Source organism: Ktedonobacter sp. SOSP1-85, from assembly GCF_016587415.1.
Classification (GTDB): domain Bacteria; phylum Chloroflexota; class Ktedonobacteria; order Ktedonobacterales; family Ktedonobacteraceae; genus Ktedonobacter.
In genome coordinates this window covers 6,442,458-6,499,990 of sequence record NZ_BNJI01000001.1, presented here as the reverse complement: position 1 = coordinate 6,499,990, position 57,533 = coordinate 6,442,458, and the positions used below count along the sequence as shown (strand labels likewise).

At 54.5% G+C, this 57,533-nt stretch carries 52 protein-coding genes and 6 pseudogenes (1 of these 58 only partly in view); 32 read left to right on the top strand and 26 right to left on the bottom strand.

The genetic code is table 11. The features are described from left to right. Window positions 1-244 (top strand): annotated as a pseudogene (locus tag KTE_RS47870) (AAA family ATPase) (its annotated part extends 1,390 nt beyond the left edge of the window); the annotation flags it as partial. 15 nt (window positions 245-259) lie between these two features. Here KTE_RS47870 and KTE_RS27415 read toward each other — a convergent pair. After that, window positions 260-1,048, bottom strand: a complete 789-nt coding sequence (locus KTE_RS27415) for a GntR family transcriptional regulator (protein WP_201386608.1) — start codon at window positions 1,046-1,048, stop codon at window positions 260-262. A 119-nt stretch (window positions 1,049-1,167) separates the two neighbouring features. On the opposite strand from KTE_RS27415, the gene KTE_RS27410 reads away from it, so the two are divergent. Further along, entirely contained in the window at window positions 1,168-1,542 is a 375-nt protein-coding gene (locus KTE_RS27410; protein WP_201386606.1) for an ROK family protein, read from the top strand. Between the two features lie 24 nt (window positions 1,543-1,566). Here KTE_RS27410 and KTE_RS27405 read toward each other — a convergent pair whose 3' ends face one another. After that, window positions 1,567-2,802: an IS110 family transposase gene (locus tag KTE_RS27405; protein ID WP_201372470.1), complete on the bottom strand. Its 1,236-nt coding sequence runs from the start codon at window positions 2,800-2,802 to the stop codon at window positions 1,567-1,569. A gap of 256 nt (window positions 2,803-3,058) precedes the next feature. Between KTE_RS27405 and KTE_RS27400 the strand changes: the two are divergent. The 3 genes and pseudogenes from KTE_RS27400 to KTE_RS27390 all read left to right on the top strand — a co-directional run. Next, a pseudogene (locus tag KTE_RS27400) lies at window positions 3,059-3,673 on the top strand (ROK family protein); the annotation flags it as partial. A 94-nt stretch (window positions 3,674-3,767) separates the two neighbouring features. Further along, complete coding sequence (locus KTE_RS27395; protein WP_201386602.1) at window positions 3,768-5,525, top strand: class I mannose-6-phosphate isomerase; 1,758 nt, start codon at window positions 3,768-3,770, stop codon at window positions 5,523-5,525. 19 nt (window positions 5,526-5,544) lie between these two features. Then, window positions 5,545-6,996, top strand: a complete 1,452-nt coding sequence (locus tag KTE_RS27390) for an amylo-alpha-1,6-glucosidase (RefSeq protein WP_201386601.1) — start codon at window positions 5,545-5,547, stop codon at window positions 6,994-6,996. Between the two features lie 476 nt (window positions 6,997-7,472). Here KTE_RS27390 and KTE_RS27385 read toward each other — a convergent pair. Beyond that, window positions 7,473-9,728: pseudogene (locus KTE_RS27385) on the bottom strand (PAS domain-containing protein); the annotation flags it as partial. A 606-nt stretch (window positions 9,729-10,334) separates the two neighbouring features. Next, the gene (locus KTE_RS27380; protein ID WP_201386599.1) at window positions 10,335-11,231 is read right to left on the bottom strand and encodes a LysR family transcriptional regulator; all 897 of its coding nucleotides are present in this window, start codon (window positions 11,229-11,231) and stop codon (window positions 10,335-10,337) included. A gap of 261 nt (window positions 11,232-11,492) precedes the next feature. Between KTE_RS27380 and KTE_RS27375 the strand changes: the two genes are divergently transcribed. Then, window positions 11,493-13,811, top strand: coding sequence for an FUSC family protein (locus KTE_RS27375; protein ID WP_236600701.1), 2,319 nt, complete (start codon window positions 11,493-11,495; stop codon window positions 13,809-13,811). Here the strand turns inward: KTE_RS27375 and KTE_RS27370 are convergent. From KTE_RS27370 to KTE_RS27340, 7 genes and pseudogenes are all read right to left on the bottom strand, one after another. After that, on the bottom strand, window positions 13,808-15,115 hold the full coding sequence (locus KTE_RS27370) for an RNA-guided endonuclease TnpB family protein (RefSeq protein ID WP_201386597.1): 1,308 nt from the start codon (window positions 15,113-15,115) through the stop codon (window positions 13,808-13,810). The genes KTE_RS27375 and KTE_RS27370 overlap by 4 nt on opposite strands. Window positions 15,116-15,415: 300 nt before the next feature. Then, window positions 15,416-16,294, bottom strand: a complete 879-nt coding sequence (locus KTE_RS27365; RefSeq protein WP_201386595.1) for an ABC transporter substrate-binding protein — start codon at window positions 16,292-16,294, stop codon at window positions 15,416-15,418. 132 nt (window positions 16,295-16,426) lie between these two features. Beyond that, window positions 16,427-17,185: an SDR family NAD(P)-dependent oxidoreductase gene (locus tag KTE_RS27360; RefSeq protein ID WP_201386593.1), complete on the bottom strand. Its 759-nt coding sequence runs from the start codon at window positions 17,183-17,185 to the stop codon at window positions 16,427-16,429. Next, window positions 17,182-17,592, bottom strand: coding sequence for a hypothetical protein (locus KTE_RS27355; RefSeq protein ID WP_201386591.1), 411 nt, complete (start codon window positions 17,590-17,592; stop codon window positions 17,182-17,184). The genes KTE_RS27360 and KTE_RS27355 overlap by 4 nt, the downstream gene beginning before the upstream one ends. Window positions 17,593-18,410: 818 nt before the next feature. Continuing rightward, window positions 18,411-19,199 carry an SDR family NAD(P)-dependent oxidoreductase gene (locus KTE_RS27350; protein WP_201386589.1) on the bottom strand — a complete coding sequence of 263 codons (789 nt, stop codon included), beginning with the start codon at window positions 19,197-19,199 and terminating at the stop codon, window positions 18,411-18,413. A 218-nt stretch (window positions 19,200-19,417) separates the two neighbouring features. Further along, window positions 19,418-20,083, bottom strand: coding sequence for a nitroreductase (locus tag KTE_RS27345; protein WP_201386588.1), 666 nt, complete (start codon window positions 20,081-20,083; stop codon window positions 19,418-19,420). A 19-nt stretch (window positions 20,084-20,102) separates the two neighbouring features. Beyond that, window positions 20,103-20,285 (bottom strand): annotated as a pseudogene (locus tag KTE_RS27340) (NmrA family transcriptional regulator); the annotation flags it as partial. A 343-nt stretch (window positions 20,286-20,628) separates the two neighbouring features. Between KTE_RS27340 and KTE_RS27335 the strand changes: the two are divergent. Beyond that, a complete protein-coding gene (locus KTE_RS27335) occupies window positions 20,629-22,140 on the top strand; it encodes a PLP-dependent aminotransferase family protein (protein WP_201386586.1) in 1,512 nt (503 codons plus the stop codon). Here KTE_RS27335 and KTE_RS27330 read toward each other — a convergent pair. Beyond that, on the bottom strand, window positions 22,113-22,526 hold the full coding sequence (locus KTE_RS27330; RefSeq protein ID WP_201386585.1) for a hypothetical protein: 414 nt from the start codon (window positions 22,524-22,526) through the stop codon (window positions 22,113-22,115). The two genes, KTE_RS27335 and KTE_RS27330, sit on opposite strands and share 28 nt — an antisense overlap. Window positions 22,527-23,008: 482 nt before the next feature. Continuing rightward, a complete protein-coding gene (locus KTE_RS27325) occupies window positions 23,009-23,773 on the bottom strand; it encodes a class I SAM-dependent methyltransferase (RefSeq protein WP_201386584.1) in 765 nt (254 codons plus the stop codon). 906 nt (window positions 23,774-24,679) lie between these two features. Here KTE_RS27325 and KTE_RS47865 point away from each other — a divergent pair. The 8 genes from KTE_RS47865 (at window position 24,680) to KTE_RS27290 (ending at window position 32,424) form a co-directional block, all read left to right on the top strand. Further along, a complete protein-coding gene (locus KTE_RS47865; RefSeq protein ID WP_236600605.1) occupies window positions 24,680-24,991 on the top strand; it encodes a transposase in 312 nt (103 codons plus the stop codon). Window positions 24,992-25,024: 33 nt separating this feature from the next. Next, the gene (locus KTE_RS47860; RefSeq protein ID WP_236600604.1) at window positions 25,025-25,165 is read left to right on the top strand and encodes a hypothetical protein; all 141 of its coding nucleotides are present in this window, start codon (window positions 25,025-25,027) and stop codon (window positions 25,163-25,165) included. A 579-nt stretch (window positions 25,166-25,744) separates the two neighbouring features. After that, window positions 25,745-28,942, top strand: coding sequence for a LuxR C-terminal-related transcriptional regulator (locus KTE_RS27315; RefSeq protein WP_201386583.1), 3,198 nt, complete (start codon window positions 25,745-25,747; stop codon window positions 28,940-28,942). 193 nt (window positions 28,943-29,135) lie between these two features. Next, window positions 29,136-29,351, top strand: a complete 216-nt coding sequence (locus KTE_RS27310; protein WP_201386581.1) for a hypothetical protein — start codon at window positions 29,136-29,138, stop codon at window positions 29,349-29,351. Window positions 29,352-29,416: 65 nt separating this feature from the next. Beyond that, window positions 29,417-29,788 carry a glyoxalase superfamily protein gene (locus KTE_RS27305; RefSeq protein ID WP_236600603.1) on the top strand — a complete coding sequence of 124 codons (372 nt, stop codon included), beginning with the start codon at window positions 29,417-29,419 and terminating at the stop codon, window positions 29,786-29,788. A gap of 200 nt (window positions 29,789-29,988) precedes the next feature. Continuing rightward, window positions 29,989-30,441 (top strand): pyridoxamine 5'-phosphate oxidase family protein, encoded by a 453-nt coding sequence (locus KTE_RS27300; protein ID WP_201386577.1) that lies wholly within the window; start codon window positions 29,989-29,991, stop codon window positions 30,439-30,441. Window positions 30,442-30,663: 222 nt separating this feature from the next. Continuing rightward, window positions 30,664-31,149, top strand: coding sequence for an iron chaperone (locus KTE_RS27295; protein ID WP_201386575.1), 486 nt, complete (start codon window positions 30,664-30,666; stop codon window positions 31,147-31,149). Between the two features lie 630 nt (window positions 31,150-31,779). Continuing rightward, window positions 31,780-32,424 (top strand): NAD(P)-dependent oxidoreductase, encoded by a 645-nt coding sequence (locus KTE_RS27290; protein WP_201386573.1) that lies wholly within the window; start codon window positions 31,780-31,782, stop codon window positions 32,422-32,424. Between the two features lie 24 nt (window positions 32,425-32,448). On the opposite strand, the gene KTE_RS27285 is transcribed toward KTE_RS27290, so the two are convergent. Both KTE_RS27285 and KTE_RS27280 read right to left on the bottom strand, forming a co-directional pair. Next, window positions 32,449-33,579 (bottom strand): kelch repeat-containing protein, encoded by a 1,131-nt coding sequence (locus KTE_RS27285; protein WP_201386571.1) that lies wholly within the window; start codon window positions 33,577-33,579, stop codon window positions 32,449-32,451. A gap of 33 nt (window positions 33,580-33,612) precedes the next feature. Then, entirely contained in the window at window positions 33,613-34,563 is a 951-nt protein-coding gene (locus KTE_RS27280; protein ID WP_201386570.1) for a hypothetical protein, read from the bottom strand. Between the two features lie 1,290 nt (window positions 34,564-35,853). Between KTE_RS27280 and KTE_RS47855 the strand changes: the two genes are divergently transcribed. The 10 genes and pseudogenes from KTE_RS47855 (at window position 35,854) to KTE_RS47845 (ending at window position 42,802) form a co-directional block, all read left to right on the top strand. Then, window positions 35,854-36,069 (top strand): hypothetical protein, encoded by a 216-nt coding sequence (locus KTE_RS47855; RefSeq protein WP_236600602.1) that lies wholly within the window; start codon window positions 35,854-35,856, stop codon window positions 36,067-36,069. Between the two features lie 4 nt (window positions 36,070-36,073). After that, on the top strand, window positions 36,074-36,418 hold the full coding sequence (locus tag KTE_RS47850) for a hypothetical protein (RefSeq protein WP_236600601.1): 345 nt from the start codon (window positions 36,074-36,076) through the stop codon (window positions 36,416-36,418). An 11-nt stretch (window positions 36,419-36,429) separates the two neighbouring features. After that, the gene (locus tag KTE_RS27265) at window positions 36,430-37,197 is read left to right on the top strand and encodes a transposase (RefSeq protein WP_236600600.1); all 768 of its coding nucleotides are present in this window, start codon (window positions 36,430-36,432) and stop codon (window positions 37,195-37,197) included. Window positions 37,198-37,265: 68 nt separating this feature from the next. Beyond that, on the top strand, window positions 37,266-38,150 hold the full coding sequence (locus tag KTE_RS27260; RefSeq protein WP_201386567.1) for an NAD(P)H-binding protein: 885 nt from the start codon (window positions 37,266-37,268) through the stop codon (window positions 38,148-38,150). 1,011 nt (window positions 38,151-39,161) lie between these two features. After that, window positions 39,162-39,299, top strand: a pseudogene (locus KTE_RS27255) (transposase); the annotation flags it as partial. A gap of 245 nt (window positions 39,300-39,544) precedes the next feature. Then, on the top strand, window positions 39,545-39,769 hold the full coding sequence (locus KTE_RS27250) for a KOW motif-containing protein (protein WP_201386566.1): 225 nt from the start codon (window positions 39,545-39,547) through the stop codon (window positions 39,767-39,769). A 474-nt stretch (window positions 39,770-40,243) separates the two neighbouring features. Further along, a complete protein-coding gene (locus KTE_RS27245; protein WP_201386565.1) occupies window positions 40,244-40,639 on the top strand; it encodes a plastocyanin/azurin family copper-binding protein in 396 nt (131 codons plus the stop codon). A 133-nt stretch (window positions 40,640-40,772) separates the two neighbouring features. Continuing rightward, window positions 40,773-41,414 (top strand): hypothetical protein, encoded by a 642-nt coding sequence (locus tag KTE_RS27240; RefSeq protein WP_201386564.1) that lies wholly within the window; start codon window positions 40,773-40,775, stop codon window positions 41,412-41,414. Window positions 41,415-41,711: 297 nt separating this feature from the next. Continuing rightward, on the top strand, window positions 41,712-42,392 hold the full coding sequence (locus KTE_RS27235; protein ID WP_201386563.1) for a TMEM175 family protein: 681 nt from the start codon (window positions 41,712-41,714) through the stop codon (window positions 42,390-42,392). Window positions 42,393-42,586: 194 nt separating this feature from the next. After that, window positions 42,587-42,802: a hypothetical protein gene (locus KTE_RS47845; protein WP_236600599.1), complete on the top strand. Its 216-nt coding sequence runs from the start codon at window positions 42,587-42,589 to the stop codon at window positions 42,800-42,802. Window positions 42,803-42,920: 118 nt separating this feature from the next. On the opposite strand, the gene KTE_RS27225 is transcribed toward KTE_RS47845, so the two are convergent. Continuing rightward, the gene (locus tag KTE_RS27225) at window positions 42,921-43,487 is read right to left on the bottom strand and encodes a MarR family winged helix-turn-helix transcriptional regulator (protein WP_201386561.1); all 567 of its coding nucleotides are present in this window, start codon (window positions 43,485-43,487) and stop codon (window positions 42,921-42,923) included. Between the two features lie 111 nt (window positions 43,488-43,598). Between KTE_RS27225 and KTE_RS27220 the strand changes: the two genes are divergently transcribed. After that, window positions 43,599-44,960 (top strand): NAD(P)/FAD-dependent oxidoreductase, encoded by a 1,362-nt coding sequence (locus KTE_RS27220; protein ID WP_201386551.1) that lies wholly within the window; start codon window positions 43,599-43,601, stop codon window positions 44,958-44,960. Between the two features lie 458 nt (window positions 44,961-45,418). Here the strand turns inward: KTE_RS27220 and KTE_RS27215 are convergent, their stop codons facing one another. The 5 genes from KTE_RS27215 to KTE_RS27195 form a co-directional block, all read right to left on the bottom strand. Continuing rightward, window positions 45,419-46,825 carry a cytochrome P450 gene (locus KTE_RS27215; protein WP_201386549.1) on the bottom strand — a complete coding sequence of 469 codons (1,407 nt, stop codon included), beginning with the start codon at window positions 46,823-46,825 and terminating at the stop codon, window positions 45,419-45,421. Between the two features lie 42 nt (window positions 46,826-46,867). Then, on the bottom strand, window positions 46,868-47,677 hold the full coding sequence (locus tag KTE_RS27210; RefSeq protein WP_201386547.1) for an alpha/beta hydrolase: 810 nt from the start codon (window positions 47,675-47,677) through the stop codon (window positions 46,868-46,870). Between the two features lie 17 nt (window positions 47,678-47,694). Further along, a complete protein-coding gene (locus KTE_RS27205; RefSeq protein ID WP_201386540.1) occupies window positions 47,695-48,300 on the bottom strand; it encodes a hypothetical protein in 606 nt (201 codons plus the stop codon). Then, window positions 48,297-49,160, bottom strand: a complete 864-nt coding sequence (locus KTE_RS27200) for a DUF998 domain-containing protein (RefSeq protein ID WP_201386539.1) — start codon at window positions 49,158-49,160, stop codon at window positions 48,297-48,299. Before KTE_RS27200 ends, KTE_RS27205 begins: the two co-directional genes overlap by 4 nt. 287 nt (window positions 49,161-49,447) lie before the next feature. After that, window positions 49,448-50,137: a class I SAM-dependent methyltransferase gene (locus KTE_RS27195; protein WP_201386538.1), complete on the bottom strand. Its 690-nt coding sequence runs from the start codon at window positions 50,135-50,137 to the stop codon at window positions 49,448-49,450. A 521-nt stretch (window positions 50,138-50,658) separates the two neighbouring features. Here KTE_RS27195 and KTE_RS49800 point away from each other — a divergent pair. From KTE_RS49800 to KTE_RS27180, 3 genes and pseudogenes are all read left to right on the top strand, one after another. Further along, window positions 50,659-51,036 (top strand): annotated as a pseudogene (locus KTE_RS49800) (hypothetical protein); the annotation flags it as partial. Between the two features lie 105 nt (window positions 51,037-51,141). Beyond that, the gene (locus tag KTE_RS27185) at window positions 51,142-51,438 is read left to right on the top strand and encodes a transposase (protein ID WP_201386537.1); all 297 of its coding nucleotides are present in this window, start codon (window positions 51,142-51,144) and stop codon (window positions 51,436-51,438) included. Further along, complete coding sequence (locus KTE_RS27180; protein ID WP_201386536.1) at window positions 51,435-51,779, top strand: IS3 family transposase; 345 nt, start codon at window positions 51,435-51,437, stop codon at window positions 51,777-51,779. The genes KTE_RS27185 and KTE_RS27180 overlap by 4 nt, the downstream gene beginning before the upstream one ends. 133 nt (window positions 51,780-51,912) lie before the next feature. Here KTE_RS27180 and KTE_RS27175 read toward each other — a convergent pair whose 3' ends face one another. Continuing rightward, window positions 51,913-53,163 (bottom strand): IS110 family transposase, encoded by a 1,251-nt coding sequence (locus KTE_RS27175; protein ID WP_201386535.1) that lies wholly within the window; start codon window positions 53,161-53,163, stop codon window positions 51,913-51,915. Window positions 53,164-53,496: 333 nt separating this feature from the next. On the opposite strand from KTE_RS27175, the gene KTE_RS27170 reads away from it, so the two are divergent. The 3 genes from KTE_RS27170 to KTE_RS49795 all read left to right on the top strand — a co-directional run bounded on the left by KTE_RS27170 (window position 53,497) and on the right by KTE_RS49795 (window position 54,798). After that, window positions 53,497-53,817: a transposase gene (locus KTE_RS27170; protein ID WP_201386533.1), complete on the top strand. Its 321-nt coding sequence runs from the start codon at window positions 53,497-53,499 to the stop codon at window positions 53,815-53,817. 293 nt (window positions 53,818-54,110) lie between these two features. After that, the gene (locus tag KTE_RS27165) at window positions 54,111-54,425 is read left to right on the top strand and encodes an RNA-binding protein (RefSeq protein WP_201386531.1); all 315 of its coding nucleotides are present in this window, start codon (window positions 54,111-54,113) and stop codon (window positions 54,423-54,425) included. Between the two features lie 127 nt (window positions 54,426-54,552). Beyond that, entirely contained in the window at window positions 54,553-54,798 is a 246-nt protein-coding gene (locus tag KTE_RS49795; RefSeq protein ID WP_201386529.1) for a transposase family protein, read from the top strand. Between the two features lie 260 nt (window positions 54,799-55,058). On the opposite strand, the gene KTE_RS27155 is transcribed toward KTE_RS49795, so the two are convergent. The 4 genes from KTE_RS27155 to KTE_RS27140 all read right to left on the bottom strand — a co-directional run bounded on the left by KTE_RS27155 (window position 55,059) and on the right by KTE_RS27140 (window position 57,525). Continuing rightward, a complete protein-coding gene (locus tag KTE_RS27155) occupies window positions 55,059-55,211 on the bottom strand; it encodes a hypothetical protein (protein WP_201386527.1) in 153 nt (50 codons plus the stop codon). A 77-nt stretch (window positions 55,212-55,288) separates the two neighbouring features. Beyond that, complete coding sequence (locus KTE_RS27150; protein ID WP_201386525.1) at window positions 55,289-56,497, bottom strand: RNA-guided endonuclease TnpB family protein; 1,209 nt, start codon at window positions 56,495-56,497, stop codon at window positions 55,289-55,291. A gap of 2 nt (window positions 56,498-56,499) precedes the next feature. Then, window positions 56,500-57,078 carry an IS607 family transposase gene (locus KTE_RS27145; protein ID WP_201386523.1) on the bottom strand — a complete coding sequence of 193 codons (579 nt, stop codon included), beginning with the start codon at window positions 57,076-57,078 and terminating at the stop codon, window positions 56,500-56,502. Window positions 57,079-57,312: 234 nt separating this feature from the next. Further along, window positions 57,313-57,525 carry an RNA polymerase sigma factor gene (locus KTE_RS27140; RefSeq protein ID WP_201386521.1) on the bottom strand — a complete coding sequence of 71 codons (213 nt, stop codon included), beginning with the start codon at window positions 57,523-57,525 and terminating at the stop codon, window positions 57,313-57,315. Window positions 57,526-57,533 lie beyond the last annotated feature (8 nt).

Below are 57,533 nucleotides of genomic sequence, written 5' to 3'. Positions count from 1 at the left end.
TCCCATTCCCTCGTGTGCCCGATACCAGCCGTATTGGGAAGGTGCGGAGGCGCGCCTGTGGGCAGCACACGAGTGTACCACACAACGTGCGAGAGAGGGGCAGGCGCTGCCCCGAAGCTTGGGTATGACTCGAGCCAGAGCGCGTCTGCCCGAAAGTCCAGGGGAACCACCACTAGAGCCTGCTCTTCTCCTTTGGCGTGAAGAACGGGAAGCGTGGGCCGAACTTCTGGAACCCCCGTTGCTTTCGCACGGGGAGCTCTCAGCATTCGTCCTGGTCGGGGGTAAACTCGACTTCGACGCGCGCTCGATCCCCCCGATGGAAGGTCCGCGAATACTCAAAGGCACGACCATCGGCAAGGTAGCCAATGCTATCGAGCAGAAGCAAGGGACTTCCCAGCGCAATTTCGAGTAAGCGCGCTTCCCATTGCCCGGCGGCAACAGCCTCCAGGCTGCGCACTCCCCGCGCGATCTCCAGATTATAACGCGTGCGCAATACATGATATAGTGAAGTCGAAGCAAGGTCCACAGTATCCAGATCTGGGCAGAGCACTTTGGGGATGTATGTGGTCGAGACAAGAAGTCTCTCATCCTCTACCGAGCGCACACGCGCTAGCACCTGTACCTCTTCGCCAGGTAATAGGCCCAACATTGAGGCAACCTCTTTTGATGCTGGCTGTGGTTCCTGGCGCACGACTGTTGTTGTCAACTCTACACCCTGACGCCTGAGATCTTCGTAAATACCAAAAGCATGATGCACAAAGCGTTCTGGTAGCTTGGGTTTGGCAACAAAGGTCCCTTTGCCCTGGATTGTAAACAACTTCCCCTCATGCGTGAGTTCGCTGATCGCTCTGCGAACCGTAATACGGCTGACGCTAAATGTGCTCTCCAGCTCGGTTTCCGAAGGGATGAGCATACCCGGAGTCCAGGTTCCGTTAGTGATCTGGTTGGAGATACTTTCCTTAACCTGATAATACTTCGGGACAGGGACGGCCTGTCGTCGTGTATCCCTCTCCTGCATATTCGTCTCATTCACGACACCTTTTTTCATAAATCCCTTATTCCCTCCTGCCAATAAGTGTTGACAGCGCTCTTTGCGATATGGTATCGTCTTGTTATAACGAGTTGGTTATATCGTTATTATGATCAATCCGATGGTGTTTGTCAAGCATGAATAACACAAAACACAGCGTGTCCCTAACAGCCGCATTGGGACCGTTGACAAAAACGTCGGCTGTCCTGGCCTTCGATCTTGGTGGCACGCGGATTAAAGCCGGGATTGTGCGCGGAGCTGAGGTCTCCTCTGTCCATGTTGAAGCCCTCCCCCCACAAAGAGATGCAGCCAGTGTGCTCAATACTCTGGTTAGTTTAGGAAAACACGTACTACAGAGGCAGACAGTTCACGCAGTTGGTATTAGTTTGAAGGGTATTGTTGATCCCCAACGGGGTACGATTCTGGATGTAAACGAGTCCTTATCTGATCTTATCGGCTTCCCCATCGCGCAAACCCTGGCGGAAACCTTCCACCTACCAACCTTCCTATGAAAATCAGAATCCTAACCCGACTCGCTAAGCAACCTCCTTGGGAACGAGCGTCACCGTGTAGCCGAGAGCCTCAAGTTGCCGGACAGAACGTTGTGTCAGCCGCGTGCTATCTCGTTGCTCGAAATAGTCTGCCCCCAGATCGCGGTAAGGTTGCTTGGTAGAGAGCACGTGATAGATGATCACCAGAAGGCTGTGGGAAACCGCCACGACCGCCTTCTTCTTCCCCAGACGACGCGCCAAGCGGTGGTACTGGGCGGAAAGATAGTTATCTTTCATGTGCGAGAGCACCCAGACCACTTCTGCCAGAATGGCCCGTAACGTGGCATTGCCTTGGGTCGTCTTGCCGCTGAGCCGTTTGCCCCCACTTTGCTTGTTGCCTGGGCACACCCCAGCCCACGACGCGAGATGCTTGGCAGAAGGGAACCGCGTCATATCATCGCCAATTTCGCCTACAATAGTAGCGGCGGCCAGGGCCTGAATGCCGGGAATACTCATGAGCAGTGTCATGGCTTCCTCAAAAGGGCAGAGGTGTTGCTCGATCTCCTGTTGCAGCTGCTCCAAGGTCTCTTCCAGAAAGATGATATGAGCCAGAATATGTTTGAGTAAGAGTCGATGATGGGCCTGGACACGACCATCTAAAGCCTGCTGTAATTGAGGAAGCTGCTTTCGCAATTTCCCACGCGCTAGCTCGGCGAGGGTTTCGGCATCAGTGGTCCCTTCAATCAATGCAGAGAGCATATCCCGCCCACTTTTGCCCAACACATCGGTTGCTACCGAGGACAGCTTGATATTGGCGGTTTCCAACACTTTTTGCACACGATTGACCTCTCGCGCACGCTCCTGAACCAAATTCTTGCGGTATCTGGTGAGATCGCGCAGTTCACGAATAGGGGCCGGAGGAATGAAACTGGCTTTGAGCAGCCCATGGCGCAACAAATCGGCGAGCCATTCGCTATCTTTAATATCGGTCTTGCGACCGGGAATGGCTTTCATATGCTGAGCATTGACCAGGATGACGCTGCGGCCCTCTTCCAACAAGTTAAACACCGGTCTCCAGTAAATTCCGGTCGATTCCATGGCGATCACTGTGACGGCCAGGCTCTCCAACCAATCAGAAAGCGCCAACAAACCAGCCGTCATGGTAGAGAAGGTCCGGATATGGCGCTGAACTTCTCCATTGGCCAGGGTGATCAAAATACAGGCTACTACCGTCTTTTTATGCACATCTAAGCCGCAACAGCGCTCATGGACGACTTGCATACCAACTCCTACCTCTCTCAATATGCGTTCTTCGTCTTCGTTGAGACCAACGAGAGGTGCGAAGTAAGACACAAATTTCCTACGCGTGCTCAGTTCTTTCAATCTGGCGACAATCAGCTCTGCTGGACGCACCCGGATCAGCTTCGTAGACGGGTTGATGCACACCACTGTGAGCCGACCTCTACACGTTGGCCTCCTGGGTATTCTATCCCATTTTCATCATTTTCTCTGACTCAGAGAGTCATCATGCTTCGTAGAGAATGATGCCCGTTTGTATACGGTGGGTGAGATGGTCTATGGCGCGGGCAGACAGGTCGAGAATCTGCTCTGTTTAACGCTTGGCACCGGAATTGGTTGCGGGGTCGCACTTCAACGCCGGGTAGTGCGGGGCGCGCGTGGGCTCTTCGGATCAATGGGCGGCCATATCACCGTGCAGGTTGATGGGCCACGCTGTACCTGTGGCAACATTGGCTGCCTTGAAGCATTTATCGGGACCGCACCTCTGATGCGCAAGGCTGTAACGCTCTATGCCGGAAGTGGTATCACTCCCCCCGAAATGACCCCTCAAGGCATCTTTGCGGCCGCCCTGGCTGGTGACAAGATTGCGGATGAAGTTGCTACCTACTTCGCGCATTATCTCAGTGTCGGGATTGTCTCATTAATCCATGCATACGATCCAGACCTCGTCGTGCTCGGTGGAGGGATTTCCGGCTCTTCTCAGCAGTTCCTGCCCAGTGCCCAGCAATACGTAGACGAGCACACATGGACCTTTCCTCGTGGTCGCACACAGATTAAGATAGCAGAACTCGGGGATACCGCCGCATTGGTTGGCGTCTCTGCGCTCGCGAGCGGCCTGAAAGTCTTGCTATGAAACGTTGGGGTCGAAGAGCGAACATTGCCACCACTCGATAGTGAAACAGTGCTCTGGATTGTTAGGGCATATACATAAAGGAAGTACCGGTGTAATGGAAGAATCATCTGCTACGTCAAAGTATCGTACACACCCTATTCATCGTTTCCCCTGGCTCAGCATTAAAGAAGGACATCTGGCACTCGCGCGCAAGCTCTTCAACGCTGCCAAGGGCTTGACTGGTCCAAAGGTAGTGGTCATTGATGGTTATGTTGGCTTGCCCTGGGACAGTTTCATAGCGCGACTACGAGTCGCACTGCAAGAGGTAGCGCAAGAGAGAGCGATACGCTGGCTCTCAACCGAAACTTGCTTCCGCTCCGCAAGCGAGATCCAGCACTTATTAGCGACATCGCTCACTGATGATCCTGTCTTCGGGCGCGTCTTTCACGGTGATCTACGAGACCTCTGGCAGGCGGAACGCTTGGAGCAACTTCAGCGCATCGTTGAAGAGGTGCATAATGACACGATCATCGTTATTTACGGCTTTGGGGCATCGCTTATCACTGACCACGGATGGCATATATATGTTGATGTGCCCAAGGACCGGGGGCAGCAGTTAGCGGGGCAAAAGGCAATTACGAACGTGGGTGCGTGCGAGCCAGAAGGCTTTGCTGCAATGTACAAACGCTTCTACTTTGTAGACTGGCCCATGCTCAATCGCATCAAACGCGCGCAACTGGCAAGAATGGACCTCTTTGTAGATGGTAGCGACCACACCGCGCCGAAACTTGTACACGGCGACGACATCCGACTCGCCCTGCATGAACTGGCTCGAAGACCGTTTCGTGTCAAGCCTTGGTTCGCCCCTGGTGTCTGGGGAGGACAGTGGATGAAGGAACAGTTCGGATTACCAACCGAAGCTCCCAACTATGCCTGGTCCTTTGAGCTGATAGCCCCTGAGAACGGCCTGTTGTTGGGGAATAGGGAATACTTCTTTGAATGTGCCTTCGACTACTTGCTATGGGCCGAGACGGACGCAGTGCTTGGCATCCCGGTCGCCGCGCGCTACGGCAGCTATTTCCCTATTCGCTTCGACTACCTGGATACGATGGGTGGAACAAACCTCTCCTGTCAGGTCCATCCCCGCGTCGACTATATCCGTGACCAGTTTGGCGAGCCTTTTACCCAGGATGAAACCTATTATATTGTGACCTGTGAGGAAGACGCACAGGTGTATCTGGGCTTGCGTGAGGACACGGATTATGGTGCATTCAAGGCGGATGCGCTGGCCGCACGCGATCAAGGCCAGTCATTCGAGATTACGGATTATGTGAATAGCTTTCCCAGTAAGCCGCATGATCTTTTCCTCATACCCAGTGGGACCATCCATTGTAGCGGCGCAAACAACCTGGTGCTAGAGATTAGCGCGACTCCCTATATCTTCACATTCAAGGTCTACGACTATCTGCGGCGCGACCTCTCTGGCAATCTGCGCCACGTTCATCTCGATCATGCGTTCGCCAACCTTGATCCGACACGCACGACCAACTGGGTGCGCCAGAACCTCATTCCCCAACCGGAATTGCTGAGAGATGGCCCTGGCTGGGCTGAATATAGTATTGGGGATATCGGACACCTCTTCTTCGCCATACATCGCCTCGAATTCACTACCGCTATCGATGATGAGACGCATGGAAAGTTTGTGGCGCTTAATCTCGTTGAGGGAACCCGTTGTGAGATCCATAGTCCCGGCAATGAGCCAGTAAAATTGCACTTCGCCGAAAGCATTATTCTTCCCGCAAGCATAAGCCATTATACCCTGCGTAATACTGGAAATGCACCGTGTAAGGTTGTCAAAGCCTTTGTGAAATAGAGACGAAGGATTGTATAAAATGAATGATCATTATAAAACTCCTAAGCCATCTAATAGCGGTCTTCCTCAATCAAGAGAGCAAAAATTGCTTGAAATGCTGAAGGTAGCTGATCATGCGCTTAAGCATAATCTCTATGTAACTACTCTTAATGAGAAAACATATAGGAGAACCGTTCCTTCCAAAGAGTTCTATGTGCATCAATGGAATTGGGACAGTGCAGCAGTAGCAATGGGGCTTGTCCATCTCAATCCTGAACGTGCTTATGATGAACTTCGTGCGCTAGTTTCAGGCAAATGGGATAATGGCTTAATCGCGCATATAACGTACAATCCCGGGGAAACACGATACTATCCGCAAGCAGGGAAATGGCATACAGAACAATTCCGAAGAGGCGAAATTGTTACATCAGGTATTACCCAACCACCTCTCCTGAGTATTGCAGTTGATTACGTGTATAAACATTCTCCAGATGGAGCAGCAGGGGATTTTTTAGATGAAGTGCTTCCTGCCGTGATGAAGTATCATGATTACCTAAAAAGATACCGTGATCCAGAAGATGGTGGATTACTCACTATCGTACATCCCTGGGAAAGTGGTACTGACAATTCTCCTCGCTGGGATAGCTCTTATACGCATATAAACCTCACCGATGTTCCCCAAGCCGTAAGAGAAGATGTAGATGCCAATCGAACTGATGACAAATTAGGAAAAGCATCGCATCGGCCAACACAAGAAGATTACTACCGCTTTATGGGTCTTGTGGCTCTTTTTGCTAAGCTAGGCTGGGATTACGAGAAAATTGTTGCTCAATCGCCATTTGCGGTTAAAGATATACTGTTTTCATCTCTTTGGGCCAGAGCAAATGAAGCATTAGCGGACACGCTTACTCGTGTTGGGAGGACTGATGAAGCAGCAAAATACCATAAATGGGCACAGCAAACACAAGAGGCTTTAGCCCATACTTGGGATGAAGAACACCAACAATATTGTGACATTGATGTTGCGCAGGGAAGGCGTGAACCAATCATTGAGCCAACAAATGCCATGTTTCTGCCGCTCCTGGCAGGCGCAGTAACAGATGAGCAACTCCCGAAGGTACTTACACGACTTTCTGATCCCGAGCAATTCTGGCCTGCATATCCTGTACCAAGTACCGCACTCAATAGCCCTAAATTTGAACTGACACGTTATTGGAGAGGTCCTACATGGCCGATTACAAATCTTTTGATAATCGAGGGCCTGATGAGATATGCCCCACAAAGCGCTCAAGCTCGACAAATGGGAGAAGAGCTCGTGGATAGAACACTGGATATGATCGCAAAAAATGGATTTTACGAATATTATGATCCAACGAAGGGGGAAGCACGACCTGGGCGAGAAGATGATGCCAGGCAATTCGGATTTGCAACCTTTAGCTGGCCTGCCGCCATTTTCATTCAGCTTGCTGAACAATATAGAAAAGCACGTTAAGTTATGCATGCGTATCGAGATGATTAACCAGTTTAGGATCGTTGCTTCTACGGGAGCGTGATCAAGGGCGGCGAGAAACCGTGAGAGGGTCGAGCGATGGGGCAAGTGATTCCGAGCAAACAACAGGCTTATCCTGAGTGCGATGTGCTGCACGTGACCCAAAGTGGCGTAGAAGTCATGTGGACTTCCTGTGAGGGCCAAGTGCAACAACTGAATCTATTCGAGGGTGGATAAGCACATTTGATTGGCCGATCTGCGCGAACGCGCTTGATCGACGCGTCAAAAGTCATGACCCAAGCCAGGTAGGATGCAAAAGAGAGACGCCGTGATGCGCAGCAAAGCCGCCGGATTCAGGCAGGGCGTTCAACGCCGAGTGGGTCCGCAAGAATCTGGTTTGTGAAGGCGGCGGCAGCCGTGCCGAAACAGCTTCCGCCATCATCGTCTCAGTTGACACGCACGCCACACGCGTCAACTGCTCAGGCATCCCTCATGAGAGGAAGGGTCACCGTAAAGGTCGAACCTTTCCCAACGGCGCTGTCCACCGTGATGGTTCCCCCCTGATGTTTGACGATCTCGGCCACAATATAGAGTCCCATGCCCAGGCCCGGAATCGCTTTCCGCTTGGGATCAGTGACCCGATAGAACCGCTCAAAAATTTTGTCACGCTGCTCTCGCGGGATGCCCAGGCCATGATCGGTCACCCGGATCGTGACCGCATCGTCGGAGGCAGAGAGATCTATCTCAACTGCCTCGGCATCGGGTGAATACTTGATGGCATTACTGAGCAGGTTGGTGAAGACCTGTCCCAGCCGGTCTCGATCCCCGATCAGGCTGGTCTGCACGCTCCCACGGACCAGGATGGTATGGCTGGGATGGAGGTGGTGGATGGTGGCGGTGACCTCCCGCAACAACTCGTCGAGATCCACCCGCTCCCGCCGATACTCGAGGCTCCCTGCCTGCATCCTGGAGACATCCAGTAACTCTGCGATCAGGCGTTCCAGTTGCTTGACAGGCCCCTCCACCCGGGCAAGCGCGGTGGCCGCCTCGGGTTGGGAGTGCTTTTCGAGTCGTTTGCGCACCAGGTGGATCTGCAGCTTGACCGCAGTGAGTGGGGTCTTCAGTTCATGGTTGGCCATGCTAATAAAGTCATCCTTGCGCTGCTCCAGTTCCTTGCGCGCCGAATTATCCAGCAGAAAGACGACCATCTGGCGCGGCTGCTCCTGGAAGATAACGCCTCCCACCAATACGGGCAGACGACTGCCATCTTGACATACCAGTTCGGTCTCAAAGGGCGCGTGCTGCCCGCGTGCGGTGAGCTCCTGGATCGAGCGCTCGAAAAGCGGCGCTTGTTCTGGGGAAGTGATCTTCACCCGGTTCAACGTTCTGCTCTGCACCTCTTCTCGGGTATAACCGGTCATGCGAAGAAACGCCTCATTGGCGTCAGCGAGCACTTCTCCTTCCATCTCGACAGAAGTAATCCCGATAATATTGGATTCGATCAGGGCGCGGATACGCTCCTGACTCTGGCGTAAGGCTTCCTCTGTTCGTTTCTGGTTCTCAATATCGGTGGCGGTGCCAAACCACTTGACGATTTGGCCTCCTTCATCACGTACCGGTATCCCGCGAGTTAAGAACCAGCGATACTCGCCCGTTTGTCCATCCTTGAGGCGATATTCGATCTCATAGGGTTCACCCGTTGCGAGCGCATGATGCCAGATCTTCAGGGTGCGCTGAGAATCGTCAGGGTGTAAAAACTGGCTCCATCTATGACCCAATGCTTGTGCGGGGGAGGAACCACTATAGTCATACCACCGTTGATTCCAGTACTCAACCCAGCCATCTGGTGACGTAGTCCACACCAACTGTGGCACCGTTTCAGCCAGCACACGCAAGTTCTCCCGGCTTTCTTTGAGCTGCTGCTCCGCTCGTTTCTGGTCTTCGATATCGGTGCTGGTGCCAAACCACTTGACGATGTGACCGCCTTCATCGCGCATCGGCATGGCGCGCGTTAAGAACCAGCGATACTCTCCATTCTGGCCATTTCTGAGACGCTCTTCGTGCTCATACATGGTTCCCGTGTCCAGGGCATGCTGCCAGAGAGCCTGGTTGCCTGCACGATCATCAGGGTGGATGAACTTAAGATGAGCCCAGCGGTCGCTTTGGACGTGCTCAGGCGTCAACCCGGTGTAGTCACGCCAGCGCTGATTCCAGTACTCATGCAGGCCGTCGGATCGTGTCACCCATACCTGCTGCGGCACCGTTTCGGCCAGCACGCGCAAGCTCTCCCGGCTTTCTTTGAGCTGCTGCTCCGCTCGTTTCTGCTTCTCAATGTCGGTGCAGGTACCAATCCACTTGACAATCTGACCTGCCTCATCGTGCACCGGCATGGCGCGCGTTAAGAACCAGCGATACTCTCCATTCTGACCATTTCTGAGACGCTCTTCGCGCTCATACATGGTTCCCGTGTCCAGGGCATGCTGCCATTGGGCTCGGGTGCCTTCCTGATCATCAGGGTGGATGAACTGGAGATGGTCCCATCTCTGTCTCTGTTCAGGCGCGAACCCGGTGTAGTCACGCCAGCGCTGGTTCGTGTACTCATGCAAGCCGTCTGGTTGGGCTGTCCACATGAGTTGTGGTACTGTCTCGGCAAGGAGACGAAAGTTCTCCTCGCTGGCTTTGAGTTGCTGCTCAGCTCGCTTCTGCGCAGCAATATGCTTGATGAGCGCCTTCCAGAATGGAAGAGTGAGATGCCTGACCATGCAGTAGCTATCCCTTTCATATGGTCCCATCCCTGGAAGGAAGTTGCTTCCCTGCTCTGATATCGCGAAACAGAATTGAGAGATGTGAGAAGACGCGAACACCCTTCCTCGCAAACACAGGCAGTTCATTTGACTATCTACTGGAGGTATTGAGTTGAAAACCTCATCGCTGACCTTTGCAGGAAGCATACTCTAGAAAGAGAGTCCCTTCAAGAGTCATTTTTGCAAATTTCATGGTATCATTTGCTGGGGACTTCCTTTTCAAGCATGGCAAAAAGACGACACGCACTTCAAAACACAGCAGATCTTGCCCTCAATCGCACCTTCACGATGCCATTGCATCGCCAGTTGTATGATCGACTGCGTCATGCCATCCTCAGTTAAATCCCGCTATGTTCTCAGTTCTGATAGAAACCTCGTTTCGAGGTTTTTCTACGTGAAGCTCTCAAGCAACTTCTCACGCTCATCTCTCTCAGAGAGAAATAGAAGAGCGCTCATCGTCGCCAGCACATCTCCAACCAGGAGGCCCAGCCTATAAGTAGAGGAGGGAGACGGAGTATGCTGTATGGAAGACACGCATCATACCAGGGAGAGGCGAGCAAAATAATCGATGACAAACTGGCGGAATTGCTGTGCAGCCATCGAGAGGCGACGATCGGTCAGCCAGGAGAGTCCGATCGTACGCTGACACTTCGGCTCTGAAATCGGTATTTGTATGACGGCTGGATCGACTGTTCCGCGCCAGGAAATCGCCGCCCCAAAAGCGATTCCTTGCTCCGCTCTGATCAATCCTCTGATTGTGGATGGGTCGTCACTTTCAAAAACTATCCTGGGACGAAAGCCAGCCTGCTGGCAGAAACTATCGGTCAGCTCGCGCCAGCTGTGCCCTGGCTTCATGCTGATAAAGGCTTCTTGGGCAGCCTCCTGCAGACGAATTTGGGAGCGCCGGGCCAACGGGTGAATCGAGGGAAAAGCAAGCCAAATATCCTCGGTCAGCAGGGAAATGCTGGTGATACCCGGCTGTTGGAGTGGAGGAGAGGAGATACACAGATCACACGTTCCCCTGGCAAGTTGCTGCACCAGACTGGTGACGGTATTGTGATGCCCCGAGAGCAGAAAATAAACTCCCGGGTGATCTTTGCGAAAGGCGCTGAGCAGGTCTGGAAGCAGGTGGGTTGCCGCATCCATCGCTAGCCCAACCTGCCCTTGCCTGCCATTCGCGAGATCGCTGAGGTCACACCTGCCCTGCTCAAGTTCCTCGAAGATACGCTCAACGCGCTGGACATAAGCCCGACCGAAGTGATTCAGGTGAATGTTTCGTCCCAGACGATCAAATAAAGGCACGCCCAACTCGTCCTCCAGGCGAGCAATGGTCTGGCTGAGAGGGGGTTGGGCAATCCCCAACTCATCCGCTGCGCGGGTCATGTGCTCCAATCGTGCAACTGTCAGGAAATATTTGAGCTGCAAGAGTTCCACCGTTTCTCTCCTTTTTTATACCATTCAACATATTATATAGATATTATACTATATATTGGACGGTATTAAAACGCGATGGTATAGTTTTCTCAAGAGAAACAAACGATGCATTGTGAAGGGAACATGTTTAATCTCGTGCTCCTGGTTCTATTGAAAGAGGCATATGAATAAATACTATTGCATGACTCCGCTTGTGATTTATGACGGCCTGTGTGATCTCAAGCCTGCGGAGCTGTAACCTATAAAGTGCGCCTGAAAGTGATGATAAATCCTATGCTCTTCTCCTTCTTACAGCCATCCATTGATCGTGCACGGAACGCAACCCATGTACATATGCGCACCATGATCACCCTTGATACCGCTGCCTGGCAGAACGGCGTGCGCATGGCTATTATCAGCGTGGCACCCATTCTCATTGGCGTGCTCACTGCTCATCTCGCGTTGAGCGTTATGGCCTTCCTTGGCGCGCTCGGCGTCGCTTTCGCGGATGTGGGTGGGGAGTATCAGAACCGTGCCCTATCCATGTTCAGTGCAACTGTCTTCATGACCGTTACGGTCCTGGTTGCAACGATCACGGGAGCTAATCCCTGGCTGGTGACGCTCCTCATGTTCGCCTGGGCCTTTTTCGGGAGCATGGCCGGTCTCTATGGCCATCTGGCGGGTAAAGTCGGCTTCTCCACCAATTTGGTCTTCATTCTCGTTATGGGCCAGCCCGCGAGCATAGAAGTAGCCTGGATGCGCATGCTCGCCGTCATCATTGGCGCTGCCTGGTCTTTGGCAATCTCTCTCTGGCTCTGGCCTTTCCGTCCCTTTCGCCCCGCACGCCAGGCGGTGAGCGGATACTATCAGGCGGTGAGTGCTCTGTTACGTAAGGCCTGCCATATAGAACTGGAGCAGCATTGGAATGAGGAGGTCAAGCAGGAACGGGCACGCTTGCAGAGGGCCCACGATAAGGCTCACCAGATCGTTGCGGGCCAGCGCTCTCAACGCTCGGACGCTCATCCTTTCCATTCCCTCCTGTTGATGCTCGTCCTCCAGGCCGATTCTCTCATGGAAGCCGTGATTGCCCTCGTCGAAGAGCTGGCGGTGGCGCGCACGCAGAACTATCATCAAGACGAGCAGTCAGCATTTGTAATGGAAGAGTGTGCGGCGCTCCTTGAACAACTGGCGTACGCTATCGCAGGCAAGAAACAGGGTCTCCGGCTAGAAACCCTGGAGCACTCTCTGTATGCCATCGAAACGCAGGAGTATGTCCTGCGCGCTTCACTTCCACAACTGAAGAAAGAGTATTACACGCTCGCCAACACGCGCATGCTGAAGATCCAACCCGAGCACCAGCACTCATTAATCCATGACTGGCTCTCATTACGTCTCGTCAACACGCGCAATCTGGCAAATCTGCTCAAACGTATGAGCGAGCTTACCCGCGAGACGCGCGATCTTCTCACGCAATCGGACGGCCAGGAGATCTTGCAGGAAATGCTTCAGGCCGAGGCAACAAGCAAAGGCAAATTCTCCTGGAAGGCGCTCTATGCCGTTGTGCGGGAACGTGTCTCGCTCTTCAAAGACAACCTGACACTGCGCTCGTTTACCTTACGTCATGCCCTGCGCCTGGCGACTATCTCAGCCGTTGCAGTGGCAATCGCCAAACTGCTGCACATCCCCGATGGTAGTTGGATCGCTTTGAACATCCTCTTTATCCTGAGGCCTGATTATGGCGCGACGCGCGAGCAAACAGTTCAAAGGATTCTAGGAACCATCATTGGCGCAATCCTGGGGATGCTGCTGATAACCGTCCTGCACATAAATTTTCTCATTTTTCCAGTGATGATCGTCATATCTTTCTTCTGCTTTGCGTACCAGGAGAAAAATAATACCCTCTTCATTCTGTTTTTCACGACCTTCATTATCATAATGCTCGACTTGATTATGCCGGGAAACGGGCTGGTGCCCTTCATCCGCATCGCCACAACTCTGGCTGGTGGCAGTATGGGCATCCTGGCTGGCTATCTCTTCTGGCCTCTGTGGGAGCGTGAGCGTCTTCCCCAGCAAATGGGACGCACCATCCTGGCCAACCGGGCATACATTGCTAGCGTTCTCGCGGCCTATATAGCTGACGGCGACAAGAAGGCCGAACTGGAAACAGTGCGACGGGCAAGCAAAGACGCGCACGTGCAGAACGTGAACGCGGCGGCGGCTTTCCAGCGCCTGCTGAACGAACAAAGGGCCAGTGAGAATGAAATTGAGCGCTTCCACATACTCGTCACGTATAACCAGCGTATCTGCGATAATGTCACCGCGCTCGCGGCTCACATTCCGACCCGGCCCGAGCATGATGAGTTTCATCAACTCGAACGTTTTAGCCAACAGATAAAGTGGATGCTGAGTGACGTAGAGAAAGCAGCCCGTACCGGGCAACGCATTGGCGTCAATCCTCCATTCAAGGGAATGCTGCGCGATGTGCTAGCCTCACTCCAATATCTGCTTGCTACTTATCCGGCAAACATAGCCGAACAACAGGAGGGAGAGGGAGAGATGGCGCGACGCGCATATAGCATGAGTCAGAGACCCTACGGCTAAAGCCGAGGGCTTGTGTCTGAACTCCACCGCAACTCCGCATACCTTTGCAGGCGTGCTGCTTTGGCTTCATCGTCCGACACATCAGGGCGTACTGACAAGACGCCCGTTCCTATCCAGTCTTGCCGGATAAGAAGCGTTCTCATGGCAATATTCCTCGCGCCAACCAGATCGGCATGGAGCGTGTACTGACAATTCTGACAGACAAAGAGCAAACCCTTGTGAGGACGATTCTCCTTGCAGGTATGCCCACATCTGGGGCAAGCCTGAGAGGTATAATTGGCATCCACCTTGATCGCCATACTCTTGTTGAGGAGCGCTTTATAGGCAATCATGCTATGCAACTCAGCAAAGGACCATTTAGAGAAGGTGCGATTGGCCTTTCGCTGCTTGGTACTGGCTTTTTTGCCTTTCCGTCGTGTGGTCCGCTCACGAATGTCTGTCAGATGCTCCAGTCCAATCAAGCTTTCCTGGTACGCTTGAATGATCCGCTTACTCACGACATGATTGGTATTCTGCTTCAACCGTCTCTCTCGTCCACTGAGGGCAATCAATCTTCTGATTGCAGAACGAGTGCCTTTCTTTTGCAGACGCTTTCTCAGTCGTGCGTAGTGGTGGGATTTGGCTACCGTAGAGATGTCAGCATGGAAGGTACAATCGCCTTGCATCGTCGCCGTGACGGCAAGGTAGCGCATTCCCACATCGACACCGATGACTTGCTTATGGGTTTCGGGGATTGGATCAGGCGTCTCCACTTCAAGCGAGACAAGCAGGTAAAACTGCTTTTTGGGTTTATCATACCAGAGTTTGGATGCGCCAATCTCTGCTCCACGCTGGATCAAAGCCACATGCTTATCATAGCCCGTATAGGGCACAACGAGACGCCCCTCAAGCGTCAAGACACTCACGCGCTGCTCTTTTTTGAACGTATAGTCCTTCTTATACTGGTAGGTCAGCGTGGGGGAGATGAACGTAGGAGCCTTATCCAGCCCTTTGTACCGCTTCTTGGTCTTGCCTGCTTTCCGGGCCTGGGCATTACTCTTCACCTTTGTCCAGAGCGCTTTATAGATGGCCCCAACTTGGCGAGGGACGGAGCAGGCCATTTGGGAGGGGAGATGAAAACGAAGGCGGATCTCATCATAGGTTCCCTCTTGCAAGCGAACAGCATTGCTCATCTTCCCATGTTCAAAGGCATACTGGCTGACAGAGTTGAGTGCATCACGATAGGTCAGTTGCGTCGCGCGTAGTGCCTTGAATTGCTCGGGGGTGGTATTCAATTTGAGCTTTGCTGTTATTGCTGTTTTCATACTGCATAGTCTATCATATTTTCAACTGTCTGTACAGAGAGAAAGAGTAGATGAAAAGAGGTTTACAGCGTATTCCACCCAGGCCATCTCCAAAGGAACGCCGCATTCCTCCCCATGCCTAAAAGGGCAGCGGCATCCTGCGGCGTTTTCGGTGAATAGTGAGTGGCCTTCCCTTAGAAAGAAGGCAGATCGTTGAGGGAGTGCGTGGAGCAGGAGGCCGACCCAGCGGCCGCAGGCGTCTCTGCGTGGACGGTCTTGAGGTACTGCGTGCGCTTCGGCAGCGCCGGCGTCGCCGGGCTCCTAGAGTGTGGAAGTTGCGGTGCGGTAGAACTCGGCTGCGGTGACGGTGGCGGGGACGCCGAGTTCGGCGGCGACCGTGGTGATCGCGGTGGCGCCAACGGTGAGGTCGGCTTGGCCGTCGGTGGTGAAATATGGTGCGATGAACGTCTCGTAGTGGGCTCGGGCTTCGTCTGCGGTGTGTCGGCCGAGGAACGTCTGGATGTGCCGCACCGTGGTGTCGGGTTCGTTGTGGATCACCTGCAAGGCGCGCCGGTGGGCTCGTACGGCGGCCTGGACCGCGGGGTCGTCCGGGTGGATGTAGGTGGGGTCGACGGCCACGCCTACGGTGGGGATCTGGAAGTAGTCGCCGACCCAGGCCAGCACCTGCCAGCCGTGCTCGGCGGCTATCGCCTCTGGTGCCATGGTGCTGCCAACCAGGGCGGCGTCGATCCTGCCGTCGTGCAGCCAGCGCAGGTCCATGCCGTAGTCGCCGGGCGGGCGGACGATGGTGTGGATGTCGTGGTCCGGGTCGAGGCCGACCTGGCGCAGCACGATCCGGGCGAAGCACCCGGGTGCGGTGTGGGGGGCATGTGCCGCCAGCCGTCGGCCGGCCAGGTCGGCCAGGGAGGTCAGGCCGGGGCGGGCGAGGAACCAGAACAGCGGGCGGTGGGTGTTGACATTAAGTGCGACCCAGGGGATGCCATTGGTCAGTCGGGACAGCAGTGCCCGGCCGAGCCCGATGGTGGCGCTGTGGCGCAGCCGCTCCTCGTCCCAGGAGCAACCGTCGCGCAACGCGACGTGGACGCCCTCGTCGGCGTAGTAGCCCTGCTGGTCGGCGATGTAGGCGACCAGTTCCTCGTGCAGGCCCCGCCCGACGTAGGCGAGATCGATCGTGTACATGAACGTTTTTCCTTTCTCGTGTCACCGCCATGCGCCCGCGCGGGCCGCGGGCCCGGAGGCTCGCGGCCCATGGTGCTGAGGTGACGGTGTGCCGGATGCGATCCGGCCCCATGTGCGGAGGACAACAGGGCGTTAGTACATGGACATCCCGCCGTTGACCGCGGCCGTGGTGCCGGTCATGAAGGCGTTGTCCTCGCTGGCGTAGAAGGCGACCACTTGGGCGACGTCGCCCGGGTGTGCCAGGCGGCCCAGGGGGGTAGCAGCCACCTGCCGCTGCTTGTGTTCCTCGTCGAACACATCCGCCGCCATGCGGGTGTCCTCCACCGGGCCGGGCTCGACGACGTTGACCGTGATGCCCCGCGGGCCCAGTTCCTGGGCGAGGTACCGGGCGAACTGCGCCAGTGCGGCCTTGGCCGTGCCCAGTGCGATCATGCCCTCTCGGGGCTGGCGGCTGAGACCGGTACCGAGATAGATGATGCGTCCCCAGCTCTGTTCGGTCATGGCGGGCAGGACGGCTTTGGTGACCGCGAACGCGGCACGCATCTCGTCGTCGAGCTTGTCGCCCAGTTCTTCCCACGTCATGTCCTGGAACGGCTTGATCACATACGGGGTGAGTGCGTTGTGCACGAGCACGTCGATGCCGCCCCATGCCGCCTGGACCTGCTTGATCATGCTCTCGACCGCCGCTGCCTCGCGCACGTCGGCCTGCACGGCCATAGCCTGGCCGCCCGCGGCTTTGATGCTGGCCACGACCTCCTCGGCTGCCGTGCCGTTGCGGAGGTAGTTGACCACCACGCGCATCCCTCGCGCAGCCAGAAGGCGCGCGATGGCCGCACCGATTCCGCTGCTGGCCCCTGTCACCAATGCCACCCTGCCTGTTGTCCCAGTCACGGGCCCACCTCCTGCTCATCATCGCGGGCCGTCGGCATGACCACCCGGAGTTGTTCATCGTCGATGCCGGGATGTGCTGAGCGGATCGCCCCGTAAGGCACGGTGTCGACGGTCGCCCGCAGCAGATCGGTCGCGGCCCAGTCGAGTTCGCCCGGCAACTGCGAGGTGAGCAGCCGCTCCAACGCGCCGCAGATGATCTCACGCAGTAGTTCAGGCGGCGCCGGCAGCAGTCCAATACATCTCACTTTAGGCTCCATTCTTTTGATAAAGGGTGAGGCAAAGAGGATCAAGCAAATCGACAAAATCGAGAAAGCTTTCATCAGGCTCAAAGGGTTGGGGAGGAGGCTGAGCTCGCTTCTTCGCTTGGTACTTGTTGGGCGCTGGCTTGACCTCAATGAAGTTGACATATCATATTTTTTTCTGTAAGTCAATAGTTTGTGATATTCAAGTTGAAAAGCTTATATCTGTAAATCCCAGTATTCTGATATTGGAAATACAACAATTATAAGGAGATTTGAAACATGCCACGCAGATAAATAGCATTCGTCTTCAATTGCTGAGGCAGGTTCAGGCAGAGGAAACGTGGGGATTTGTGACAAAAGAACGCTGTCAGTTGGCAGGCTTGCCAAAGGAGCATTGCTTTGATGCTGTGTGATTGCCACACGAGGTACAATGCCCACTTTTCAGACAACGGTCGTCCTCAAGAAGCGATGCGTCGCCGATGGAGATTATCAGCAAACCCAAGGACGTACAAAAAGCATTGACAGAAGGAGATAAGAAGAGATAGAGTACGCAAAGTAAGAAAAAACGCGTGTGGGCAGAGAGGAAGAGAGACCATGCTGGAGAAAACGTGCGCAAAGATGTGGTGAAAGGCGAGCCAATGAGAGCCGGGAGATGGAAAGCTATCAAGCCAATTCCGAAGTTTGAGAAGATGAAGAGGATGAGTGTACGATCTGCATGGATTATGAGGCAACAACCCATGCCAAGTATCTCATCCTCGACATGCCAATCACTAGAGATCTACTCCCGGCTTTCACTGGCAGACGCTCAACCCTCATACAATCAAGCTTTAGAGCGCTTCCCTATTCAGTAGCTTAATGTCCCACCAGGCCGAAAAAAGACACATCTCCGCAATGTGGCCCTCAGCTGCTCCTACTAAGGCAGTCACCGGAAGCATGCGGGCCACCCGCAGAGCATTGTCGTGTGCTCTCTCGATCCGCAAGAGCTACCCAATTCCCTCCACCATAGCTCGGCCTTGTGGATTGGCAGCGCTCCATTCCGTCGCAATCAAGCGACGTCCGGTGAGCTCTCGCGAAGCGTCGGAGGCGAGAAACACAGCCGGAGCCTGCATGATCTCCGGCTGGAGCAAGCGCGCCTGAACATTCGCTGGCGTCGAAGCTGGGACCATCCCGGTATTGGTCGCGCCACCCGGCAGCAGAATATTGACACGAATACGCGCCTCGATCAGCTCCTGTGCCCAGATGGCCGAGGCAGACTCAAGCGCAGCCTTCGATGGTCCATAGGGAGAAAAACCGCGCCGTTTCATCCCTTCATAGTCCATACTGATGTTAATGATGCTCCCCTCGCGCTGCTGCTCCAGCAGACGTGTCACAACTGCACGTGCCATATAGAATGGTCCATTGACATTCGTGTCTATAATCATATGCCAGGCCGCAGGCTCTGCTTCCCAAAAGTGAGTGGGCTCCATCAGAAAAGAAGCATTGACATACTTCATGCCTCGACCGGCGTTATTGACCAGGATATCGACGTGCCCAAACCGTTGGATGGTCTGGTCCACTACCTGTTCACATGCCTCTGGATTCGTCACATCGGCGAGCAGTGCCAACACACGTTCAGACCCATCCTGCTTCGCGAGTTGATCGAGTTCGGCCTGTTCACGCGCAGCCGTTACGGTCACTGATGCTCCTTCTTGTAAGTATGCCTCCGCGATAGCGCGTCCTATCCCTCGTCCCGCTCCGGTCACGATCGCGACCTTTCCATCAAGCTTTCCCATTTCGGTTGCTCCTTTTTGTCTCTCTCATACAAACGGTCAGCACGTTTCAGCCACAAGCCGGCAAAAAACGACCGACGCAAGAACATCTTATTACGTCGGATATGGTGCCATTTTTGCGTCATAGAAAGCTAAAGTTTACATCATGCTCATTTGCAGATAGGTAAACAGCTCTTGTCACCGGCATACAACGTTCACCATGATTGGTAGAGCAACGGCTTCTAACCCTCGACGAACCTGACCGTCTCGTCAAGCGATGCCCGGCCCAGACGGGCGTGACTCACTGTGACGTCCTCGAACCCGATCGACATGCCGCAGAAGAGGATGAGCTCGTCCGGGGGTGATAGGATCTCCGCGACGGTCTTGTGATACTTCGCCCACGCCATCTGCGTACAACTGTGCAACCCTTCGGCGCGGAGCAGCAGCATGACGGTCTGCAGATACATGCCGACGTCGGCCCATTGGGGCGAGGCCATGTCGCGGTCGATGTAGCAGAACAGGGCGGCGGGCGCGCCGAAACAGTCCCAGTTCGCGGCAGCGGCCCTCTGGCGCGCCTCCCAATCCTCGCCCGAGATACCGAGTGCGCTGTAGCGCTGCTTGCCGAAGGCGGATCGGCGCTCGTGGTATGGGGACTTCAGTGCGGGCGGGTACATCTCGTACTCCTGCTCGTCCCAGGGGTCGCCTGCGGCCACGCGCTCGCCGGCGCGATTCTTGAGCTCGGCCAGCGGAGCGCCGGTCAGCACGTAGGCGTGCCACGGCTGGAGGTTCGATCCGGACGGCGCCCAAGCCGCGGCGGACAGCACGCGCTCCAGCACCTCCTTCGGGATAGGCCGGTCGATGAATCCGCGCACTGCCCGTCGACTCGTGACCGCCTCATAGACGTCCAAGATCTCCTACCTTCCTAAAAGGCGCGTTCGCCACGTCGACGACCACCTGAGCGCCAACAAGCGCTTGAGCTAACCCCTCACCAGTGATGGTGTTGACGCCTGTGCTAGGTAACGCCGCCACGACCTGATGGGCAAGTTCCCGAAGCGTGTTCACAAGCTTTTTTCCGATGAGTCCACTGCCGCCAATAACCACAATCTTCATACTGAACCTCCTCCTTCTTAGCCCGTAAGTCGGGCTTGTGATATCGAAACATATATTCTGATGCGCGTTGGAAAGCCTTGGAGAAGCATTCTATGGAATTTCCATAGAATATCATCAACACCTCTGTTACCAATCAAAGGCTCGCCAGTTGGATGTGCATATCCTTGCAGAATACACATGCATTGATGTGTACTCACATTCTCAGCAATCTCTACCCATAAGAAGCCTTGCAGTCAGAACGTGTGCTGACCTTTGCAGGAAGCATAATCTAGAAAGAGAGCCTCTTCAAGAGTCATTTTTGCAAATTTCATGGTATCATTTGCTGGAGGCTTCCTTTTCAAGCATGGCAAAAAGACGACACGCACTTCACAACCTAGCAGATCTTGCCCTCAATCGCACCTTCACGATGCCATTGCATCGCCAGTTGTATGATCGACTGCGTCATGCCATCCTCAGTGGTCAATTGCATCCAGGTCAAGTCCTCCCATCAACACGGGCTCTGGCAAGCGAATTAGGGATTTCTCTTAATACCGTGAACCATGCCTATGAACAACTCTGTGCTGAAGGCTATATCGAAAGAAGGGTCGGGCAGGGGACCAGGGTGGCGTGCGACCTTCCTGAGACCTTTTCTCTTCCCAAAGGGGTTCCACAGAGAAACATCGCTCCCGACGAAAGCACACACGCCCCTCTCTTCTTGTCTCACCTGGGAGAGGATTTAACGCGCCAGGCACCTGTGTCCTCTATCCAGACCTATCTTCGACCGACTCCCCCACGGGCTTTTCGCACAGGCGCCCCGGACCTACGTGCCTTTCCCTTTCACCAGTGGAACCAGGTCGCGGCTCACTGCGCACGATCTCTGCTGAGAAACATGGCCACGTATCAGGAGATCGCGGGCTATTACCCGCTCCGTGAAGCGATCGCCATCCATGCGAGCATCACACGAGGCGTGCATTGCCAGGCCGAGCAGGTCATTATTGTGCCAGGAGCGCAGACCGCTTTAGATCTGGCAGCACGCCTCCTCCTGAACCCAGGTGATCTTGCCTGGATGGAAAATCCGGGCTATCTAGGAGCACAACGCGCTCTCCTCAACGCGGGCGCGCAACTGGCTCCTATCCCTGTGACATCGCAAGGGATCAATGTTGAAATTGGGCAAAAGCGCTACCCACAAGCTCGCCTGGCCTACGTCACTCCATCGCATCAATTTCCTTCGGGTATTACCATGCATCTGTCGCAACGCGTTGCCCTCCTGCAATGGGCCAAGCAAGCCAATGCCTGGATTCTCGAAGATGATTATGACAGCGATTATCGCTTCAGTGGTCGACCACTTGATGCCTTACAGGGGCTTGATCTCGCCCAGCGCGTCATCTACATTGGTACGTTCAGCAAAGTGCTTTTTCCAGCACTTCGCATTGGCTATCTGATCGTCCCTCCCCAACTCGTTCCTCCTTTCCTCGCCCTGTGTAGTTCTACCCATATTCATGTGCCGATTCTTGATCAATTGACCCTGGAAGCCTGGATGACCAAAGGGTATTTGCTGCGTCATATCCGCCGTATGCGCGACCTCTATGCGGCCAGAAGAGCGCTCCTCATCGAGTCGTTGCAGCAGGAACTTGGGGGAAGCATAGACGTGCAGCCTCCTCAAGCCGGTTTACATCTTATGGGGTGGCTTCCGCCGACTCTTGACGATCAGCAGATTACACAACAAGCAGCACGCTGCGGGCTCGAGATCATTCCCCTGTCAGCGTTAACGCTCGGTTCACCTCAACGAGGAGGTCTTGTTCTTGGCTATGGAGCTGTCAATGAGCAGGAGATTCAGGCTGGCGTTCGTCAACTGGTGAGCGTTTTTCCCTCATAGTTCGAAACCTTTTCAGGGGAAAAGGAGCAACCACCGATGGAATCGTTCGTCCATCCTTCCACAAAGCTGTGCTGCTCGAAGAGCGTACGAAACACTTCCAGACAGGGACGGTCGACGCTCGCCAAGAAACGAGCACGATGGGGACGCTCAGCACGCCCAAACAGGGCCATGAAGGCTGATTTAAAGGACGCTAAGCGCTCAAAGAAATCAACTAAGGTTCGTTCCCCGCTGATAGCATAGCCGAGCAACAAGGCCAGAAAATCAAGAGGCTCGTAGTTACCAAAGCGACCTCTCACGAATCGAACTTGATGGGTGAAGGCTACAAGCAATCCTTTCGATGTGAGGTGCTGGGACAGGATAACCACTTCGGCAAACCACGCTGGCACTGAGGGACGATCTACGGAAGAGGTTTGAACCTTTATGCTCGGATTCGGTATCATACCTAATGAGAGTGGGGTTGTTTCTCTCTCATTAGTGGCCTGGCGTGCTCACCCGTCTGTTTCTGGCTCCGGCCAATGAAGCGGATGGGGAGATTGCTCCCCTTCTGCTTGGATGCTTCATTTGGATTCCCGTGAGAAGATGCTCACTGCTTTTTTTAGTATGTCATCCCCTCAACGTTGGGGCGGCTCCCCTGCTCTGGCGTGACTGGGGCCGCAGGCAGCATCGGCGGGCATGTATACTGCTTTTGCACGGTCAACGGGTTAACGTGCATCTGGAACAGCCCCTCCAGGTTCAACCAGAAACGCCCGTGCCCCTCGTCTCCCGTGCACAGCGGGCCCACTCTCGACTCTCGTGGGCTGAGCGGCTGGTCCGCAATACTCGAGGATGCTCTGCTGCTACTGTAGCTATCACCCTGTTTGGAGTACCCTTAGCCACAGCTCGCGTTCTCGGCCTGAAGACCGTCTGAGAGATGAGCACGGATCAGCAGAAGCGTGGGGACTTCGCGGTTGCCCGGCACTCGCTCAGCTTGTTTGGCAGATGGGCCTGGTTCGAGGACGCGCTCAAGTACAAAACCTGCGATGGCGAGATGGTTGAGATACGTGCTGAGCATACGGTGATAATCTCCAACCCGGCTACGAACTCCTTCAGGGTTCGATGAGAACCATTGGCGTTCGTCAAAATAGCCGGTGACGATCCTGCCCAGCGGATGCTCAGAATCGGACAACGATGTCCACTGAGCGTGTGGGGTCTCAAAGCAGGGGTGAGGAATGGCAAAGACCAACCAGCCTCCTGGTTTGAGAATCCGTCGAATGCTCTGAAAGGTGGCTTGAAGATCTGCAATATTGATCAGCGCCATCACACAGATGCAGCCGGTAAACTGACAGTCGCTCAGCCCCTCAGCCAGCTCCGCGTTCCCTTGAACATACACAATTCCTCGTGGCTCCTGCTCTTCATAGCGTTGGGCCAGTGCGAGCAGGTTGGGTGCCAGGTCGAGACCGGTGACCTGCGCTCCGCGTCGGGCCAATTCGCGCGCGATCCAGCCCTGCCCGCAAGCCAGATCACAAATGACTTCCCCTTCGACTTCTCCGACCAGCGTGAGCAGGTTCGGTAGGATCACTTCCGTGTAGATAGGTCTCTCACGCAGAAACTGATCATACCACTGGGCGATATCATTGTAAGAAGCGTGTGTCATAGCTCTCTCCTTGCTCGATGGCATTCTCTCTCCTTCTTACTCAGGAGTATACCACCCCGGCTTCTTTATCGGAGGAGTCAATCGCCTTCTGCCAGGCTCCCCTCATGAGGCACAGTCATCTCTGTCTGAACGAAATCTTTGCTCAAAATCATGTAAGTCGCAGTAGCAAGCGCTGACCGGGTCGCAACATAACACCGCTAGTACATGGAGGTGTAAATACACCTGCGATTAAACATCACAAGAATGGGAGATAATACATAGAGGCCCATCATTGGAGCATTGTTCGCTTGCAAATAAATAGACGCATATCAATAGTAGGGTTATGCACCATACCCTTCTTGTCTGTTGTTGAATCGGTGCTTGCAGAAGGTGCAGTAGTGCTAAAACTGAACGAAAGCAGCCTTCCCTGTGCCGAACGTGTCATTGGGAACTATCAAACAGCATTTCCTTTGGTTGCGAATTGCATGAGCCAAGAGACACCACACAACAAGGATACAGTGGCAATCAACAGCCCAGCGCAAATGGAATCCCAATGTGCTCGAACGCATAGCCTGTGAGAACATATGAAATTTGCATGACGCCTCCATAGGTTGAGCTATGCAATGCAAAGATGCGCCCTCGCATACCCTGTTCGGTACTGGTTTGCAGGAGATAACTATCCAGCGGAATAATCACCCCAGAGCTTACGCGCATAAGCAGGAGCAGAAGGCTTCCCTTCGATACGTGCGATTCTTCTGTAAGACACCCCCATTTTGCATACACTACGTCTTTCTTAGTTGAGTATCTGAGCACTTCTTGCCTTCTTTGTCGGTCTTGGTCATTGCTCTGATTCTGATGAGGAGTATAGCTGTCGGAAGGGCTTCCCGCACCGTCCCTTTGGACAGGAAGTCAAGATTCAGTCGCGATGTGGTGACAGGAAAACTGCTGGCCCCTCGCGCCGGACCCACACGCACGGAAGAAGATTTTCTGGCCCATGTGCAAGCCGTCATTGCCACTGATCAAGAGGTCACTCGTTGGCATTTTGTGTGTGACAACCTCAACATCCATCAATCTGAAGCGTTAGTGCGCTGGGTCGCTGAGCGGGATGGGATTGTCCAGAAAAATCTGGGCAAGAAAGGCGAATATGGCATCCTGGCCTTGATGCCCCGCCGAGCTGCCTTCTTGAGTGATCCCACCCATCATGTGGTCTTTCATTACACGCCCAAGCACAGCTCGTGACTCAATCAGATCGAGATCTGGCTTTCGATCCTGATGCGCAAGGTGCTCAAGCGTGGCTCCTTTCTCAGCGTGCAAGATTTGCAAGCCAAGGTGCTGGCTTTCATCGACTACTATAATGCGACGATGGCGAAGCCCTTCAAGTGGACGTCTCAGGGCAAAGCGTTGACTATCTAAACCACCGAAGGATTTCGGTTCCCATGTACTAGGCTGTCTGGTTTTATCAAGGGCACTGTCTCTGATAGTTTCTGGCATCTGATTTATAAATCCTTGTTATAAATGTATCCACTACTATTAGTCATAGCGTATCTCTGCGTCATCAAGAAAAGCACATGAAAATGTAAGCATTTTGTAAGTTCAGTTAAGTTCAGTGATGAATGGGAACGTAAACTAATGACGCCATTGGCCTGCGTTCCCATTCATCTCCAGGTAAGGGCTTTTTCAGCAAATTTTCTGCCAGTTTTCTTGCATTTTCAACAAGGCGTGGCAAGATGAGGTGGAAGGAAGATCAGAAGGGAAAAGTAAAGGGTTGCGGACAGTTGCAGCCGTTGTCGATCTTTCGTATACTTCTGGTATCGAGGTCAACGCATTATTGGCCCGTCAACGGATCGTCTCGCGGTGTCAGAGAAGTGGGCAGATCGGGTCGCCACGCCGAGAGAGATGCTCCTTGCCGGTGAGCCTCCTCTTTGGTATACTGCCTGGTGTTGGGAGGAATGGAAGGGCCGTTGGGAACAATGCAGACACAAGGAAGGTTCGATGTCCAGAGCACCTCTTCACGCCCTGATCTGGTCCAAAGAGCAGCGCTTCTACGAGTTGTACACCCAGGGCCAGCTTGAGCAACGTTTTCAGCCAGCGGAGGAAGCCGCCTGGCTGGCCTGGCTCCACGGGGTGTCCTCCTTTGCCTTCCACGGCGCAAGAGGCTCTCTCAATGTCTACCAGGAGCAGAGGGCACGTGGGGGAGCGTATTGGTATGCCTACCAGACCAAAGAGGGCCGCACCCGCAAGCGCTATCTCGGACGGACGGAGACCCTCAGGCTCTCGCGGCTAGAGGAGGCGGCACAGACGCTCTTGCACGCGCAGCAGCCCGCGGCCACGACCGAGCAGGGGATGATGCTGCTCTCCAGCCGACTTGCTCCGCCGCGACAGCCGAACGCCCTGGTGGAGCGCGAACGCTTGCTGACTGCACTCGATGAGGCGCTTTCGACACCGCTGACCCTGCTCTCAGCCTCGGCGGGCTGGGGCAAAACCACGCTGCTCTCGGTTTGGGCGCACCGGCAAAAGACGCAGGTGGCTTGGCTCTCGCTGGACAAACTGGACAACAGCCCGACACGCTTCTGGGTCGCGCTAATCGCGGCCCTGCGCCGCTGCCCCAGCCTGGCAGCGAACTTTGGGGAAAACGTAGTGGCACAGTTGCAATCGCCCCAGCCACCGCCGCTTTCCTCCTGTCTTTCCGTGCTTCTCCATGAGCTAGAAAGCCAGCAGGTGTATCCTGCTCCCATCGTCCTCATTGTGGACGATTATCAGGTGATAGAAGAGTTGGTCATTCACCAGGGCATGACCTTCTTCCTGGAGCATCTGCCTGCGCACATCCATCTGATCCTCTCCAGCCGCGTGGACCCAGACCTGCCCCTTGCGCGTCTACGAGCCCACGGGCAGTTGACCGAGATTCGTGCAGACGAGTTGCGCTTCCAGGAGGGTGAAGCGAGTCAGTTTTTGCACAAGATGCTCTCCCCGCCGCTCTCGGAAGAAGAGTTGCAGCGGCTGGTGAGCCGGACGGAAGGCTGGATCGCTGGTCTGCACCTGGTCGCGCTCACTATGCAGAAGCGTGAGGATCGCACAGCATACCTTGAGACATTGACCGGTAGCCAGCGGTATCTGCTGGACTACGTGCAGGAGGACATCCTGGCACGTCTGTCCCCCGATACGCGCGACTTTTTACTCCACATCGCCATCCTCTCGCGCCTGGACGCTGCTGTGTGCCAGGCCGTCACCGCCGCACCAACGAAGGCGGCCAGTCAGCAAATGCTCGCGTTGCTGGAGCGAGCGAACCTCTTCCTGGTGCCCCTGGATGAGGAGCGGCGCACCTATCGGCTGCATGATCTCTTTCGTGAAGCCCTGCTCTCGGCGCTCCACACCAGTCAACCAGAGATGGTGTCGCTCTTGCACCGCCGGGCCGCTGGCTTTTATGAGGCCGAGGGGCAGTGGGCCGAGGCCATTACCCATGCGCTTGCCGGAGCTTCCTTCTCCACGGCAGCGCGGCTGATGGAGCAGACCGTCGAGCAGTTCTGGCTCCGTGGGGAAGCAGCGACGATGGCGCGCTGGGTGTTGGCGCTGCCTGAGCAGACAGTGCGTGAGCACGCTCCCCTGCTGCTCACGATCGCTCTCTACCTGCTCCACACTGTCGGGCAAACGACCGAGGTGCAGCGGGCCAGGGTCCATCAGCAGGTGCGGCAGATCATGGCGCGGGTCGAGAGCATCCTGCAGCGATCCGTGGCTGGAACCGCCCACCTGACTGCTACCACAGGCACCGGCGCTGGCACCGTCTCTCTCCCCGAGGAAGCCAGGCTTTACCGGCGTTTACGCCTGTTACGTGCGGGCATGGGCGGGCATGAGGCGATAGCAGCCTTAGACTTTGAGCGCTTGAACGCCCTTCATCAGGAGATGCAGGAGCTTGACCGGGACGAGGAGGTTATCTGGCACATCCTCCCGCTTGCTTTCAACTTCATCCTCCACTATAGGGTCTGGGGAGAGGGAGCGAGGCTGGTGCCGCAACTGCTCTCTGCCAAAGAGCAGGTAAGCCTGTCGGGAAGCCTCTTTGCGAACGCCAGAGTCAGGCAATGGTTGGCGTTGGCAGCCGTGGAGGCAGGGCAGCTGCGCCTGGCCTATCAGGAGAGTTTGGCTGCCCTCGAGCTGATCGAGCAGATGGCAGGCTATGCCCTGCTCAAAGGCTACTTTCAGGCCGCGCAGGTCGAGGTGTTGTATCAGTGGAATCGGTTGGAAGAGGCGCGGGGCAGGCTGCAAACGATCATTCAGGATGCCGCCACCTGGCAGCAGAGTGATTTGCTCACGATGGGATACATAGCCTTGATGAAGGTCGAACTGGCAAGTGGAGACCTGTCTGCTGTAGAGCTGTCGCTGCACGAGTTTGAACGGTTAGAAGAACATCGAGGATATGGCGGCAATTGGCGCTGGTTGCCAATGATACGAGCGCGTTGGTGGCTGGCACAGGGGCAGGTGAAAGAGGCATCCACCTGGGCAACGGGCCTCGTCTTTCCGGAAGCGGCATGGGAAGCCAGCTTGTATGACGCGTTCCCGGTCGTGATGCGGGTGTATTTTGCAGAGCTTCGTTGGACAGAGGCGCTGGAGCTGCTGGAGCGCTTTAGCGGGAATCTGGGTCGTTCGGCCAACAGCAGGATCACCTTCACGTATCTGGCCCAGTACATGGTGGCGCTGCACCATGCAGGCCAGAACGAGCAAGCCTACGAGGTTGCGGTGCGCCTGTTTGCCTTGACTGAACCAGAGGGCTACCTGCGCATGTACCTGGATGAAGGCGAACCGATGCGCCAGGCACTTGAGGCGTTCCTTTCCCCACATTCCCATCAGCACGATCTGGCCGCTTCTACGATGGCCTACATCTCACAGCTGCTGGCCGCGATCGCCCAGGAGCAGCCTGGCGCAAATAGATCTCTGGTGGCGACACCCGCGCTCGCGCCTGGACCCTCCTCAGCCCGGCAGGAGTCCGTCAGTCCATCCGCGCCGGGCGTTTCCCTTACGCAGCGTGAGCAGGATGTCTTGCGCCTGCTGGACACAGGAGCCTCGAATCAGGACATCGCCCGGACCCTGGTGATCGAGCTACCCACCGTCAAAAAGCACGTCAGCAACCTGCTCGGCAAACTGGGAGCCACCAGCCGAACCCAGGCGGTTGCCTTGGCGCGGGCTCGTTCCCTGCTCTAACGAGATTCCTCCCAACAGGTGGTCTTTCTCCTCAGGCAACTACTCCCTTTGGCATCCTTTTGGCGACTGTGGAATGCCTCGCGTTCTGCTATTCTTTGTGAAGACGCAGGGAGGTGATCCTGGTGATCTTACTGGTTCGCTTTTCCGAGCACGGCGCGAAGGCCGTGAAACGCGCAGAATGCGGAGGAGGCAGATGTTCTACATGATACGGATCCAGGGACACCTGGACCCGTCCTGGCAAGACCGCTTTGGCGGGCTCTGCATCGAACAGCAGGAAACCGGGACAACGCTGCTCTCGGGGACGTTGCCGGATCAGGCCGCGCTGCATGGAGTGCTCCTACAGATTGTCCGTCTTGGTCTGACGCTGCTCTCACTTGAAACGAGCGAGAGCAAGAAGAATGATGCTTGAGCATGTATGCTCAATTCAAGTTAGGAAATCACTGTTTTACAACAATTGAAAGGTTGGTTATGACAATGGCTGATGAAAAAATCCTGATGGTGATGATGGCAGTCACTGATATGGCGAAGGCCAAAGCGTTCTACGCGGAGCAATTGGGCTGGTCTGTCACCCAAGACTACGGACAAGGCGATTACCACTGGGTCTCGCTTTCGCTCCCAGGAGGAGGTGCCTCTTTGACGCTGTCGACGATGCATGAACACATGAAACCTGGTACGATGAATCTCTATCTCTCGACTTCAAATATTGAAGCGGCGTACAACGAGCTCAAAGCAAAGGACGTCAAGGTCAACGAAGTGAAGGATGACCTGTATGGCCCGGGGTCTGGCGTCAAGTGGTTTGACCTCCGTGATCCCGATGGCAACCGGTGGCTGATGGTTCAATCCTAGTCGCCTCCGCGATCGCGCTACGCGATCATCATTGCCATGATCGCGGTGACCAACCGTGGGAGCCGGCAGCCGCTCCCACCAGACAGAGAGCAGGTCATAACTGCTCAGACGCGTGCCGCCGGGCACATCGGCGCGAAACTGGATCATGCGAGGCGTCGCGCCGATTGACTCTAAGTTGAGCAGAAAAATCAGGAGAATGTATGAAACAGTCCTGGCAAGATTTTGCGCTCGCTGAACCAGAACTCTCTGCCTTTGGCGAGGCTCGATTAAAAAGTGGTCCAGCATATCTGGCAACCGTTCGTGCTGACGGAATGCCCCGAGTTCATCCTGTGACGCCAATTATAGGCGAGGGGCATCTTTTCTTGTTTATGGAGCCAACCTCTCCGAAAGGGCATGATTTACAGCGTGGTTCTGGCTATTCGTTGCATTGTTGGGTAAGTAGCAATGATGGTGGTGAAGGAGAGTTTTGGCTGGTAGGGCATGCTCTTTTCACTGATAGTCCCGCCATGCGGGAGCTTGCTACTACATATGGGTATCAGCCGCAGGATCATTACATTTTATTCGAGTTGACTGTAGAAAGCGCGTTTTCAACGATATACTCTGATACTGGTAAGCCAATACGGAAAAGATGGAAGAGCGAGCAAGGCTCTTAAGTAGAAACAGGCCGGAGATTACAACGCTAAGCGGGGTGACATGAAGATGTTAATGGAGGCCGGAGAGCCGATGCCCCAAGGATGCTAAATCTGAGAGAGCACACTTGAAGAAACGCCGCCCGCGGCTTAACTGCCACATGAGGCGTCACATGACGAGAATAGCATAAGTCCGCAGTCGAACTGCGGTGAGGTTTTAACCTAAGTAAAGGTGAGGAGATTTTTATGAGCCAGTCTGAAAAGAAAGTTACACAGGAGTCCACCAAGAGCACCGCCGCGATCAACAAGAAGTCCAAGGGATTCTCAGACGAGGAACGAGCCGCGATGAAGGAGCGCGCCAAAGAGCAGAAGGCGGAAGCGCGCGCCAACAAGAACAAGGCGGAAGGGGAAAGCGACGTGCTCGCGAAGATCGCCGAGATGCCGGAACCGGATCGCGCCCTCGGCGAGCGGCTCCATGCGATCATCAAAGCCAGCGCGCCAGCCCTCTCGCCGAAGCTCTGGTACGGGATGCCCGCGTATGCCAAGGACGACAAGGTCGTCTGCTTCTTCCAACCCGCGCACAAGTTCAAGACGAGGTACGCCACGTTCGGCTTCAACGACAGCGCGAACCTCGACGAAGGCACCCTGTGGCCGGTCGCCTTCGCGCTGAAGGAGTTGACTGCTGCAGAAGAGGCGAAGATCGCTGCGCTCGTGAAGAAAGCGGTGAGCTGAGGACTGAACTCGCCACTGGTGGAAACGTGAACATGACGCTGTCGATTTTCGGGTAAGTATTCTCGCGATTGCATTGCTGATACATATCTCCTCTTTTGGCCTCTTCAGGCGATTTCTCAGCAACTGGCCAAGAAAAAGGTTCTCTCATCAGCAGAGGAATTCCCCAAAAATCGACAGCGTCATGTCCACGTTTCCACTCTGGTGTCGTTGGTGCCCGCTCCTTTGCGTCTGGTGACGTGTTATATGTGCGCCGTGTCGCGCTTGATAGATCCCCAGTGCAACCGGGAAAAACTTAGAGGGAGGTTCTTGGAGCGCCTAACCACCTGAAATCGAAAGATGGAGGGAAAAAGAGCCTATTATGGAACAGCGGTGGTCAGCGGAAGGCATGTAAGCTGAGGTGCCGTAAGCTCCGCGTGCTATGGCTAGAACTGGATTGCCCAAAGCCCAATCTCCAGGGGAGTAGGTGTCCTCCCATCGATACCATGTCTGAAATCGATGCTCTCTTGCACCTGGGTTTCTACGTGACGACTCCCCACGGCTCAAGCCCTGACTCTTAACCCACATTTCACACAGTGAGCTTGAGCACAGACCGTTTCCCTTTACATGACTTTTGATGCCTCTCTTGAGAGTATGGATCACCTCTCTCACCTTGGCGCTCACCCGATCCTGGCAAATGTGATGGATCGCGACGACCTGCTCAGAGCGGTGCAAGCCGACGCCGTCATTCATGCGCTGACCGCGCTCAAGAAGACGCCTCTGCGTCATCAGGATATGTATGCCACCAACGCGCTGCGCGATGCTGGAACCACGAATCTGCTCGCTGCCGCCAGGGAGGTAGGAGCACGCAGGTTCGTAGCGGAGTCGATGACGTTAGGCTACGGCTACGGTGACTGGGGCGAAAAGGTCATCACTGAAGATGGTCCGTTCGCACCTGCTGGAAGTTCTTCCCAACTCGAACGGCACGTGGCCGGGTTCCGCTCATTGGAGCGACAGATCTGGGAAGCGACCCAAGCAGACTGGATCGAGGGGATATCGCTGCGCTATGGATACTTTTATGGGCCAGCATCTCTCGTCCCTCTCCTGGAGAACCTGCGTCGCCGAAGCCTTCCTCTGCCTGATGGGGGCCGCGCGGTCACCTCCTGGTTTTATCTGGAAGATGCGGCAGCCGCCACAGTCGCAGCCCTCGAACGGGGCAAGGAGGAAACTCTAGCAGTCGAAGACAACAAGAAAAACGATAAGAAGATCAATGCGGAGGCAATTATGCCTCCGCATTGATCTAAGCTCTAGAGCTCTCAAAACTTACCCTGTAGGGGATTGCCATGTTTTGCCGTTCCACCGCCATAAGCTATCATTGAATGTACTCATAGTGATGGAAGTGGCAAAAGCATAGACGGTTTTCTGCGCCGCACTAAAGAACAGGTACATCTTTTGTTCTGGAAGATGTTGTACTGACTGTTGAGTCCAGGTTCTTCCATTCCAGGCCCAGGAAACCTGGATTTTCTGTTTATCAGAATCTTCACCTCCCGCCAGCGTCAGGATCACCTGTTGGGAAGCCTCATCCAGGACCATAGCAGTGGGAGAGGGGTAGGCTCCATATAAGGTCCCATCGTTGGTGAAACGCACCTCGGGAGAGGTGACGGGATGTTGTTGGGTCCACGTCGTGCCATCCCAGGTCCACGTATCGTTCAAGAGGGGAATGGGTGCGCCCATGTCATCTCCCCCGAAAAGCACCACCGTGCGCATGGCAGCATCATAGGCCATGCTTGCATTCAAGCGGGCTGAAGGAGAAGTAGCGGGATGCTGCTGAGTCCAGGTCTGCCCATCCCAGGTCCACGTATCGTTCAAGGGAGATTTCGTGTCCGTTCCATACCCCCCAAAGAGGACAAGCTGCCCAATCGCTGCATCATACACCAGAGTGGCATCCCTGCGTGGTGGTGGAGCGATGCTAGGATGCATCTGGGTCCAGGTGCTGCCATCCCAGGTCCACGTATCACTCGTAGCTGAACCGAAAATGGGAGAGCCGCCGAAGAGCACGACGAGACCCGTGGCATCATCATAGGCCATACTGGCCCCAAGAATGGGTCCTGGCGAGGTCGCGGGATGCTGTTGCGTCCAGGCATGCCCATCCCAGGTCCACGTATCCTGTAAATAGCCATTGAAGCTCTTGCCACCCAAGAGCACAAGTGTCTTGTGCTGCCTGTCATAGGCAAATTGCGGCACAGCTCTTGAGCCTGGCCCAGTTTTATCGTCGATAAAAGCCGGGACGATGTGCGCATCAGGATTCGGCGTCGCGCTTGCCTGTGGTGTCGCTTTAATCTGTGAAACTGCTGCTGGATGCTCTCCACAGGCTGTCAAAAGCAGGACGAGGCCGAGAATGCAGAGGCCTGCCATGAGTTGCAGCCAGGTAGACGACCGCGTGCCTTTGCTCATAGGGTAAATCTCTTCTTTCACCAGAAAACTTTGTTACCAGACAATGCCACCATTGCCATTATCATAGACCATCCCACTCCAGAGTTGATCAATAGTAATGGTGTAAACGCCTGTGCCCTGTGTATTACAAGACTTCTGCCCGCAGGTCTCAGAGTAGGTCATGGTGTTATTGGTGAAATCGTACCCGAGGATGGTGATAAAATGGCTTGTTCCAGGCGAGTTGATCCAATCCGGCAGGACGTTGTCATTGACAGAAACAATGAGCGGCTTCTTGCTCAAGGCAATATCTTGCTGCACATCATTCTTAAAGCTCGCCTTGGTCAAGCTATCTACGCCAAGCACTGCATAGAAATAGTTGAAATAGCTGGAGCTATGGCCCGACGCTTCCCAGTTTAAAACATCCCTGACATCATCGAAGGTAGCATAAGCGTTCGGATAGCTCTGGTAGCTCATCTCGCCAGCTGAAGTAAAAGCTGAGGGATGGCTCTGCGTCGCAATATACTGGACATAGGAAGTGTAATTGGTATCATTCCATGTTGTCGTGGTGTAAGGATCACGGTATGTGTGCGCCCCCTTTTTGAGATTGACGCCCCAGTACCCCAGCGTGGCTGTTGAGGCGCCTGGTCCACACTCATTCCAGAAATATTTATCGGTATAGCCGCGTCCAGCCGAATCGGTACCGGTATAAGCAGGCTCACTGACATATTGTGCCGGAGAATAGCTCAGGTGAGCCTGTGAAGCCAGTACAACGTGTGGTTTCCACTGATTTTTTTGCTGCAAGAAGGTGGAATTCTGTTTCTGGTGCCCCTTTCCTCCAGTCAACAATTGACCCGGCTGTATACCTTGACCAGGACCAGTCGAGGCGGGTGCAAGCAAGCTTGCATGGGCAACGGGAACATGAAGGAAACACATCAACAGTAAAAATAGGGCAAACAGCGCCTGCTTACCGCATCGAGCAAGGGAAAAAGGGGAGTGGCTTTTCACAAAGAATCCTCTCTCTCATAAATAGATGCATGCAAATGCAATAAAGCTAAAAATACAACCGTTCAGGTTCTTCTCTCCATTGACCCTCTCTGGTAACTTCCCAAGAAGGCCATCTCAACATTTCTGCTTTAGTAGTTTTCCCCTTTCATAAATTGGAGGTTGGATGTATTGCTAAGTATAACCAATATAATTCTTATTGTCGAGATAAAATGAAGCAAAGAGAAACACAAATACACTCCTCGAAACAAAAAGATTACAAAAAATCACTTTCCTTATTTTGACAATTAAAGCAATAGAAGAAAAAGAAGCGGGCGTATCATTATATTAATGATTATAGAGGAAATTGAGTACAGCGATACACTATGCCGAGAATCTCGACTGGCTGGTATCAACTACGAACCTGATGGTCTTGCCCACTAGCCCTTATGGGTGATAGTTCGTATAGAGGCACATCGGTTCCAAGATGATGGTGAGGACGAGGTACGAGCCTCGGCATGACTGCGAACGTAAGAGAGTCCCTCATTATCCTGGGCTGGTTCAAGTTTGTACCGTATCCTGTGGCTTTGACCACGTATGACGAACTTAGACAAACCTGCCCCTGGTTCCAAGACAACTCGGACATACAGGCAATGCCGCCCTCCGTACAGCCGTCTCTCTTACCAGCTTAAGCGCCGCCCAGTACAATCCTGTAATCAAGCAGTTCTATGATCGGTTGCGAGTTGAGGACCTGCCAATGAAGGTTGCCCGCTGTGCTGCCACCTGCAAGCTGCTGCACTTGGTCTGGGCTTGCATGAAAAACAGGGAGGACTTTGATCCGCAGTATGTGCTAAAACAACGGAAAATATTCGCTTGCCAGAACCCGTGTTGATGGGAGGGAGGACTTGACCTGGATGCAATTGACCACTGAGGATGGCATGACGCAGTCGATCATACAACTGGCGATACAATGGCATCGTGAAGGTGCGATTGAGGGCAAGATTTGCTATGTTTTGAAGTGCGTGTCGTCTTTTTGCCATGCTTGAAAAGGAAGCCTCCAGCAAATGATACCATGAAATTTGCAAAAATGACTCTTGAAGGGGCTCTCTTTTTAGAGTATCCTTCCTGCGAAAGTCAGCGCTAGTGCAGGTTCCAGAGACCTGTAGTGCAATAGAGCCAGGGTTCCTGTGTCAACGAAGATGAGGGACGCTCCCTCTTACACATTAGGTCTCCTGAGATTGCACTAGTGGGTCACTTGCTATTTGCGACAGGAATGTGAGAAGCTGAGAAAAACCATATGGACGGAGCCCGGAGATGTCGCGTTTAGCATCGGAACCGTTGAGAGCATTGACCGAAGAGGAACAGAAGGAATTACAGCGAGTGAGTCGAGCCTCAAGTGAGCCGCGTATCCGCCATCAGCGAGCAGTGGCTTTACTGGCAGTGGCTGAGGGGAAAAGCTTGAGCGCGCGCAGCACGCCTCGCCGGCTGGAAAGGCCACGATCCAGTCACAAAGGTGACCAGGCGATGTAACAGCTTGGGAATCTTAGCCCTGGACGATTTGCCCAGGCCGGGACCCCATCGAACGTACGGGCCAGCGGAACGGACACGGATTTTGCAAGAGGCCCACCGAACTCCTGACCGCAAGGAGGATGCCACAGCAACCTGGTCACTCACGTTGCTGCAACCCGCCCTGCGTCAGGCCAGCGATGGCTTGCCAAAGGTAAGCACTTTCACGATCCTGCATACGTTGCACGAGGCTGGCTACAGTTGGCAGAAAGATCGCACCTGGTGCCATACTGGCAGAACGCTCAAAAAAGGAAAAGACGGGACGGTCTACCAAAAGGAAGATCCCTATACACAGGAAAAAAAACGGCGATAGAGCGAGCCTATGTGCTGGCAGAACGGCTCGGTTTACCCTTGTGGTGTGAAGATGAGGCAGGTCCCTATCAAACTATTCCTCTTCCTGGTTACGCCTGGCAGCTAGAGGGAACTCCGGGCCGCCAGGACCATCAATACATTCGTGGCAAGACCTGCAAATTCTTGACCTTGTTTCGGCCAGCCACTGGTGAACTGCGAGCCAAACCCGTTGATCAAAGCACGAATGCCATCTTGCATCCCTGGCTCAAGGAGGAATTGGAGGCCATTCTCAAGCAATGTCCGCCTGCCCCAGAACTGGTACCAGAAGGGCGGCGGTGGCAAGATTGGGACCCGTTTCCTGCGGCGGAGCAACTGGATCGGATGTACCCTCCCTTGCGTATGCTGCTCATTTTGGATAATCTCGCAGGCCACTACAGTCGCGATCTGGTGAGTTGGTGTGGAGAACATGGCATTGGGCTCTTGTACACGCCTTGTGCTGGTTCCTGGCTCAACATGGCCGAATCCGTGCAGCGCATTCTCATCCGACGAGCTTTGGAGGGACATCATATCTACGATGTGGAGATCCTCAAAGATTGGCTTGCTGACACGATCGAAGGGTGGAATCGTCATCCCACGCCATTCACCTGGGGAGGCAAGCGCCATGCCCGCCGTGATCGGGCGTATGCCCGTCGTCACCGGCAGGGAGGATCAGGAGCGACCACTCAGTACGTGTTGCCGCGACGCATTCGTTCCGTGCGGTATTACCGGCACATCGGCAATGCCATAGGACTTGGCAAGTGACCCACTAGACACAAACAGGTATTTCTCATACGGGAAAAAGGGGTTTCACAACCTTGGAGGTAGTTTTCATGATTGTCGTCACCGCACCTACAGGCCAGTTCGGCCATCAAGTTCTGAACAACCTGCTCAATAGTAACGAGCCGATCCGCGTGATCGTACGCGATCCCTCTCGCCTTCCCGCGCACATATGTGAGCGCGTCGAGGTCGTGCAAGGATCGCATGGCGACCTCGACGTCGTCAGCCGGGCGTTCGCAGGTGCCGACTCTGTATTCTGGGTGGTACCCCCGGACCCCCACGCCGCGAGCGTCGAGGCCGCCTACGTGGACTTCAGCAGGCCAGCGTGCGAGGCCTTCAAGAGTCAGAGGGTTAAGCGAGTGGTTGGGATCTCGGCCCTCGGTCGCGGCACTGCGGTGGAAAAAAACTCCGGGCTGGTGGCGGGGTTGCTGGCCAAGGACGACCTGATCGCAAGCACGGGGGTCAGTTATCGGGCACTGACGATAGCCTCCTACATGGATAACCTGCTCCGTCAGATCAGGTCGATCAAGAGCCAGGGTATGTTCTTCGACATGGTATCCGGGGAGCGCAGGGTCCCAACCTGCGCCACCCGCGACATCGCCTCCGTCGCTACCAGACTGCTACTCGATCACTCCTGGAGTGGACAGGGCAGCGTCCCGGTGCTTGGCCCTGAGGACCTGTCCTTCAACGACATGGCGCAGATCATGTCGGAGGTGCTAGGTAAGCCAGTGCGCTACCAACAGATCCCCGGCGAGGCCCTGAAGGCCAGGCTGACCGCATCCGGAATGTCCGACGCTATGGCGCAGGGCATGGTCGATATGATGGTGGCCAAGGACAACGGTATCGACAACGCTGAGCCGCGCACCCCCGAGTCCACCACCCCTACCAGCTTTCGCCAGTGGTGTGAGGAAGTGCTCAAGCCAGCCACCTTGGCCTGAGCACCACGGCGACGGAGCAGGTGATTATTCTGGGGCTAATGTGCGAAATTAAGAAGCTGCTGCCTGTCGATGCGTTGATGGCGATTCTTGAGGACGTTGAAACCTCGAGCATCTTTTGCGTATGGATGTGGCCCACACACTGACAGCGGCGTGCGTGGAAGAAGCATGTGATCTCTGCCATTAGTTTGGCTTTGGATCCAGAAGAACACCTCTGGTTACGCGAAATACTGATAGGTGATTTCCCGAGTTGGAAAGAACGAGTTTCTGGTGACGACTCCCCACGGATAAATCCGGGGGCTTCTCAGCAAACCGAAGTTTCCTGAAGGCTCCGTCCGAGCCAATACGTGTTTGCTCTCTTGGATGGCAAGGCGGCTTTGAAGCTCTTAAAAGACCTCGCCGAGAGGGCACAGGGACACTTGTACGCAAGTGCTTTTACGCAAGGGAACGATTTACCTTGCAACGCCCAAACACTTTTCAGTTGTGTCTGTACCAAAACACTTGTTCTAGTATAGTGTAAAAGGTGGATAGTGTCAAGAGAGGGATATCCCCAACCACCCTATCCGCCTTCAAAGGACTCGCTTCTATCCCTAGGGCTAAAGCCCAGGGTTTTACGCTCGGGTCGATAAATTACTGCTCACGCTGATGACCGATCCAATACCGGCGGTTTGTACTGCGGCCATGGAGGTGTGGTGCTACCGGTCCTCACAGATCATTCCTCTTCATCTGATTTTGCCCTATTTGCGTCACGAGGGGAAATATGTACGCGAAACAGCGATTAAAACGTTGATGGTCGCCAAGCAACGTGTTCCCATTGAGCCGATTCTTCGAGGTATTGATGGAACAAGGTACAGTCAAGTGAGTGAGGCGAGGGCGCACCAAGCTTTGGCCCAAGCGGGTTCTGGGAGATAAGGCGTACAGTAGTCGCAAGATTTGCCGCTTGAGATAGCGGCGGGAATTGGGTACACGATTGCCCGCAGCTGCGATGAGACGCGCACCTGGCCCTTTAACCGAGCCCTCTATAAAGAGCGCAATGTGGTCGAACGCACTATTAATCGACTCAAGCAGTTTCGGCGCGTGGCCACGCGCTACGAGAAGCGTGCGGTCAATTTTCTGGCTATGGTCACGCTTGCCTGTATTCTGCTTTGGTTATTTATGGTTTGCAAACAGGCTCTAGTCCATTTAACTGAACGCGATTTCATAGGTTCGTTTGATGCGTTCGCCTTTCCCCATACGCCTTTTTCTGGTACTAACGTGTTGCGTCTGTGATAGCAGGAAAATATAAAATGATGCATGTGTGAGCAAGTGTTGCTCTCTTTCCTTTAGAGAGAAGAGATTAGAGAGAAAGAGATTTCTCACCTTGAAGCATTAGCGATGAACAAAGGAGTTGACCTATCATGAGTCATGAGCACTTTGCTAAGGAAGGAAAGCGAATACGGGTCACGAGTTACGGTCCGTTCCGAGGATTGAAAGGAACGATTGTGCGCGTTAACATCATTGATGGAGAAGAAGATGACCCGTTTTTTGGTTTTTACCTGATTGCTCTGGACTCGCTACGGGAACCAATGTGGTTTGAGCACAACGAGATCGAATTCATAGATGCTCTGTTGTTCGTAGAATAAAATTTCGTTTCTTGACTCATAACCATTCGCGTATCTCAGTAGCTGAGAGGCAGAAGTGGCGCATTTCTAGCCTGCCTGACACAATTCTTTTCCTGGCAGGAAGCAAAATGTTTTCTGACTTGCCACGATCGTGCAGCAGCTTTTTGCATCAGGTAAACGAAAAATGAGCAACAAAATGAAGCCGTACCACAAGCCATTTCGCGGTACTATGCAAAAAAATTGCGTCAAAAACGATCACTTTGGCCATTCTCAATCATCCAACGTTTGACGAAAACGATACAAATGACAACACGAAATTTTATGAGTCAGGATATTTTCGCGGTACCCTGTTATCAATCTGTATCCAGAACGTTTTTAGGGGATTCATTAGAAATTATATGAGACCGGGAAAGCGAAAATTTATTCTACGAACAATATAAATGGCGCCTATTGTATAGATAGACAACCAACCATTTTAGAATTGAGGTAAAGCATATGTTGAGAAAACCAGGTGTCATCCTGGCCCTATGTAGCGTTATCGTCCTTCTCCTAGCAGCCTGTGGCACTGCTAGCAATGCTAATCCTGCTTCTCACTCTACAGAGAACGTCGTCCACATGAGCAGTATGCAGTTTGTTCAGTCGTCCATCACTATTAAAAAGGGAGAAAGTGTCACATTGGTTGCTGATACGATAACGACGCACATTATTGCTAATGGAACCTGGGAGCAGGGTAAGGCACATCCAGGCGCCGAGCTAGGTGCACCGCAGGTCAAGGATTTGCAAGTTGCAGGCAATAGTTCGCAGGCGATTGGTCCTTTCACTACCGCAGGAACGTTCAAGCTCTATTGTACGATCCATTCCGGTATGAACCTGACTGTCCAGGTAGTGTAGGAGTACCGAACCGTCAAGCAGGAATGAATGAAATATATACCGCCCCTTCCTAAATAAACAAAAAGGCACAAAAGATGAGAGCACACCAGCCGCACATTTTCAGGCGCGTGGTGGGCTAGTAAAGGTGAAAGCAATGAATACAACGACTCATCCTCGTATTGAAACTCGACCACTACTAGAAGAATCTGTAAAGCCGCAATCTGACAGACAGTCTCAAGAACGCGTAATTCCGACCGCGAATCCGGCGCTGGTCGGCCTGCAGCTCATCGTTGGCTATGCCTGGTTGCTAGCTGGTGCCGATAAGATCCTGCTGGGAACCTTCCCTGATCAGCTCAGTGAGCTTCTTCGCACCACTACCAGCAGCGGGCGCTTGCCGGGCCTCTTCGTGGCTCTGCTGCAGGGACTGGTTGTGCCTAACGCTGCACTCTTCGGCTTCCTTGTCGAGTGGGGTGAGACACTCGCCGGTCTGGGACTCATTACCGCTGGTCTGGTAACGTTGCTGCGCCCGTTTGCCAAGCATGCTCTCAGAGGAAGAAGTGCGATCCTGTTCGCCTATGGCGATCGGCTGCTGTTGATCTTGGGGCTGCTTGCCGCCATCGGTGCAGGACTGCTCGGCCTGAGCTACTTCATGCTGGATGGTATGCCTGCCCCCTGGTTCACTCCCGGCGTCGCCTACGGTGGTGCAATGGACACCGGACTCTTCCTTGCCGCTGCAAGCGTCGTTATCATTGCAGGCCAGCTCAAGCAGGGCGACAAAACCAAGCATAGAGCGTGAGCATAAGATAAAGGCCTTTGAGGAACAACGGAGCGGATTTGCACGATAAGGAAAATAAAGTGGCTTATAAAGCGGTACAAGAGAGAACGTACCGATCTAACAACGCCATTCCTGCCACGCAAAAGGGAAACGATCATCCCTTGGCTCAAGCCACTTACCGAGCCGAACGAGGATCGAAGAAACTCCCTTACCGTGCAAATCCGCTCCGTTGTTTCTCAGAGACCAATACATGACACAGATGCTCCCATTACCCCAAGATGTGCGGCAACGTACTTGGCGTATCTGCAAGGAGAGAGAATGGGCCGTGAACAGCGAGCAGGGGCCGTCGAAAAAGAGACCGGTCGCCTCGAATCCTTCAGCGATGGCGTCTTTGCCGTCGCCATTACGTTGCTGGTGTTCAATTTGCAAGTGCCAAACCTGCCGGGAGCGATCTCCGTGCCCGCGTTGGGCAGCGCGCTGCTTGCACGGTGGCCGTCTTACCTCACGTTCATGACGAGTTTTGCCACGATCTTGATCATGTGGGCAAGCCATCATGGCCTTTTCAAATTGGTGTACAAGACCGACACCCCCTTTCTGTTCGCCAATGGCTTGCTACTGTTGTTAGTCACCGTGGTGCCCTTTCCCACCTCTCTGGTGACCCAGTACCTCATCACGCCCGCGGCATCCCTAGCGTGTGCCGTCTATGCCGGGGTCTTTGTTGTGATCAATGTGGCCTACAACCTGCTCTGGTGGGCAGCCACGCATCAGCGCCGTCTGCTGCACCCAGCCGTGACTTCCCGCCAGGTAAAGAGGCTGACACGCAACCAACTGCTGGGATTGCCGCTCTACCTGCTGGCGACTCTGCTGGCCTTCTGGAATCCCTATGTAAGTCTGGGCTTGTGCAGTTGCCTGTGGATCTTCTGGGCCTTCACTTACTATGTACGCAGCCCCGAGTCCACGTCGTCTTGCCCTCTCGCAAGACGAGCAGACGGCTCCTGAAAGCAAGGCGTGAGGCCGAAGGGGCTGCTGTGCGCTTTCACGCTGCTGCTCTTGTGCGAAGGCGCGTTGCTGCGTTAGTGCGTTCGTGGCTGGGGTGGTTTGTGGATCAGGCTCAGGCAGGTGCGGCAGGATACTTGCATCCACCAATTGCTGCCCGGCTTTGTGGCGCCGGCGGTACAAGGGATCCCAATTTCATGGTATCATTTGCTGGAGGCTTCCTTTTCAAGCATGGCAAAAAGACGACACGCACTTCACAACCTAGCAGATCTTGCCCTCACTTCACATCAGAAACGGCCTCGCCACAGGGACGCCTGCCCCACGGCATTCTTGATGAGGAAGCCGTCCTGGTCGTTTCACGCGCGCTCGGGCATAACCGTCGAGACGTGGTCCTGACCTCCTACCTGCGCTAAGCCAACAATAGAGTTTCAGGCCACTCATGCGGATTGAAAACGAGTCTGGCGCAAGCGGAAGGTAAGTTTGGCGCGAACACCGATCGCTGCTCGGACTTAACAGGAGCAAGTCCCGTTGCTACATGCCATCGTTTTTCATTTCTTGCAACACCTCTTCTGCCCGTGTATTCATCTTCTGCGTAAAATCAACAATCAGAGCCAGTTGCTCATCAGTTAGCTGAGTCGCAGCCTCGACCGTAATCTCGGCCATGCGCATAAAGTAGTTGCCGAAGCCGCCTGCGAGCGCTTCGGGATTGATCTCCGTGAGCACAACGCGGCGATCTTTCGCAGAGCGCACGCGACGAGCATAGCCGAGCTTTTCCAGGCGATCGAGCACAAAGGTGATAGCCCCTGTCGTCAGGCCGCTGAGATCAGCGATGCGGCTCGCATTGAGCGGGCCCAGGCGCGAGAGCAGGCTCAGCACTTTTATATCGGTGACATGGATGCCTGTTCGGGCCGCCACGAACTGAAGAAAAAAGGTCGAGGCATCGGTGCTGCGCTGCATCTCATTGACCAACTCCCTCAGCAGCCCGGCGCGATCACGCTGCAGATCTCCCGCTGCGGCCTGTCCGCTTTCTTCTGCTTTCGCCTGCGTCCGTCTCTCTTCCTCCATGTTGTCCTCCCCTTTCTGATCCCGCTGCAACATTTTTGCGCCCTCCTTCGTAACTAATTTAGTTATTGTAATATCAAGTCACTGTCATTTTTAATCAATGTGATGCTTGACCACTGAAATTAGTGTATCAGAAGGAGCAATTCGATGTCTACCCAACCACTGCATGTTCTCATTATTGGGGCCGGCACCGGCGGGCTGTGTCTGGCGCAGGGTCTGAAGCAGGCCGGGATCAGTGTGGCGGTGTATGAACGCGATCGCACACGCATCAATCCCCTGCAGGGCTTCCGCGTTGGCATTGGTCCCGACGGCATTCGGGGCCTGCGGGCCAATCTGCCGCCCGAACTGTTCGAGACCTTCCTCGCCACCTGTGCGCGGCCTCCACTCTACCTGAATATGCTCACCGAGCAGATGAAGGAGTTGATGAGCCTGGAGAGTACACTGCTAACGGGCGATCCTGATCCGGCGAGACGCGAGCATACAGTCAGTCGCATGACGATGCGCCAGGTGCTTTTGAGTGGATTGGAGGATATTGTCCACTTTGATAAGACGTTTACACATTATGAGCAGCATGACGACGGCACGGTGATGGCCTTCTTTGCGGATGGCTCTAGCGCCACGGGCACGGTTCTGGTGGCGGCGGATGGGGCCAATTCGCGGGTGCGCCGGCAATATCTGCCCCATGCCACGCTGGTGGAGACGGGTCTGCTCTCCGCGGGGGCCAAAGTGCCGATGACACCGGAGAATGTGGCGCTGGTTTCGGAGAAGGTGTTGAAGGGCATGAGCATGATCTTTGCGCCCAGAGGCGTTGGTTTCATCCTGCATATGGTGGAGTTTCCCTGGCGGCACGATGGCCAGCTCAAGCCAGGGATTGGCGTGAATGAGGCTGAGGTGCTGGCTCAGTGGCCGGGCATGTTATATGACAATGAGAGCGACTATATCGGCTGGGGCCTGTGGGCGCCTCGCCAGCAATTCCCGCGCGATCCCATGAACCTGCGCGGGGAAGAACTAGTGGCGGTGATCCGGGAAATGACCAGCTCCTGGCATCCCAGCCTGCACACCCTGATCGCGCACTCTGATCCCTCGACGGCGCTGCCGGTGAACATTCGCACCTCGCAGCCTATCGTGCCCTGGCCGACCACGAATGTCACCCTGCTGGGAGACGCCATCCACACTATGACCCCGGGTCGGGGAGCCGGCGCAAACACCGCTCTGCGCGACGCCCGCCTGCTCTGCAAGCAGCTCGTGGCCGCGCACGATGGCCAGCAGGATCTGCTGACCGCCATCCACGGCTATGAGGAGAAGATGCAGAAATACGGTGCAGAGGCTGTCAAGCAATCGCTTGCCCAGATGGACCCCAACGCGCCCATCAATAAGCCTGTGATCGGAACAGCCATCATGACCACCCAGCGTACGATGCTGCGCGCCGTCAATCATCTTCCCCCAGCCAAACGCGCTGTGGCCCGCGCCTTCAGCCGCGGACGTGGGGCGGATCGGCAGGAAGATTAATGCTTCCAGCTCACGAGTCTGTCCATTTTGGCATTCCGTGGGGAGCATTTGTACAATGGTGTGGGTTGCTCTTGCCTCAAGAAAAGGGGCAGACACCCACGTCCTCTGTAATCAACGGGCATGGCTTGCGGTGTTCCTCTTTTCTTCAAAATGGGAGGAAAAATAAGAGCAAGATGAGGAGTTCTGTGAAGCTAGTTCCCATCTTGCTCGCCCTCGCTTGCTTATGCTTTCACAACAACGCCAAGCTTCATCCCTGCTTTGTAATGACCTGGCAGGTAACAGGCAAACTTCGGGTGGGAGAAAGCCTCCGATGCTGGAGATGAGATTGTGCACTGTCGTCTAGTTTCACCGCATTCCTTCGGCGACCGCAGCGACATCGCGATTAGTGGGGATCATTCCGCATCCGCTCTGAGCATGTTCACATGAACGTGCTCTCGCTTCTTTCAAAGATGTCTCGTTCATGGCTCTCCCAGCCGATGGAGCGTCATCCGCAGGCCGCCTCGTGGTCGCAACGTAATCAGCGGCTCCGGGACCACTTTTGCCCCTGGTAGGAGGTGGAACTGATACCGAGGCAGGATCGTCGCCAGAATGAGCTGGGCTTCGGTGAGAGCAAACTGATTGCCGATACACACACGCGGGCCTCCCCCAAAGGGAATGTAGGCAAAGCGATGATGCCCAGTTGTTCGCTCCGGCGCAAAGCGCTCTGGGTCGAAGACATCAGGCCGCTCCCAGAAATCAGGGTGCCGATGGGTCACTGCCGGAAACATCAGAACAAACGCCCCTTTGGCGATGCGGTAGCCACCAATCTCATCCTCATCGATGGCCTGGCGGCCAAAGGCCCATGCAGGTGGATAGAGGCGCATGGACTCCTCCAGTACCATACGCCCAAGCTTGAGCTGGGGCAGATCATCTATTGTCGCCGCACGTCCGCCCAGGACGCGGGTGTACTCCTCTCTGAGCCTAGCTTCCATGTCCGGGTGCTGTGAGAGCAGCAGAAGTGTCCAGGTGAGCGCGCCAGCTGTGGTCTCATGACCTGCTACCATGAGCGTGATGACCTCATCGCGCAATTGCTGATCGTTCATGCCAAGGCCTGTCTCTTCATCCCGCGCCTGCAAGAGCATGGTCAGCAGATCATTCTCGCTCTCGGTCGCTCTGTTCCTTCGCCCAGCGATCAACTCATCAACGACGGTGTAGAGGGTGTCTCTCGCCTCATACAGGTGATAACGCTGAGGGGTCGGTAGGAAGATCAGCCCTGGCATGTAAAAGGAGTGCGCTTCCAGGCGAATGGCGGTGCCCAGCGCCTGGAACACGCGCTGCTTGTAAGGGAGCATGTCCGCGCCAAAGAGTGCTTTGCACACAATGGTCAAGGTCAGGCCACTCATCTGCTGGAACATATCGAGAGGCTCTGACGTGTCGAGGTTGATTTCATCAAGCCAGGAAACCGCGTCCTCGGTCATCAGTTGGCCAAAGCCCGCGATACGGCTTCGATGAAAGGCTGGTTGGATCAGGCGACGCTGCTGTAGCCAGGAGTCTCCATTGTTGGTGAGCAGGCCATTGCCCAGCGTCATCCTGAGCACTTGATCGGAAAGCCCTCCCTTACGGTAGTTTTTGTGATTCTCTTGCACGACATGGCGTACGCCATCGGGATGAAAGACCAGGGTCCAGGGACCGAGCACCGTTGGTAGTGTCACGACATCACCGTAGCGCTCGCGCAGTTCCCGTAAGAACGAGAGGGGCCGGTTCCCAAACCTGAGAGTATTCCAGAGTGCCGTCTGCCACGGCGGTCCGGGAGGTGATTGCCTGCGCCTCTTCGCTTGCGCTGGTCGAGTCATCGTAGGTTGTGATGGTAATGTTGATTGAGACATGTGCTGTTCTCCTCTCAGGAAAAGCCGTGTACTATCCTGACACTAAAAGTCTTTAAGTGCGTCCATGAGTGCCTTCGCAAACGAGGCCGGGTAGGACAGGAAGCCGAGATGTCCGCCGGGGAAATCAACGACGCAGAGGTCCAACTGCTCCGCCAGCACCCGGTTCGGCTGGTAGGGCAACTGGTCCTGGGAGTCATAGCCCCCGCCAAGCAGAATCCGCTCGGCGTGCGCAGCCAGAGCAACCAGATCAAGCTGTACCCGTGGATACTGGCGCAGCTCGTACTCCATCCAGTACCTGGTGTTGGACACGATAGACGCATTTGTATGCTCACGCCTCACCTGCTCCAGTACCTGGAGGTCGACGCTTCCAAGTATCCCGCTGGCAAACTGCTGCATGGCCTTGGGAATCCCATCCTCTCGGTAGGTCTCGTAGACCCCGTCGAAAAAGGCCAGCCAGGAGGCCGCATCGGGCAACAGGAAAACGGCTGGCGGTTCGTGGGCAACCAGCGCCTGGACCCGCTCTGGAGCACGGGTGAGGACTTCGAGGGCGACAATAGCTCCCGAACTGCTGCCAAAGACAATCGCCGGTTGGTCCGAAAGACTCTCGATCAAACGCCGGACATCATCGGCATCGGTCTCAAGCCGGTGAACTGGGTCGGCAGGACCGTCGAGGGGACTGCTGGAAAAACCACGACGGTCGTAGATGACCACCTGATACTGTGGGATCAGGTGGTGGGTGAGCGGACGGAAGGACTCTCCGGTACCACTGGCCCCTGGAATCAGGATCAGCAGTGGCCCAGAGCCGCTCACCTCGTAAAATAACTGCGCCCCAGGAACCTTGAGGATACTCATCTGCTTTCCTTTCTTACTTACTGCGAGATTGTTGCACGAACAAGGCTGCCTGCGCGTTCTTGCGCCGTTTCCTGTACCTGGTTCGTTGGGATCTCTTCTGTGGTGATCCCTTTCCCCTGTTCATCCTGCTTCCGTTGCCCATAAGGGGTCAGGCCTCGTGGCTTGTATACCGCCAGCCCTGTGAGCATGATTAACACCACCAGAGTACCGCTAGAAGTGTCTATCATTTTGATCTGCATCCCACTAGGATAGGCATCTAGGACACCCGTCTTTGCCGCGATGCTCGCCAGTAGATCAACCACCTGCGTGTGGACCATCAAGAGGAAGGTGGCACCGATGGTGATCAGCAGTTTCAGCAGGACCCAATAGTGGCGGAACAAACCCCACTTCGTGCCCAGTGACGAGATCACCCCCGTTAGCCCCGATAGGAAGGCGGACGGAACGATGGCGAACCAGGCAGTCAACTCCATCGCAAGGTAGGCGGCTCGTACCAACTGGGGGTCCTGGCTAGTCATCCCGACCAGGGAGAGTATCAGGAAGACAACGACCACACCAAACCAGCCAACCGAGAACATGACATGCGCGGTGAGCGCGGTCTTGCGTAGGCCGGGTTTCATGATCATAGCGTTTCCCCCCTATATGCGATGGTCGAGAGGTACCTGGGGATCGACATTTGCATCCCACCCATACCGTTGGTGGTGATCTCTATGAGCACAACCGTCAGAAGGAGGAGAAGGGTAATGATCCCAAACACGATCACCCAACGTGGTATCCCGGTAGTCGCGGCCTGATCGGATCTCATGCTGGAGGAGAGCGCCGCTGACGGGGCGACCAGGTGCGTGTCCACATCGCGCCTCCCTACGCGCCATAATCGGAGCGCAAGAATGAGGAGGCATAAGAACCACACAGCAAGGATCATCCGCTGGAACAGGCCCAACCAGGGGTGTAACGGGTCTCCTACCGCCTCCGCGAAATATCCATTGAGCACAGACATCACGAACAATGCGATGCCCGAAACCCTTGTGTAGAGGGCAAGGCCGCTCCATCTCTCATCACGCGCAAACCGTAGCGACAACACGACGAGCACGATCCCGATGTTCAGGAAGAAGATCATGCCATTCATCATATGTACTCCGAGCGGATCATAGATGTGCCCTGCGGCGTTTTCGCTCCTGGGGAAGAAGCCGGCTATCATCAGCTCTATCCCGTTCCAGCCGACGAGTGCCGGGCCTACCATCCAGGATGCCGCCGCACGCACCCCTCGGCTCAACCCCACCGCAAACGCGATAATCAGGAGCCCGAACACTATGAAGTTCACCTGCTGCACCCACCCAAAGGGACCAGCCGTCAGGTCGCTGACCTCCTGCGCGATCGGGTTGTACCCCAGGCGCAGATCGGCGCGGAGGAAGCCCTGCATCACGAAGCCAATCGCGAACAGGATCGGGGCGCAGATCCCCGCAGCGGCCAGCACTCTTTGTAGCATGAATGTCTTCGGGGCGAGACTCTGGCCAGGCTGCGCCCCCGCGCCTTTCGGAACCTCCGGTGCAGCGTTATACTGCTTGCTCATCGCAGCCTCCTTCTCTCGCGTAGCCCACAGCCCTGATAGGCAAACGGATCAGCCAGGGGCACATTTGCATCGCGCGCGCCCTGGAATATGGCTTTTCTCATTGAAAAATACTCCTTTTGTGTGTTCATGATTGGTGTTTTTACTAAGCTCGCGGGCGCCGCGACCGATGCCTGGACACGGCCCCACGTGTAGATGTATGTATCTCAGCATTTGTATGCACGAACGATGCTGGCTCCTGGAAAAGCAGAGAATCGGGGAGGGCGCAGTTCCTCCGTTCCCACCCGGTCGAAACCAGCTTCCTTGAGGAGGTCCTCCAGCTCTTGGGTGCGGCTCCCTCCGGCATGAAAGCGCGCAGACAAGCCAGCTCGTTCCTGCTTGTGCTTGAAGTCAGCGATAACCAGTCGTCCCCCAGGTTTGAGCGCACGAGCGATTTCCGCAAGTCCCTGGCGTTTGAGGGGAGCCGGTAAATGATGCATCATCAAGGTCGAGAACACCACATCAAAGGTCTGATCGGGGAAGGGGAGCTGCTCAATCACCCCGACCTGGAATTCGACCGAGATATTGCGCCGAGCCGCTTTTGCGCGAGCACGGGTAATTTGCTGTGTCCCTGGATCAACGCCTGCGACGCGGCCCGTACTGCCCACGCGACGTGCCGCTTCCAGCGCCAGCGTTCCCGTGCCACAGCCCACATCCAGCACCGTCTCTCCAGGTTGCAAGTAGGCCAGGTTGATCGTTCTCTGCCTGAGCGTGCGAAACGTCCCATGGAACGAAAAGGTATCGTGGAACCATTCTCCCAGGTCGTAACACCAACCGGAGTTAACGACCAGCCCTTTTGTTTCTTTCGCTGGTGTCTCGCCTCCAGAGCTGTGGCGGTGATGTGTGAACGAATGCATAGATCGTGCTCCTTTCTCAAGATATTCTCTCTTTTGAGAAGAGAGTGTGTTGACAACAAGGCTCTCATCCTCGCGTGATGTGCGTGCTCGTCTGTTGTCCATCTTCTGTTATGCATGGCGAAGGAAAGACACCGATGCCTCATCACTTCCTACTCTTCCTGGCCTATCATCGATGGATCAGATCGGAATGTTGACAAGTCGATTGAGTTGAGACATACTCTCTCAAATGGATGTTACTGTCTGATCCCAAGTGTAGTCGGGTGGATAGACGAAAACAAGGTTCAATCGGGAAGATTTGTCCCAAATGAGACAAGGAGCGCAAAATGACTCAGCAGATCAAGAATTTACAGAAAACGTGGCGAGAAAGCCCCAGCCATTGATGTCGGGGATGAATCGCCACACTCGCATACGAGAAAAGAACCGGAACAAGCATGTTTCTAGAACTAGCGTTCTTCTTCCCTCTCTGGTACAATTGGAGCACGTTTATTGATCACGAGCGCACATGTGAAGGAGGAGCGTAGGTGTCCAGGAGAAGACAGGGACAGCACACACAGAACAAATAGCAGGAGAAACGGCCTGCGACTCCCACCTTCCTGCTCGAACTACCTCAGATCGTCGATGCGGGGCAAGCCGCCCACCTGGAAGCCGCTCGCCAGCTCTACAACGCCATCCTCTCCTTAGGGCAAAGGCGCCTGCGCCGCATGCGGGCCGATCCCGCCTGGCACGCTGCCCGTGCCCTTCCTCGCTCGCACAAGGCCGAGCGAGCCACCGCCTTCTCCGCCTTGCGCAAAGCTTATGGCTTCACCGAGGCAGCCTTGCATGAAGCAGTCAAAGGGCTCTTTACGCGGTCTCTCTCGATGCACTTTCCCTGTGCTCTAACTCGGAACGAAAAAGTCAGAACGAACGAACATTTCGTTACAAGTGGGATTATTGAGATTGACCCAATTTGATGGAGTCCCTAAAGCTGAGATATACTCGAAGCAGATCAGAAAGGAGCCCATCAAATGGGAAAGCTCCAAAAGGTCTACACCAAAGAATTCAAAGAGGAAGCAGTACGACTTGCGCAAACATCAGGGAAGCCGATTGCACAGATTGCCCGCGAGCTGGGTATCTCCGATTCGGCCATTCATGGATGGCGCAAGGAATTGGCGGAGCATGAGAAAGATGCATTTCCAGGCAAAGGGCACCAAACCGCGCTTGAAGAAGAAAATCGCCGCCTCAAACGTGAACTCGAAAGAGTCCAACAAGAGCATGATATCTTAAAAAAAGCAGTGAGCATCTTTTCACGGGAATCCAAATGAAATATCAGTTTATCGAACAAAACAAACAGGAGTTTCCCGTGGCCGTCATATGCCGAGTGCTTGAGGTCTCGGAAAGTGGCTTTTATGCCTGGCGCAAGCGTCCCACCTGTCAACGCCGGCGAGAAGCTGCTCAGCTTATTCAAGAGATTCAGCAGGTCTTTGTCACACACCGAGGCAGATACGGAAGTCCACGCATCCGTGTGGAATTGAAGGATCAGGGGCGAAGAATCTCTCGCAAACGGGTGGCTCGACTCATGAGTGAGGCAGGAATAAGTGCCAGGCACAAACGGCATCGTGTGATCACCACCAGAGCTGCCAATACACTTCACAAGAAGCCATAAGATTTGTCAATCCTCTGGTCAGTTCCCTGTGGTAAGCTGAGCTCGGAAAGACACCAAGTCCCCTCTCAGCTGCCCTGGACAGCGCAGCCAACCTGAGCAGCCAACCTGAGCGTGATCCCAAGCTGGGTGGAGGCTACGAGCTCGTAGCCTCCACCCAGACTTTGCCAGGATCGTAGTCCTCCCCCGTTTGCATCAGATGGGTTGCCACAACCACCATTTTGCGCATGACTGCCATGAGCGCGGACATCTTCTCGAGCCCACGCGCAACCAGATGCTGGTAATACGCACCAAAGGCAGAGCCTTGCAGGGAAATGCTGCGGAGAGCGGCTAAGTAAAGCATCTGACGCAACAATCCACTACCTCGCTTCGAGAGCTTGGCCTTGCCTTTCCATAGGCCACTCTCCTTGATCTTGATATCCATGCCCGCGTAAGCGACGGCTTGATCCGTGCAGGCAAAGCGATCCACCTCCCCCAGTTCCGCCCGTAACACCGCAATCGTTTTGGGGCCCAATTCCGGCATCTGCTGGAGCCCTCTGGTTCCTGGATCGGTGGTAATGAGCTCCTCCAGTTCCTGTTCGAGTCGGCTCAGATTGGCTTGCGTGTGTTGCAGTTGATCGCACAAGATCTGTAGGCTCCTGCCCCGACCACTCAAGACGCGACCACTACTTACCGACTCTTTGGCCAGGGCCATCAATTGGTGTGCGGTGGGATGCCCAAAATGAGGTGCGGGAACCGCTCGCAGCACCTGGTACACCGCTTCTGGGCCCGCCTCGGCCACGGCCTGGGCATGTGGATAGGCTTGAAGCACCGCCAGGGCTGTCTGTCCACAGGGATCAGCAAAGACCTGGGTGAACTCAGGGAACAACACGACCACCAATGCCTGGATTTGATTCTCGTAACGGGCCGCCTCTTCGCTCAACTGGGTATGCAGGCGCACAAGTTCCCGATAGGTGGCGACTTGCTCGCCAGGGATATAGCCGACGCGCGCTTCGCCACTCAACAGAGCACGGGCAATAGTCATTGCATCCAAGCGATCGGTCTTCGCACGTAACCCTCGTTGCTGGTGAAAATGATGCATTTGCCCTGGATGCAACAAGCGCATCTGATAGCCTCGCTGCTCGAGTTCGTGGTACAGGTTTTCATGATAGCGGGAGGTCGCCTCCATGCCGATCACGATCTGGCTGGGAGCGGCATCCAAACTGCTCAGCCTCTCCTCCCATCTGTTCCAGCCTTCTCTCGCATTGGCAAAAGTGGTCGGCTTGACCACGACGCTTTTGTTGGGTCGGGTAATACACCCCGAACAGGATTGGCTTCCGATATCAATCCCACAGACGTATGTGATCTCAGCCCCCTCGACGAAGGAGGCAGTTGGGGTCGTCTCCATCGCACACCTGGTTTTTCTTCGCTTCCCCTCCCTGGGTCTGCCATCCGGTGCATCCTTTCACCGCGATCAGCAAGCGAGAATCCCGACCAACCAGAGCGAGCGTCAGCTCATCTTGGATAGGCAATCTGACTCTAGCGGTTGCCTTTCACGTCACCGCAGGCTGTTGCAACAAGCCTCATAGACCCTTGAGGCCCTGGCGGACGGGGAGCCGTCTTGTGAAGGAGGTCACTGCTTTTCACAGGCCACTAGCCAATACTGAGGCTCTCCCGCTGCTACCAAATTATTATATGAGCCTATCGTCTGAGGTTAGAGCAATCTGGGATCATTGTAAGCATGTCGCGCAAAGGCAATTACGTAACCTTACGCATCCAGACCGACCATCAAATATTGCAGCGGATTCGCCGCTTGCAAACAACCCCGGAATGGAAGAAGCGCTTTGAACGCAGGGCTGGTATCGAGGGAACCATTTCACAGGGAACGCGCGGCTTCGGATTGCGTCGCTCTCGCTACATCAGCGAAGCAAAAACACATCTCCAACACATTTTGACGGCGTGCGCTATTAACCTGGTCCGCTTTGACGCTTGGCAAGCTGGCATTCCACAGGCGAAGACCCGACTCTCGCGCTTTGCTGAGCTCCAGACTTCCCCAGCGTGATGCGTAATTTAGCAACAGTATATTCTGAAACACCGCAAGAAAGCTCGTTAGTAATTTTCATGCGGAGTGGTGCGCTGCTGGCGCAGCGCATGACGTTTCATGCATGCTCTGAAAACGGGACAAGCTCAAGGTCTTTCTGAAGCCACTTTGAATTTGAAGACGAGGGAATAAGTTGCTCGCCAAACCTGTTTCTATACATGTATGGCATCACAAAGATATTGGATCGCTTCTGTGGGAAATGGTTTCTCCGAGCATCAATGGATAGAGAGATGTTCACACAGGAGTAGATACACATGAGACTATATGTAGGGGGTCTCCCTTATCAAATGACCGAGCAAGATCTTGGTGATCTTTTTGCGCAGGTCGGACAGGTCACTCAGGCTTCGGTCATCACGGATCGTGAGACAGGGCGAAGCAAAGGGTTTGGCTTTGTCGAAATGAGTACCGATCAAGAAGCACAGTCCGCCATTGAGCGACTGAACGGAACCCTTCTAGGAAATCGGACGATCACCGTCAATGAGGCGCGTGAGCGCCAGGCGGCAGGAAGCAGAGGATTCCAGGGAAGAGAACGGTATTCAGACACGGGCTATCGGAGCGGACGCTACTAAGTTCCACCATCAGAGAGCGTGAAACGTTCAGAAAAAAACGTTGAGGCCACAAAAGAAGGAAGGTTAGCCCATGGGCTAGCCTTCCTTCTTTTTCTTTTTGCTTCCTTTTTCTTTACCAGGATTTGAGGTGCAGGAGATCTGCAACAACGAGGCTGTGCTCACTGTGACGGCTCGTACTACTGGCTCAACTGCATTCTGCCCCACCTGTGGGCAAGAGTCACATCGGCTCCATAGCTACTACATGCGTCGCCCTGCTGATCTGCCAGTGAGTGGACAAGCTGTTTGCTTGCGTTTACATGTTCGCTGCTTTCGCTGTCTGCGAATGAGCCGTACGACGGTACGCAATGCGGATCTATGCAGGGGCTTTTCCTGAGCGCGCCACTGTTTTACGAACCAAGAGCCTGCTCGATCCTTACATTCTCTATCTGGAAAAACGGTTCATTCAAGGATATGGACCTGTTGAAGGGCAAATCAACAAACTCAAGTATACCAAACGCAGTATGTATGGCCACGGAAGTTTTGAGTTGCTACGTCAGCGGTTTTTGCTCGCTGCTTAGCAGGAGCACGGAAGTTGCGGAAGATCCGCCAAACCGGGTCATGCTCACTTCTACCCAATCCGCGCCAACCTGCTTCTCACTCCCTGGCACGGTTAGCGATGCTGACCTTTCCCCAGAAAAGGCGATAGATCACGACAAAGTAGATGATCGCCAGAAGCAGACCGAATATCCACCAGGCCAGACCCATCGACTGACCATAGGCCGAAGCCGAGGCATTGTGAGTTGTCAAGCTATAGGATGCATTGGTGGCGGGAAGCATTAATGGATAGATACCAAACAGTTCACCTAAACAATGACAAGCATTGCTCAGTATGTGGGAGCACCCACTGGACGGACTGCCACGCCCTCTATCCCCTGCCCGAAGGAGTTGGGGATTGCTTTTCGGATAATGTTGAGGCTGCCATTCACATCGGCATTGAGACGCCTGCCAGTGCTGGCACAAAACAAGCCACGTTTGATCCGCTTGCCCACATAGCGCTCATGATGGCAAATTGGCTCAAGATCAAGAAAGCTGCATTTGCTCGTGTGGCTTTCCTCTTGGAGGATGACACGTATCCCCACCAGCTCCGCTTTATAGCGGAGCATGTCAATGAAGCGAGCGAAAGGGATTTGCACAAACTGCTGGTTGGTACGCTTGCCCAGATTGGCCTCTTGCTTCCAGTTGGCATTCTTCCCGATGACGAGCGTCCCGATCCCTTCTTCAACCAGATGTTCGATGACGCGATGGCTCTGGGTATGCAAGTAGTGGTCAATTTTGCGTGTGCGCTTGTTGGTGAGGCGTTCTAAGCGAGTGGAGGTGTAGCGCTTGTGTTTGTTGAGATGGCTTTGGAACCTTGCACGTTCTTTGTTGTACCATTGGTTGATGCTCTTGAGCGGACGCCCGTTAACCAGCAGAGGCGCAAAGCCTGCTTTGTTTGAAGTTAGCGTTGCTAAGTTGTTCACCCCAATGTCAATACCAGCGACGAGCAAGGGATCAACGGCTGCCTGTTTGGGTTCTTGCTCGTAGACCACTTCTACCACATAGAACCCGCGACGAGGGATGATACGAGCTTGTTTGATGTTGATGCGGGTCTGCTTGGTCGGAATCTCAATTCCCAGTTGCGATGGAGCAATACTCCCTTTTTTGAGGGCTTTTTTTGAGATGGCTTGCAGATCGTAAACGAGGATATTGCGTCCCTTTTGCTTGTCTTTGTATTTTGGTAGTTTGGGACGACCTTGAAACTTTGAGGGGTCTTCAAACCACGCTTCAAGCCCTTTACGAAACGCCTTCCAGTTCTTGTCAAGAAGTCGAAGGACATCATTGCTCACTTTACGCGGCAAGGCTTGGTAGGCATCGGTGTCCTTCACCAGGTGATAGACCTCGGCATAGCCCAGGTACTTGCCTTTCTTGATGAAGGATTGGCGCATGTGGTAGTTCGCCAAATTGTACAGGTTTTTGGACGCAAAGGAAGCAGCATCTATGGCCGCATAGCGAGGATCGGTTGGGTGAATGAGATGGCGCTCAACCAGTTGCATCCTTACTCTTCCTCTTTCGCTTCCAATTCCTTGACGATCTTCTCCGTCTTGCGCTTAGCATGGCGTTGCCCATACATCCGAGCACAGAAACTATAGAAAATGCTGCTCAAATCTTGTATCAAATCTTCCTTGTCGTCATCGGCCAAATTCACAATCTCAACGGTACGACCTTGTGCTTCTAACAACGTGAGAATGTAGTTTGCCCCAAAGCGAGTCAGCCGATCCTTGTGTTCCACGATAATGCGGGTAACGCTGGTATCCTTAAGCAGACTCAGGAGTTTCGGGCGGCTATCATTGACACCTGAAGCAATCTCCTTGACGATCATGGTCACTTGATAGCCTTTCGCGGCACAGTAATTTTGCAGTCGCTCGACCTGGCGTTCTAAGTTTTCTTTGTGCTCCTGCGAGGAGACACGAGCGTAAATGACAGTCTTTTCAGGAACAGCCAAAGATTTCTCGCCTTCAGTAACAATAATGGTTCCTGAGGGGGCCTGATAGCCTTTGATCTGCCCAGCTTGCCACCAACGAAACGCCGTTCGGTAACTAATGCCTTGTTGTTTGGCGTATTGACTTAACTTCATGCAGAAAGTCTACCATAGATGACGCTATATGGCAATACATGGCATCGTTTCTTATGAACGTTTATAACACCTATGCTTCCACCAGAAAAATCTCTTTTGACCAGTTCTAGTATAGAAGAGGGCATATAAAATGTCATAACCCAAAAGGATAATACCCATGCCCGCAAGACATACAACAAAGGTTGTAGCGGGTCGATTAAGCCCCCTCAGGCTTTAGTATCCTCAATCAGCAGTTCACGCTCTCGTCAGGCATAGAGACACATCTAAGTTGTACAGATAATTACGAAGCTTCTGACGCAAAAGGAGCTTCGCACGATAAAAGTATGTCTTCGCGGTTGCCGTTGGCATATTAAGCTCCGTCCCGATCTCGGCAAAGGACGGCTGATAGATATAGCGCAGCCAGACAACAGCGCGAAACTTGGGAGGCAGTGACGCAATCTGCTCCAATTAATGTA

Coding starts and splice junctions, on each gene's coding strand:
- KTE_RS27180 (WP_201386536.1), top strand. CDS start 51,435: ATGAAATATCAGTTTATCGAACAAAACAAACAGGAGTTTCCCGTGGCC.
- KTE_RS27350 (WP_201386589.1), bottom strand. CDS start 19,199: ATGGGAAAGCTTGATGGAAAGGTCGCGATCGTGACCGGAGCGGGACGA.
- KTE_RS27335 (WP_201386586.1), top strand. CDS start 20,629: ATGGCAAAAAGACGACACGCACTTCACAACCTAGCAGATCTTGCCCTC.
- KTE_RS27390 (WP_201386601.1), top strand. CDS start 5,545: ATGAATGATCATTATAAAACTCCTAAGCCATCTAATAGCGGTCTTCCT.
- KTE_RS27235 (WP_201386563.1), top strand. CDS start 41,712: ATGGGCCGTGAACAGCGAGCAGGGGCCGTCGAAAAAGAGACCGGTCGC.
- KTE_RS27145 (WP_201386523.1), bottom strand. CDS start 57,078: ATGAAGTTAAGTCAATACGCCAAACAACAAGGCATTAGTTACCGAACG.
- KTE_RS27355 (WP_201386591.1), bottom strand. CDS start 17,592: ATGTCAACTTCATTGAGGTCAAGCCAGCGCCCAACAAGTACCAAGCGA.
- KTE_RS27310 (WP_201386581.1), top strand. CDS start 29,136: ATGTTCTACATGATACGGATCCAGGGACACCTGGACCCGTCCTGGCAA.
- KTE_RS27300 (WP_201386577.1), top strand. CDS start 29,989: ATGAAACAGTCCTGGCAAGATTTTGCGCTCGCTGAACCAGAACTCTCT.
- KTE_RS27290 (WP_201386573.1), top strand. CDS start 31,780: ATGGATCACCTCTCTCACCTTGGCGCTCACCCGATCCTGGCAAATGTG.
- KTE_RS27200 (WP_201386539.1), bottom strand. CDS start 49,160: ATGCTACAAAGAGTGCTGGCCGCTGCGGGGATCTGCGCCCCGATCCTG.
- KTE_RS47860 (WP_236600604.1), top strand. CDS start 25,025: ATGCGCAAGGTGCTCAAGCGTGGCTCCTTTCTCAGCGTGCAAGATTTG.
- KTE_RS27305 (WP_236600603.1), top strand. CDS start 29,417: ATGGCTGATGAAAAAATCCTGATGGTGATGATGGCAGTCACTGATATG.
- KTE_RS47845 (WP_236600599.1), top strand. CDS start 42,587: ATGGTATCATTTGCTGGAGGCTTCCTTTTCAAGCATGGCAAAAAGACG.
- KTE_RS27220 (WP_201386551.1), top strand. CDS start 43,599: ATGTCTACCCAACCACTGCATGTTCTCATTATTGGGGCCGGCACCGGC.
- KTE_RS27225 (WP_201386561.1), bottom strand. CDS start 43,487: ATGTTGCAGCGGGATCAGAAAGGGGAGGACAACATGGAGGAAGAGAGA.
- KTE_RS27395 (WP_201386602.1), top strand. CDS start 3,768: ATGGAAGAATCATCTGCTACGTCAAAGTATCGTACACACCCTATTCAT.
- KTE_RS27415 (WP_201386608.1), bottom strand. CDS start 1,048: ATGAAAAAAGGTGTCGTGAATGAGACGAATATGCAGGAGAGGGATACA.
- KTE_RS27170 (WP_201386533.1), top strand. CDS start 53,497: ATGTCGCGCAAAGGCAATTACGTAACCTTACGCATCCAGACCGACCAT.
- KTE_RS27325 (WP_201386584.1), bottom strand. CDS start 23,773: ATGACACACGCTTCTTACAATGATATCGCCCAGTGGTATGATCAGTTT.
- KTE_RS27240 (WP_201386564.1), top strand. CDS start 40,773: ATGAATACAACGACTCATCCTCGTATTGAAACTCGACCACTACTAGAA.
- KTE_RS27210 (WP_201386547.1), bottom strand. CDS start 47,677: ATGAGTATCCTCAAGGTTCCTGGGGCGCAGTTATTTTACGAGGTGAGC.
- KTE_RS27250 (WP_201386566.1), top strand. CDS start 39,545: ATGAGTCATGAGCACTTTGCTAAGGAAGGAAAGCGAATACGGGTCACG.
- KTE_RS27295 (WP_201386575.1), top strand. CDS start 30,664: ATGAGCCAGTCTGAAAAGAAAGTTACACAGGAGTCCACCAAGAGCACC.
- KTE_RS27165 (WP_201386531.1), top strand. CDS start 54,111: ATGAGACTATATGTAGGGGGTCTCCCTTATCAAATGACCGAGCAAGAT.
- KTE_RS27245 (WP_201386565.1), top strand. CDS start 40,244: ATGTTGAGAAAACCAGGTGTCATCCTGGCCCTATGTAGCGTTATCGTC.
- KTE_RS27370 (WP_201386597.1), bottom strand. CDS start 15,115: ATGAAAACAGCAATAACAGCAAAGCTCAAATTGAATACCACCCCCGAG.
- KTE_RS27405 (WP_201372470.1), bottom strand. CDS start 2,802: ATGCAAGTCGTCCATGAGCGCTGTTGCGGCTTAGATGTGCATAAAAAG.
- KTE_RS27195 (WP_201386538.1), bottom strand. CDS start 50,137: ATGCATTCGTTCACACATCACCGCCACAGCTCTGGAGGCGAGACACCA.
- KTE_RS27365 (WP_201386595.1), bottom strand. CDS start 16,294: ATGTACACGATCGATCTCGCCTACGTCGGGCGGGGCCTGCACGAGGAA.
- KTE_RS27260 (WP_201386567.1), top strand. CDS start 37,266: ATGATTGTCGTCACCGCACCTACAGGCCAGTTCGGCCATCAAGTTCTG.
- KTE_RS27185 (WP_201386537.1), top strand. CDS start 51,142: ATGGGAAAGCTCCAAAAGGTCTACACCAAAGAATTCAAAGAGGAAGCA.
- KTE_RS27375 (WP_236600701.1), top strand. CDS start 11,493: ATGATAAATCCTATGCTCTTCTCCTTCTTACAGCCATCCATTGATCGT.
- KTE_RS27285 (WP_201386571.1), bottom strand. CDS start 33,579: ATGAGCAAAGGCACGCGGTCGTCTACCTGGCTGCAACTCATGGCAGGC.
- KTE_RS27150 (WP_201386525.1), bottom strand. CDS start 56,497: ATGCAACTGGTTGAGCGCCATCTCATTCACCCAACCGATCCTCGCTAT.
- KTE_RS47855 (WP_236600602.1), top strand. CDS start 35,854: ATGTCGCGTTTAGCATCGGAACCGTTGAGAGCATTGACCGAAGAGGAA.
- KTE_RS27205 (WP_201386540.1), bottom strand. CDS start 48,300: ATGATCATGAAACCCGGCCTACGCAAGACCGCGCTCACCGCGCATGTC.
- KTE_RS27215 (WP_201386549.1), bottom strand. CDS start 46,825: ATGTCTCAATCAACATTACCATCACAACCTACGATGACTCGACCAGCG.
- KTE_RS27315 (WP_201386583.1), top strand. CDS start 25,745: ATGTCCAGAGCACCTCTTCACGCCCTGATCTGGTCCAAAGAGCAGCGC.
- KTE_RS27175 (WP_201386535.1), bottom strand. CDS start 53,163: ATGGAGACGACCCCAACTGCCTCCTTCGTCGAGGGGGCTGAGATCACA.
- KTE_RS27410 (WP_201386606.1), top strand. CDS start 1,168: ATGAATAACACAAAACACAGCGTGTCCCTAACAGCCGCATTGGGACCG.